The following is a 57671-nucleotide window of genomic DNA, read 5'->3' as shown; positions in this document are numbered from 1 at the left end:
AGCATCGACGAGATCAAGGCCGCCCTGCGTCAACGCACCATCGCCAACGAGATCGTACCGACCATTCTTGGCTCTTCGTTCAAGAACAAGGGCGTGCCCCTGATGCTCGACGCGGTAATCGACTACCTCCCCGCCCCAAGCGAAATCCCTGCAATCAAGGGCACCGACCCGGACGACGAGGAAAAGCACCTCGAGCGCCATGCCGACGACAAGGAACCGTTCTCCGCACTCGCCTTCAAGATCGCCACCGACCCCTTCGTCGGCACCCTGACCTTCGCTCGCGTCTACTCTGGCGTACTCAGTTCCGGCAATGCGGTGCTCAACTCGGTCAAGGGCAAGAAGGAACGCATCGGCCGCATGGTCCAGATGCACGCCAACCAGCGTGCCGAAATCAAAGACGTGTGCGCGGGCGACATCGCCGCGCTGATCGGCATGAAGGACGTGACCACCGGCGATACCCTGTGCGACATCGACAAGCCGATCATCCTCGAGCGCATGGACTTCCCGGACCCGGTGATCTCGGTCGCGGTCGAGCCGAAAACCAAGGCCGACCAGGAGAAGATGGGGATCGCCCTGGGCAAGCTCGCCCAGGAAGACCCCTCGTTCCGCGTGCGCACCGACGAAGAGACCGGGCAGACCATCATCTCGGGCATGGGCGAGCTGCACCTGGACATCATCGTCGACCGCATGCGCCGGGAGTTCAACGTCGAAGCCAACATCGGCAAACCACAGGTCGCCTACCGCGAAAAAATCCGCAACACCTGCGAGATCGAAGGCCGCTTCGTCCGACAGTCTGGCGGACGCGGCCAGTATGGCCATTGCTGGATCCGCTTCGCCCCGGGCGACGAAGGCAAGGAAGGCCTGGAGTTCATCAATGAGATCGTCGGCGGCGTGGTGCCGCGCGAGTACATCCCGGCAATCCAGAAAGGCATCGAGGAACAGATGAAGAACGGCGTGCTCGCCGGGTATCCGCTGATCAACCTCAAGGCCGCAGTGTTCGACGGCTCCTACCACGACGTCGACTCCAACGAAATGGCGTACAAGATCGCCGCATCCATGGCGACCAAGCAGCTTTCGCAGAAAGGCGGCGCGGTGTTGCTGGAGCCGGTGATGAAGGTCGAGGTGGTAACGCCCGAGGAGTACCAGGGCGACATTCTGGGCGACCTGAGCCGTCGCCGCGGGATGATCCAGGATGGTGACGAGACGCCCGCCGGCAAGGTGATTCGCGCCGAGGTCCCGTTGGGCGAGATGTTCGGCTACGCCACCTCGATGCGCTCGATGACCCAAGGCCGAGCCAGCTTCTCGATGGAGTTCACGCGCTATGCAGAGGCGCCGGCGAGTATCGCCGATGGCATCGTGAAGAAGAACCGGGGGGAATAGCCCAGGCGAGCTCATCGCGGGGTCCCGATTGCCCCGCGATGGCGACGGTCTCGCCGACTCAGAACCTCAAGGCTGCTCGCCTGCCCGCCGCAACAGCTTCTTGCACCGCTCCGACAGATGCACCACGCGCAGGTGCTTGCCCGCACGGGAATACCGCTCGCGCAGGGTCTTCAACGCGGCGATCGCCGAGTAGTCGACGAAACTCAGGTGCTTGCAGTCCAGCGTCACGCTCTGCGGATCCTGCGCCGGATCGAACTGCTCGAGGAACGGTGTGGTCGAGGCAAAGAACAAGGTGCCATGCACCTGGTAAATCTTGCCGCCCTGGCCATCCTCGTGGCTATCGGCATACAGCTCACGAGCATGCTGCCAGGCGAAGTTGATGGCCGCGATGACGATCCCGAACAGCACCGCGGCGGCCAGGTCCGTCAGTACCGTGACCACCGTCACGGCAATGATCGCCAACACATCGCTTTTCGGCACCTTGTGCAGTACTCGCAGCGACGCCCAGGCAAAGGTCTGCTGCGCCACGACGAACATCACCCCGACCAGTGCCGCCAGCGGAATACGCTCGATCAGCGGCGACAGGAACAACACGAACAGCAGGATCATCACTCCCGCCACCACGCCCGATAGCCGACCGCGGCCATTGGAACTGAGGTTGATCACGGTCTGGCCGATCATCGCGCAGCCGCCCATGCCACCGCACAGCCCCGACACCATGTTGGCCGCGCCCAGCGCCACACATTCACGATCAGGGAAACCGCGGCTCTCGGTAATCTCATCGGTGAGATTGAGGGTCAGCAAAGTTTCCAGCAGACCGACCATGGCCATCACCAGCGCATAGGGGGCGATGATCTTCAGCGTCTCGAGGTTCCAGGGCACCTCCGGCCAGGCCAGTTGCGGCAGGCCGCCGGCGATGTGCGCCATGTCGCCGAGGGTGCGGGTCGGCAGCTCGAGCAGGTAGACCAGCAGGCCCACACCGACAATCGCCACCAGCGCTGGCGGCACCGCGCGGGTCAGCTTCGGCAGTACGTAGACCACCAGCATCGTCAGGGCTACCAGGCCGACCATCAGCAGCAGCGGCTTCCCGCCGAGCCAGTGCTCGCCGTCCTTGAAATGCTCGAGCTGGGCCATGGCGATGACGATGGCCAGGCCATTGACGAAGCCAAGCATCACCGGGTAAGGCACCAGCCGCACCAGCTTGCCAAGGCGCAGCACGCCGAACAGGATCATCACGATCCCGCCAAGCAGCACCGTGGCCAACAGATACTGGGCACCGTGCTGCACGACCAGGGCCACGATCACCACCGCCATCGACCCGGCGGCACCGGAGATCATCCCTGGGCGACCGCCGAACAACGCGGTCAGGGTGCAAATGATGAAGGCACCGTAGAGCCCCATCAGCGGATTGAGGTGCGCCACCAAGGCGAAGGCGATGCACTCGGGCACCAGGGCGAAGGAGGTGGTCAGGCCAGCGAGGACGTCGGCGCGAAGTCGGGCGGGTTTCATGTAGATCCTGTGAAGTGTCCAGTCTGGGCGACCGCGCGCGGGTGCACTGGGTGACCCCAATCACACGAGCGGAAGCAAATCGAGGGGCGCGATGTTACGGAATTTGTCTGACAGCGGCCACCGCCGCTCTGCTCAGCGCACCCGCTCCCGGCTCTGCACCGCGAGATCCAGCGCGCGCTGCATGTCCAGCCGCGCCGAGCGGCCCAGGTCAGGGTCATTGAGACGACCATTGCGCTCCGACGGCAGGATCGGCGCAGTCAGGTCCTCGGCATCCATCGCCTCGAAGTCCTGTTCAGAGCCCATGGTCAGGGCACTGCGGCGCAGCAACATACGCACCTGCTCGGGCGTAAGCTGCGGATTGATCGACAACATCGCTGCCACCGTCGAAGCCACCAACGGCGTCGCGTAGGACGTACCGCAGTGCGGCTTGCCAGCATCGGCAGGTTGCAGGCAGGCTGCCGCACTGACATCCACACGCATGTCGACGTTGGAGCTGCGGCGCTTGACCACATGCTGCGGATCCTCGACCGCGGTGTCGCGCTCGCTGCGTTGATGCCCGCCCACCACCAGCAACTGCTCGGTCACGAACGACGATGGCAAACGGTATTCATCGGTGCCAGACCATGACGAGCCATTGCCCGCGGAATTGACCACCACCACATCCGGGTGCTCGCTGCGCAGCCACAGGAAGAATTCCTCGAGCAACTCCTCGTAGCCACTCATGGCCAACCCCGAGCGCACCAGCGAATCGACCTCGTCGCCCTCCACGCTTCTGGCGCCGACGCGGTGGATACCCCAACTCCAGTTGAGCACCCGTACGCCGTCCTCGACCAGGTTGACCGACGCGGCGATGTTGGCGGTGATACCTGCATCCGAGTTGCGCTCGACGATCACCTCGAACCCGGGGCTGGCCTTGCCCAGGCCGCTGAGAAAGCCACCTGCCACCCCCTCCCCGTGCCCGGCCAGGATACCGGCGACGTGGCTGCCGTGACTCTGCGCACGTGCGCCGTCGCGGCCATAAAGGCAAGTCTGTCTTGGCCCGCAGGCGCCGCGATAAGCCTGAAAGGGCGCAGCGTCGAAATCCAGCTCGCGCTCGATCACGCCCACGCGTATCGGCTGTACCGGCACGTTCGAGGCCGGGACCCGGCGCTGGTAGTAGTACAGGGCATCCGTGAAACGATTGGCCGCCCACTCATCGGCCTGGTCGATGACCGTAGCCTTGCCGCCCTCGCCTTCCTCACCTCGCTCCGGCGCCGACTCTTCGACGATCACCGCGTCCACGCTGAGCTCGCTGCCCATGCGCAGGATCATCGCATCGCGCTGTACAAGATCACGTACCGGCAGGCGCAGTTGGTAGACGTTCAACGGCGGGATCGCCCCCACCACCTGCGCACCATATTTGTCGGCGATACGTTGCGCCTCCTCGCGCCCGTTGTGCTTTTCCTCGATCAGCAGGCTGACCAGGTCGAGGTAGGTGGTCAGGCCGTCCATGTTCCTGGCCACCTCGTGCGGGCCTGCGGCGACCACATGGCTGCGCTGGCGAGTGAGCCAGACCGGATTGCTTTTCTGCCCGCCGACCTGCAGCCACAAAGGAGCGCTCGGACCGGGCTGGTCGAGCGTGAACTCGAGCCTGTCGCCCTCGCGCAGCACGGCATTGGCAGGCAAGGCCCGGTCGCCCAGCCACACCTGTGGAGCCTGGTGCTCCAGACCTTGCGCGCGCAGGCACCAGTGCTGCGAGGCCTCGGACAGCAAATCGCCGCAGCGCTGCAACTGCTGGATGCGCGGCTCGGCGATGGCACTCTGTCCAAGAGCAAGCAACAACAAAGGTAGGTAGCGCTTCATGCTGAGGGTCTGCCGTGGTCTTTTTGCTGCGACCCCAGCGCTCAGGCGATGGTTCAGCTGTTGACGGTAGCCCGCGAAAGCTCCGCAGCCGCACTGCAAATTTTAAATCCCTGTGATCCAGACACGGCACAATGCTGGCAAATTTGCCATCATGTCTATTCAACCTGCGGAGACCACGAACATGCCGCTACGCCCCCTCGTCACCGCCCTGCTGCTGGCGGCCAGCCTCACCGCACAGGCGGCCACCGAAGTCGTGCCGCTGCAGCACCGCAGCAGCGCCGAGCTGCTGCCGACCGCCCAGGCCTTTCTTGGAAAGGACGGAACCGTCAGCGCCTTCGAGAACAAATTGATCGTCAATGCCAGCCCGGAACGCATCGACGACCTGCGCGCCTTGCTACAGCAGTTGGACACTGCGCCCAAACGCCTGCTGATCAGCGTCGACAACAACGACAGCAACTACCAGGACAACCGCGGCAACGCCCGGGTCATCCAGTACGGCACCAGCAACCGCGAAGGCGGCCTGCAGCAGATCCAGGCCAGCGAAGGCCAGCCGGCGCTGATCCAGATCGGCCAGAGCATCCCCATCACCAGCACCTCGACCGATGGTTACGGACGCATCCAGAGCGACACCCAATACCGCAATGTGACCCAGGGCTTCTACGTCACGCCGAGCGTCAGCGGTGAAACGGTTCGTCTGCAAATCAGCACCAATAATGATCGAATGAGCCAGGAACGCCAGGATGTAGTGAAGGTGCAGAGTACCGACACGACTGTCTCTGGAAGGCTCGGCGAGTGGATCACCCTGGCGGGGTACAACCAGCAGAGTCAGGCCGACAATAGCCCTTCGGCCCTCACTTACAGCACCCAGCGCGGTGAAAACATGACGCTACGTGTCAAAGTCGACCTTCTCGACTGATCCCAGGCCGTTCAAGGCCTCGACCAAGGGCCTTGAAACTGACTGCAGAGTCGCATTAGACCAAAGATGTAGTAAGCCTAAAAAAGCACTACAAAACATTTGACAGGCTCTTTTCGCCAAGGGCATGATGGCCTCGCTCCCGCTAATCAGGGGCCCTGGCAAGGGCCTTCGGGACGCCCTCCCGACACCCCCGGAGGCGTCCTGTGTCTATACGGCCCACAAGGCGGTTCGACGGGATTGCGACTGCAACGAAGAAGTTGTCCCGAGGGACGGAAGCGCATCACCGCAGAACCGGCAATCGACGTCGCACCGCAGCAAGGCATCCACGAGCCGACCTGCTGGGGACACCTTCGCCTGAACTGCACCCCCTTCCCCTTCGAGCCTTCCCCGTTCGCCGCCGCACTCCCCCGGACAGGACAGCCGCCAGGCCTCTGATTCCGCGCCCTGAGCATCCGCACAACTACACTCAAGATCGATGCGACGAGGTTTATTTCCATGGCACTGACACGCGAACAGCAAATTGCAGCCCTCGAGAAAGACTGGGCCGAAAACCCGCGCTGGAAAGGCGTGACCCGTACCTACACCGCCGCCGATGTCGTTCGCCTGCGTGGCTCCCTGCAGCCAGAGCACACTTTTGCTCGTCAAGGCGCAGAAAAACTGTGGAAGCTGGTCACCCAAGGTGCCCACCCGTCCTTCCGGCCCGAAAAAGATTTCGTCAACTGCATGGGCGCCCTCACCGGCGGCCAGGCCGTGCAGCAGGTAAAAGCCGGCATTCAGGCCATTTACCTGTCCGGCTGGCAGGTAGCCGCCGACAACAACTCGGCCGAGTCCATGTACCCTGACCAGTCGCTGTACCCGGTCGACTCGGTACCGACCGTGGTCAAGCGCATCAACAACGCCTTCCGCCGCGCCGACCAGATCCAGTGGAAAGCCGGCAAGAACCCAGGCGACGATGGCTACATCGACTACTTCGCACCGATCGTGGCTGACGCCGAAGCCGGTTTCGGCGGCGTGCTGAACGCCTACGAGCTGATGAAGAACATGATCGAGGCAGGCGCCGCCGGCGTGCACTTCGAAGACCAGCTGGCCTCGGTGAAAAAATGCGGCCACATGGGTGGCAAGGTACTGGTGCCAACCCAGGAAGCCGTACAGAAGCTGGTGGCCGCGCGTCTGGCCGCTGACGTTGCGGGCGTACCGACCATCATCCTCGCCCGCACCGACGCCAACGCTGCCGACCTGCTGACCAGCGACTGCGACCCTTACGACCAGCCGTTCGTGATCGGCGAGCGTACCCGTGAAGGCTTCTACAAGGTACGTGCCGGCCTCGACCAGGCCATCGCCCGCGGCCTGGCCTACGCCCCGTACGCCGACCTGATCTGGTGCGAAACCGCCAAGCCGGACCTGGACGAAGCCCGTCGCTTCGCCGAAGCGATCAAGAAGGAGTACCCGGACCAACTGCTGTCGTACAACTGCTCGCCATCCTTCAACTGGAAGAAGAACCTGGACGATGCCACCATCGCCAAGTTCCAGCGCGAACTGTCGGCGATGGGCTACAAGCACCAGTTCATCACCCTGGCCGGCATCCACAACATGTGGCACGGCATGTTCAACCTGGCGCACGACTACGCCCGCAACGACATGACCGCCTACGTGAAACTGCAGGAGCAGGAATTCGCCGACGCCAGCAAGGGCTACACCTTCGTGGCGCACCAGCAGGAAGTGGGCACCGGCTATTTCGACGACATGACCACCGTGATCCAGGGTGGCGCTTCGTCGGTGACGGCACTGACCGGTTCGACCGAGGAAGAGCAGTTCCACTGATAGTGGATTGCTGACAGAGGCCCGGGGCTTGAGAAAGCCCCGGGCTTTCTTTTGCCTGCCTGCCCCACCACTGCTTCACCCTGCAGACCCCTGATGTCCTGACGACGAGGCAAACCCCGAGATCAGGTCTATGCTTGAGGCAGCACAGCAAGCAAGGACTGCCACATGCCTCGTCCAAGCCAACGCCTGAATGCCCCCCTATATAAAGAAGCACAGCCCGCACCCGGCTTGCTCGATTGCGCTTCCTTGCCATTGCCGCCCGCCCCCGTCGCCCCGTCATTCGCCGAAACATTGACCCAGAGCGGTACACGAAAACGCTGCAACTGCTAGAATGAGAGTTTTTCTCATTTGCAAGTGACAAGATTGCGAGTTGAACTAGACAGGTATCAGATAGCTCGGCAAACAGCGGCTCAGCCAAATGATATTAATTATCATTATTAAGTTGAAGACTCGTTACGCCAACCAAGAAACATAATTAACAAATCTGATTGGAATGCCCGAAAATCAAGGCTTTCAGCGATTTACGAAAGATTTTTGTTCTTAATCCTACGAATAATTTTGCACTGGAAATTTTACTTGCCGTGGGTTTACCCATAAAATCAGCGCGATTGATTCAGCTGCGACATTTGGTCACTGCATCAGCGACACCGCGTCGCCGCTCTACTTATTTCAGACTGCAGAGCTGGGTCTCTGTATAAGGATTTCAAGCATGTCCGATTCGGCAGGACTCATCGCCCACAACTGGGGCTTTGCCATCTTCCTCCTGGGTGTCGTCGGCCTGTGTGCCTTCATGCTCGGCCTGTCCAGCCTGCTCGGCAGCAAGGCCTGGGGTCGCGCCAAGAACGAACCCTTCGAATCCGGCATGCTGCCCGTTGGCAGCGCCCGCCTGCGCCTGTCCGCCAAATTCTATCTGGTCGCGATGCTGTTCGTGATCTTCGATATCGAAGCCCTCTTTCTCTTTGCATGGTCTGTGTCCGTCCGCGAAAGCGGCTGGACCGGATTCGTCGAAGCTCTCGTTTTCATAGCAATTCTGTTGGCAGGTCTTGTCTACCTATGGCGCGTCGGTGCTCTTGATTGGGCTCCCGAAGGTCGCCGCAAGCGGCAAGCGAAGCTGAAACAATGAGGCTTTGGCAATGCAATACAATCTCACCAGAATCGATCCGGATGCGCCCAACGAGCAGTACCCGGTAGGTGATCGGGAAACCGTCACCGACCAACTGCTCGAAGACCAGGTCCACAAGAACATCTACATGGGGAAACTCGAAGATGTGCTGCGTGGCGCGGTCAACTGGGGTCGCAAGAACTCCCTCTGGCCGTACAACTTCGGCCTGTCCTGCTGCTACGTGGAAATGACCACGGCCTTCACGGCACCCCACGACATCGCCCGCTTCGGCGCCGAAGTCATCCGGGCCTCGCCGCGCCAGGCCGACTTCATGGTCATCGCCGGTACCTGCTTCGTCAAAATGGCGCCGATCATCCAGCGCCTCTACGAGCAGATGCTCGAGCCCAAGTGGGTCATTTCCATGGGTTCGTGCGCCAACTCCGGTGGCATGTACGACATCTACTCGGTCGTTCAGGGGGTCGACAAGTTCCTCCCCGTGGACGTCTATGTGCCTGGCTGCCCGCCGCGCCCCGAGGCTTTCCTGCAAGGTTTGATGCTGTTGCAGGAATCGATCGGCCAAGAACGACGCCCACTCTCCTGGGTGGTTGGTGATCAAGGTATTTATCGTGCCGAGATGCCTGCCCAGAAAGACCTGCGTCGTGAACAGCGCATTGCGGTAACCAACCTGCGCAGCCCCGACGAAGTCTGATCCAGCGACCTGCCGCCCGCTCCCCAAGGAGCCGGCGGCCTGGCTTCATTCTCAACGTTGACCCAAAGCGACCGAGACCATGACAGCGGACACCGCTATTTTCATTCCGCCCTACAAGGCTGACGACCAAGATGTGGTCGTCGAACTGAACAACCGCTTTGGCGCCGAAGCATTCGTCGCCCAGGAAACCCGCACCGGCATGCCCGTACTGTGGGTCAAGCGCGCCCAGCTCAAGGAAGTGCTCAGCTTCCTGCGGGGCGTGGCCAAGCCCTACAGCATGCTGTACGACCTGCATGGCGTCGACGAGCGCCTGCGCACTCAACGCCGCGGCCTGCCTGCCGCCGACTTCAGCGTGTTCTACCACCTGTTGTCGGTCGAGCGTAACAGCGACGTGATGATCAAGGTGTCGCTCAGCGAGGGCGACCTCAACCTGCCGACCGTGACCGGTATCTGGCCGAACGCCAACTGGTACGAACGCGAAGTCTGGGACATGTTCGGCATCGACTTTGCCGGCCACCCGCACCTCAGCCGGATCATGATGCCTCCGACCTGGGAAGGTCACCCGCTGCGCAAGGACTACCCTGCCCGCGCCACCGAATTCGATCCCTACAGCCTCACGCTCGCCAAGCAGCAGCTTGAAGAGGAATCGGCGCGCTTCAACCCCGAGGCCTGGGGCATGAAACGCCAGGGCGCCAACGAGGACTACATGTTCCTCAACCTCGGCCCCAACCACCCTTCTGCCCACGGTGCCTTCCGTATCGTCCTGCAGTTGGACGGCGAAGAGATCGTCGACTGCGTCCCGGACATCGGCTACCACCACCGTGGTGCCGAGAAGATGGCCGAGCGTCAGTCCTGGCACAGCTTCATTCCCTATACCGACCGTATCGACTACCTCGGTGGGGTAATGAACAACCTGCCGTACGTCCTCGCGGTCGAGAAGCTGGCCGGTATCCAGGTGCCGCAAAAAGTCGACGTGATTCGCATCATGCTCGCCGAGTTCTTCCGGATCACCAGCCACCTGCTGTTCCTGGGTACCTATATCCAGGACGTCGGCGCCATGACCCCGGTGTTCTTCACCTTCACCGACCGCCAGCGCGCCTACACCGTGATCGAGGCGATCACCGGTTTCCGTCTGCACCCGGCCTGGTACCGCATCGGCGGCGTTGCCCACGACCTGCCGCGCGGCTGGGACAAGCTGGTCAAGGATTTCGTCGAATGGCTGCCCAAGCGCCTGGACGAATACACCAAGGCCGCCTTGCAGAACAGCATCCTCAAGGGCCGTACCATCGGCGTTGCCGCATACAACACCAAGGAAGCGCTGGAGTGGGGTACCACCGGTGCCGGCCTGCGCGCCACCGGTTGCGACTTCGACCTGCGCAAAGCCCGTCCCTACTCCGGCTACGAGAACTTCGAGTTCGAAGTACCGCTGGCCCACAACGGCGATGCCTATGATCGCTGCATGGTCCGTGTCGAGGAGATGCGCCAGAGTATCCGCATCATCGACCAGTGCCTGCGCAACATGCCGGAAGGCCCGTACAAGGCGGATCACCCGCTGACCACGCCGCCACCGAAAGAGCGCACCCTGCAGCACATCGAGACCTTGATCACCCACTTCCTGCAAGTCTCGTGGGGCCCGGTCATGCCGGCCAACGAGTCGTTCCAGATGATCGAGGCGACCAAGGGCATCAACAGTTACTACCTGACGAGCGATGGCGGCACCATGAGCTACCGCACCCGGATCCGTACCCCGAGCTACCCGCACCTGCAGCAGATCCCTTCGGTGATCAAGGGCAGCATGGTCGCGGACCTGATCGCGTACCTGGGCAGTATCGACTTCGTTATGGCTGACGTGGACCGCTAAGCATGAACAGCACGCTTATCCAAACCGACCGTTTCGCCCTGAGCGAAACCGAGCGCTCGGCCATCGAGCACGAGATGCACCACTACGAGGACCCGCGCGCGGCGTCCATCGAAGCCTTGAAAATCGTGCAGAAGGAACGCGGCTGGGTGCCGGACGGCGCCATCTACGCGATCGGCGAAGTGCTGGGCATCCCTGCCAGCGACGTCGAGGGCGTGGCCACCTTCTACAGCCAGATCTTCCGCCAGCCGGTCGGTCGCCACATCATTCGCGTGTGCGACAGCATGGTCTGCTACATCGGCGGCCATGAATCGGTCGTCAGCCAGATCCAGAGCGAACTGGGCATCGGCCTGGGCCAGACCACCGCCGATGGCCGCTTCACCCTGCTGCCGGTGTGCTGCCTGGGCAACTGCGACAAGGCCCCCGCGCTGATGATCGACGACGACACCTTTGGCGACGTGCAGCCTGCAGGCGTCTCCAAACTGCTGGAGGGTTACGTATGACCATCACTTCCTTCGGCCCGGCCAACCGCATCGCGCGCTCGGCTGAAACCCACCCGCTGACCTGGCGCCTGCGTGATGACGGCGAGCCGGTCTGGCTGGCCGAGTACGAGTCCAAGAACGGCTACGCCGCGGCCCGCAAGGCCCTGGCCGACATGTCCGCCGACGACATCGTGCAAAGCGTCAAGGACTCCGGCCTCAAGGGTCGCGGCGGCGCAGGCTTCCCCACTGGCGTGAAGTGGGGCCTGATGCCCAAAGACGAATCCATGAACATCCGCTATCTGCTGTGCAACGCGGACGAAATGGAGCCCAACACCTGGAAAGACCGCATGCTGATGGAGCAACAGCCCCATCTGCTGGTCGAGGGCATGCTGATCAGCGCCCGCGCGTTGAAGGCCTACCGTGGCTACATCTTCCTGCGCGGCGAGTACACCACGGCAGCGAAGAACCTCAACCGTGCCATCGATGAAGCCAAGGCTGCAGGCCTGCTGGGCAAGAACATCCTGGGCTCCGGTTTTGACTTCGAGCTGTTCGTGCACACCGGTGCCGGCCGCTACATCTGCGGTGAAGAAACCGCACTGATCAACTCGCTCGAAGGCCGCCGCGCCAACCCACGCTCCAAGCCGCCCTTCCCTGCCGCTGTCGGCGTGTGGGGCAAGCCGACCTGCGTGAACAACGTCGAAACCCTGTGCAACGTCCCGGCCATCGTCGCCAACGGCAACGACTGGTACAAGTCGCTGGCCCGCGAAGGCAGCGAGGACCATGGCACAAAACTGATGGGCTTTTCCGGCAAGGTGAAGAACCCGGGCCTGTGGGAACTGCCATTCGGCGTGACCGCCCGCGAGCTGTTCGAAGACTACGCCGGCGGCATGCGCGACGGCTTCAAGCTCAAGTGCTGGCAGCCAGGCGGTGCTGGTACCGGCTTCCTGCTGCCAGAACACCTGGATGCACAGATGTACGCCGGTGGTATCGCCAAGGTCGGCACCCGCATGGGTACGGGCCTGGCCATGGCGGTCGACGACAGCATCAACATGGTCTCGCTGCTGCGCAACATGGAAGAGTTCTTCGCCCGCGAGTCGTGCGGCTGGTGCACACCATGCCGTGACGGCCTGCCATGGAGCGTGAAGATGTTGCGCGCCCTGGAGAAAGGCCAAGGCCGCGCCGAAGACATCGAGACCCTGCTGGGTCTGGTCAACTTCCTCGGCCCAGGCCGCACCTTCTGTGCTCACGCACCGGGTGCCGTGGAGCCGCTCGGCAGTGCCATCAAATACTTCCGGTCCGAGTTCGAGGCCGGTGTCGCGCCCGCTAGCGCTGCCGACACCCTGCGCCCGAACCTGGCCAAGCCGATTGTGGTCGGCGCATAACAAGATGAATCGCGGGTGGTCCGTGCCACCCGCCAGCTTGCAGGCCGGCCCGAACGATTCGCGGCCGGCCGCAAGCTCACCGATTTCCATTAGCCACGCCTGCTCACGCGGGCCAACGAAGAACTTTGAACCATGGCCACTATCCACGTAGACGGCAAAGCGCTCGAAGTCAACGGTGCAGACAACCTGTTACAGGCCTGTCTGTCGCTCGGCCTCGACATCCCTTATTTCTGCTGGCACCCGGCGCTCGGTAGCGTCGGCGCCTGCCGGCAATGTGCGGTCAAGCAGTACACCGACGAGAACGACACCCGTGGTCGTATCGTCATGTCCTGCATGACCCCTGCCTCCGACGGCACCTGGATCTCCATCGACGATGACGAGTCGAAGGCGTTCCGTGCCAGCGTCGTCGAGTGGCTGATGACCAACCACCCGCACGACTGCCCGGTGTGCGAGGAAGGCGGTCACTGCCACCTGCAGGACATGACGGTAATGACCGGCCACAACGAGCGCCGCTACCGTTTCACCAAGCGTACCCACCAGAACCAGGACCTCGGCCCGTTCATCGCCCATGAGATGAACCGCTGCATCGCCTGCTACCGCTGCGTGCGCTACTACAAGGACTACGCAGGCGGTACCGACCTGGGTGTCTATGGCGCCCACGACAACGTGTACTTCGGTCGCGTTGAAGACGGCGTGCTGGAGAGCGAGTTCTCCGGCAACCTGACCGAGGTCTGCCCGACCGGCGTGTTCACCGACAAGACCCACTCCGAGCGCTATAACCGCAAGTGGGACATGCAGTTCGCCCCGAGCATCTGCCACGGCTGCTCCAGCGGCTGCAACATCAGCCCCGGTGAGCGCTACGGCGAACTGCGCCGCATCGAGAACCGCTTCAACGGCTCGGTGAACCAGTACTTCCTGTGCGACCGTGGCCGCTTCGGCTACGGCTACGTCAACCGCAGCGACCGTCCACGCCAGCCACTGCTGGCCGATGGCAGCAAGCTGGGCCTCGACGCCGCGCTGGACAAAGCCGCTGACCTGCTGCGCGGTCGTACCATCGTCGGCATCGGCTCGCCGCGCGCCAGCCTCGAGAGCAACTACGGCCTGCGCGAGCTGGTCGGCGCCGACTATTTCTACTCGGGTATGGAAGCCGGTGAGTTGAGCCGCGTGCGTTTGGTGCTGGACGTGCTGAACAACAGCCCGCTGCCGGTGCCGACCCTGCGCGACATCGAAGACCACGACGCCGTGTTCGTACTCGGCGAAGACCTCACGCAAACCGCCGCCCGCGTCGCCCTGGCTGTTCGCCAGGCCACCAAGGGCAAGGCCGAGGCCATGGCCGAAGGCATGAAGGTGCAGCCATGGCTCGACGCCGCGGTGAAGAACATCGGCCAGCACGCGCTGTACCCGCTGTTCATTGCCTCGCTGGCCGAGACCAAGCTCGATGACGTCGCCGAGGAATGCGTACACGCAGCCCCTGCCGACCTCGCCCGCCTGGGCTTCGCCGTGGCCCACGCCATCGACCCGAGCGCACCCGCCGTCGAAGGCCTGGACGCCGAAGCGAAGGCGCTGGCCCAGCGCATCGCCGACGCCCTGGTCGCCGCCAAGCGCCCATTGGTGGTTGCCGGTACTTCGCTGGCTGACGCCGCACTGATCGAAGCCGCGGCCAACATCGCCAAGGCGCTCAAGCTGCGCGAGAAGAACGGCTCGCTGAGCCTGGTCGTGCCTGAGGCCAACAGCCTCGGCATGGCCATGATGGGTGGCGATTCGGTCGATGCTGCACTGGACGCCGTCATCACCGGCAAGGCCGACGCCATCGTCGTGCTGGAGAACGACCTGTACACCCGCGTGCCAGCGGCCAAGGTCGATGCTGCGCTCGCCGCTGCAAAAGTGGTGATCGTCGCCGACCATTCCAAGACCGCCACCAGCGACCGCGCCGACCTGGTCCTGCCCGCTGCATCCTTCGCCGAAGGCGACGGCACCCTGGTCAGCCAGGAAGGCCGCGCCCAGCGCTTCTTCCAGGTGTTCGACCCGCAGTACCTGGACAGCAGCATCCAGATCCACGAAGGCTGGCGCTGGATGCACGCCCTGCGTGCCACCCTGCTGAACAAGCCGGTCGACTGGACCCAACTGGACCACGTCACCAGCGCCTGCGCCAACGCCGCACCGCAACTGGCTGGCATCGTCAACGCAGCGCCAAGCGCCGCGTTCCGCATCAAGGGCATGAAGCTTGCCCGTGAGCCGCTGCGCTACTCGGGCCGCACCGCCATGCGCGCCAACATCAGCGTTCACGAGCCGCGCACACCGCAGGACAAGGACACCGCGTTCGCCTTCTCGATGGAAGGCTACTCGGGCTCGGCCGAACCGCGCCAGCAAGTGCCATTCGCCTGGTCGCCAGGCTGGAACTCCCCGCAGGCCTGGAACAAGTTCCAGGATGAAGTCGGTGGCCACCTGCGTGCCGGTGACCCTGGCGTGCGCCTGATCGAATCGCAAGGCGATCGCCTGAACTGGTTCAACAGCATCCCGGCTGCCTTCAACCCGGCGCGCGGGACCTGGACTGCCGTGCCGTTCTTCCACCTGTTCGGCAGCGAGGAGAACTCTTCGCGTGCTGCACCGGTACAGGAACGTATCCCGGCGGCCTATGTGGGCCTTGCCAAGTCCGAAGCCGACCGCCTGGGCGTCAACGACGGCGCACTGCTGAGCCTGAACGTCGCGGGCGTTTCGCTGCGCCTTCCGCTACGCATCAATGAAGAACTGGGCGCTGGCCTGGTGGCGTTGCCCAAAGGCCTGGCCGGCATTCCGCCCGCCATCTTCGGTGCATCCGTCGAAGGCCTGCAGGAGGCAGCACAATGAGCTGGTTCACCCCCGAAGTGATCGATGTGATCATCCAGGTCGTCAAGGCTATCGTGGTGCTGCTGGCCGTGGTGGTTTGCGGCGCCCTGCTCAGCTTCGTCGAGCGCCGCCTGCTGGGCTGGTGGCAGGACCGCTACGGTCCGAACCGTGTCGGCCCGTTCGGCATGTTCCAGATCGCCGCCGACATGCTGAAGATGTTCTTCAAGGAAGACTGGAACCCACCCTTCGTCGACAAGATGATCTTCACCCTGGCGCCGGTCGTGGCCATGAGCGCCCTGTTGATCGGCTTCTCGATCATCCCGATCACACCGGGCTGGGGCGTTGCCGACCTGAACATCGGCCTGCTGTTCTTCTTCGCCATGGCCGGCCTGTCGGTCTACGCGGTGCTGTTCGCCGGCTGGTCGTCCAACAACAAGTACGCCCTGCTGGGCAGCTTGCGGGCCTCGGCGCAGACCGTGTCGTACGAAGTGTTCCTGGGCCTGGCACTGATGGGCGTGGTGGTACAGGTGGGCTCGTTCAACATGCGCGACATCGTTGAATACCAGGCTCAGAACCTGTGGTTCATCATTCCGCAGTTCTTCGGCTTCTGCACCTTCTTCATCGCTGGCGTCGCCGTGACTCACCGTCACCCGTTCGACCAGCCGGAAGCGGAACAGGAACTGGCCGACGGCTACCACATCGAGTATGCCGGCATGAAATGGGGCATGTTCTTCGTCGGTGAGTACATCGGCATCATCCTCATCTCGGCGCTGCTGGTCACCCTGTTCTTCGGTGGCTGGCACGGCCCGTTCGGCATCCTGCCGCAACTGCCGTTCCTGTGGTTCGCATTGAAGACCGCGTTCTTCATCATGCTGTTCATCCTGCTGCGCGCCTCGATCCCGCGCCCGCGCTATGACCAGGTGATGGACTTCAGCTGGAAGTTCTGCCTGCCGCTGACCCTGATCAATTTGCTGGTGACCGCTGCGATCGTGCTCTACAACACGCCAGCCGTCGCGGCCCAGTGAGGATTTGACCCATGTTCAAATATATCGGCGACATCGTTAAGGGCACCGGCACTCAGCTGCGCAGCCTGGTGATGGTGTTCTCCCACGGGTTCCGCAAGCGCGACACCCTGCAATACCCCGAAGAGCCCGTGTACCTGCCGCCACGCTATCGCGGCCGCATCGTCCTCACCCGCGACCCCGACGGCGAGGAGCGCTGCGTAGCGTGCAACCTTTGCGCGGTGGCCTGCCCGGTCGGCTGCATCTCGCTGCAGAAAGCCGAGACCGAGGACGGCCGTTGGTACCCGGAGTTCTTCCGCATCAACTTCTCGCGTTGCATCTTCTGCGGCCTGTGTGAAGAGGCGTGCCCGACCACCGCGATCCAGTTGACCCCGGATTTCGAAATGGCCGAGTTCAAGCGTCAGGACCTGGTGTACGAGAAAGAAGATCTGCTGATCTCCGGCCCCGGCAAGAACCCTGACTACAACTTCTACCGTGTTGCGGGTATGGCCATCGCTGGCAAGCCGAAAGGCTCTGCGCAGAACGAAGCCGAGCCGATCAACGTGAAGAGCTTGCTCCCATAAGGACAGAAAGATGGAATTCGCTTTCTACTTCGCATCCGGGATCGCCGTGGTCTCCACCCTTCGGGTGGTGACCGGCACAAACCCCGTGCACGCCCTGCTCTACCTGATCATTTCGCTGATCTCCGTGGCGATGATCTTCTTCTCCCTGGGTGCGCCGTTCGCCGGCGCCCTGGAAGTGATCGCCTACGCTGGCGCCATCATGGTGCTGTTCGTCTTCGTGGTCATGATGCTCAACCTGGGGCCGGCTTCGGTCGCCCAGGAGCGTGGCTGGCTCAAGCCGGGCATCTGGGCAGGGCCGGTGATCCTCGCCGCCCTGCTGCTGCTGGAGCTGCTGTACGTGCTGTTCGCCAATCCGAGCGGCGCTGCCATCAGCGGTACCACGGTTGACGCCAAGGCCGTCGGCATCAGCCTGTTCGGCCCCTACCTGCTGGTAGTCGAACTGGCCTCGATGCTGCTGCTGGCCGCGGCCGTCACCGCCTTCCACCTGGGCCGCAACGAGGCGAAGGAGTAAATCATGGGTGCTATCCCTCTCGAGCATGGTCTGGCGGTCGCCGGCATCCTGTTCTGCTTAGGTCTGGTCGGGCTGATGGTCCGCCGCAACATCCTCTTCGTGCTCATGAGCCTGGAAGTCATGATGAACGCCGCAGCCCTGGCGTTCATCGTCGCCGGTGCCCGTTGGGTCCAGCCCGACGGTCAGGTGATGTTCATTCTGGTGATCAGCCTGGCAGCCGCCGAGGCCAGCATTGGCCTGGCAATCCTGCTGCAGCTGTATCGCCGCTTCCACACTCTCGACATCGATGCTGCCAGTGAGATGCGCGGATGAACCTTCTCTTCCTGACTTTCGTCTTTCCCCTGATCGGCTTCCTGCTGCTGTCGTTCTCGCGCGGGCGGTTCTCTGAGAACCTGTCCGCCCTGATCGGCGTCGGTTCGGTCGGCCTCTCGGCCGCGACCGCCGCCTACGTGATCTGGCAGTTCAACGTCGCGCCGCCTGAAGGCGGTGCGTACAGCCAGCTGCTGTGGCAGTGGATGTCGGTGGACGGCTTCGCGCCGAACTTCACCCTGTACCTGGACGGCCTGTCGGTCACCATGCTCGGCGTGGTCACCGGCGTGGGCTTCCTGATCCACCTGTTCGCCTCCTGGTACATGCGTGGCGAAGCCGGTTACTCGCGCTTCTTCTCGTACACCAACCTGTTCATCGCCAGCATGCTGTTCCTGATCCTGGGCGATAACCTGCTATTCATCTACTTCGGCTGGGAAGGTGTAGGCCTGTGCTCCTACCTGTTGATCGGTTTCTACTACAGCAACCGCAACAACGGTAACGCGGCACTGAAGGCCTTCATCGTCACCCGCATCGGCGACGTGTTCATGGCCATCGGCCTGTTCATCCTGTTCGCCCAGCTGGGTACGCTGAACGTCCAGGAACTGCTGGTGCTGGCACCGCAGAAATTCCAGGCGGGCGACACCTGGATGGTCCTGGCCACCCTGATGCTGCTCGGTGGTGCGGTCGGTAAATCGGCCCAGCTGCCGCTGCAGACCTGGCTGGCCGACGCGATGGCCGGCCCGACCCCGGTTTCGGCACTGATCCACGCCGCGACCATGGTCACCGCAGGCGTCTACCTGATCGCCCGTACCCACGGCCTGTTCACCCTGGCGCCGGACATCCTGCACCTGGTTGGCGTAGTGGGTGGCATCACCCTGGTACTGGCCGGCTTCGCCGCGCTGGTGCAGACCGACATCAAGCGTATCCTCGCCTACTCCACCATGAGCCAGATCGGCTACATGTTCCTCGCCCTGGGCGTTGGCGCATGGGACGCGGCGATCTTCCACCTGATGACCCACGCCTTCTTCAAGGCCCTGCTGTTCCTTGCCTCCGGTGCGGTGATCGTTGCCTGCCACCACGAGCAGAACATCTTCAAGATGGGCGGCCTGTGGAAGAAGCTGCCACTGGCCTACGCCAGCTTCGTGGTTGGTGGTGCTGCCCTGGCCGCCCTGCCGATCCTGACCGTGGGCTTCTACTCCAAGGACGAGATCCTCTGGGAAGCCTTCGCCAGCGGCAACACCAACCTGCTGTACGCAGGCCTGGTCGGCGCGTTCATGACCTCGCTGTACACCTTCCGCCTGATCTTCATCGCCTTCCACGGCGAAGCGAAGACTGAAGCCCACGCTGGCCACGGCATCAGCCACTGGCTGCCGCTGGGCGTGCTGATCGTGCTGTCGACCTTCGTCGGCGCCTGGATCCACCCGCCGCTGGCAGGCGTGCTGCCTGAGAGCGCCGGCCACGCCGGCGGCGAAGCCAAGCACTCGCTGGAGATCGCCTCGGGCGCCATCGCCATCGCCGGTATCCTGCTGGCTGCGGTGCTGTTCCTGGGCAAACGTCGCCTGGTCACCGCGATCGCCAACAGCAGCATCGGTCGCGTCCTGTCGGCCTGGTGGTTCGCCGCCTGGGGCTTCGACTGGATCTACGACAAGCTGTTCGTCAAACCTTACCTGCTGATCAGCCACATCCTGCGCAAGGACCCGGTTGACCGCGGTATCGGCCTGATTCCTCGCATGGCTCGCGGCGGCCACGTCGCCATGAGCAAGACCGAGACCGGTCAGCTGCGCTGGTACACCGCCTCTATCGCCGTAGGTGCCGTGCTCGTGCTCGGCGCCGTGGTAGTGGCCGCGGTATGACCATGAATATTGCGAACCTCGCGAACCTTGCGACTCTGCGAAAGGAAACGAACCCGTCATGATTCTGCCTTGGCTGATCCTGATCCCCTTCATCGGCGGCTTCCTGTGCTGGCTGGGTGAGCGCTTCGGCGCCACCCTGCCGCGCTGGATCGCGTTGCTGACCATGTCCCTGCTGCTCGGTATCGGCCTGTGGCTGTGGGGCACCGGTGACTACACCCTCGCCCCCGCTCCGGGCGCCGAACCTGCCTGGGCTGTGGAATACAAAGTCCAGTGGATCCAGCGCTTCGGCATCAGCATCCACCTGGCCCTGGACGGCCTGTCGCTGCTGATGATCCTGCTCACCGGCCTGCTCGGTGTGCTGTCGGTGCTGTGCTCGTGGAAAGAGATCCAGCGCCACGTCGGCTTCTTCCACCTCAACCTGATGTGGATCCTCGGCGGCGTGGTCGGTGTGTTCCTGGCGCTGGACCTGTTCCTGTTCTTCTTCTTCTGGGAAATGATGCTGGTGCCGATGTACTTCCTCATCGCGCTCTGGGGTCACAGCTCGGCAGATGGCAAGAAGACGCGGATCTACGCGGCGACCAAGTTCTTCATCTTCACCCAGGCCAGCGGCCTGATCATGCTGGTGGCGATCCTTGGCCTAGTGCTGGTCAACTACAACGCCACCGGGGTGATCACCTTCAACTACAGCGACCTGCTCAAGGCACAGCTGCCGCCAGGTGTCGAATACCTGCTGATGCTGGGCTTCTTCATCGCCTTCGCGGTCAAGCTGCCAGTGGTTCCGTTCCACTCCTGGCTGCCTGACGCCCACGCCCAGGCGCCGACTGCAGGCTCCGTCGACCTCGCCGGCATCCTGCTGAAGACTGCGGCCTACGGCCTGCTGCGCTTCGCCCTGCCGCTGTTCCCGAACGCCTCGGCCGAGTTCGCGCCGATCGCCATGACCCTGGGCCTGATCGGTATCTTCTACGGCGCCTTCCTGGCCTTCGCCCAAACCGACATCAAGCGCCTGATCGCCTTCTCCAGCGTCTCGCACATGGGCTTCGTGCTGATCGGTATCTACTCCGGCAGCCAGCAGGCCCTGCAGGGTGCGGTGATCCAGATGCTGGCCCACGGCCTGTCGGCTGCGGCGCTGTTCATCCTGTCCGGCCAGCTCTACGAGCGCCTGCACACCCGTGACATGCGCCAGATGGGCGGCCTGTGGCACCGCATCGCGTATCTGCCAGCCATCAGCCTGTTCTTCGCCGCCGCGTCGCTGGGCCTTCCGGGCACCGGCAACTTCGTCGGCGAGTTCCTGATCCTGATCGGCAGCTTCGCCCACGTGCCATGGATCACCGTGATTGCCACCACCGGCCTCGTGTTCGGCTCGGTCTACTCGCTGATCATGATCCACCGCGCCTACTTCGGTCCGGCCAAAGCCGACACCGTGCTGGCCGGCATGGACGGACGCGAGCTGATCATGGTGCTGGGCCTGGCGGTGCTGCTGATCGTGCTGGGCGTCTACCCGCAGCCGTTCCTCGACACCTCTGCCGCCACCATGAGCGGTGTGCAGCAGTGGCTCGGTTCCGCTTTCACTCAACTCGCTTCGGCCCGGTAAGAGCGCTATGGAATTCACCACTCAACACTTCATCGCATTGGCGCCGATGCTGATCACCACCATCACCACGGTGGTGGTGATGCTGGCGATCGCCTGGAAGCGCAACCACTCGCAGACTTTCCTGCTGTCCACCGTGGGCCTGAACCTGGCCCTGCTGTCGATCCTGCCGGCACTGAAAGTCGCACCGCTGGCGGTCACCTCGCTGGTGACCATCGACAAGTTCGCCTGCCTGTACATGGCGATCATCCTGGTGGCCACCCTGGCCTGCGTTACCCTCGCCCACGCCTACCTGGGCGAAGGCTCCAAGGGCTTCCCGGGCAACCGTGAAGAACTCTACCTGCTGCTGCTGATGTCGGCGCTCGGGGGCCTGGTGCTGGTCAGCGCCAACCACCTGGCAGGCCTGTTCATCGGCCTGGAGCTGCTGTCGGTGCCGGTCTATGGCCTGGTAGCCTACGCGTTCTTCAACAAGCGCTCGCTGGAAGCCGGCATCAAGTACATGGTGCTCTCGGCTGCAGGTTCGGCCTTCCTGCTGTTCGGCATGGCCCTGCTCTACGCCGATGCCGGCGCCCTGACCTTCGACCAGCTGGGCAAGGCCCTGGCCGCCACCAGCATGCCAAGCCTGCTGGCCCAGCTGGGCCTGGGCATGATGCTGGTAGGCCTGGCCTTCAAGCTGTCGCTCGTGCCTTTCCACCTGTGGACGCCGGACGTGTACGAAGGTGCCCCGGCACCGGTCGCCGCCTTCCTGGCCACCGCCAGCAAGGTTGCGGTATTCGCCGTGGTCGTGCGCCTGTTCATGCTCTCCCCTGCCGCCAGCAGTGGCGTGCTGAGCACCGTACTGGCAGTGATCGCCGTCGCCTCGATCCTGGTCGGTAACCTGCTGGCGCTGACCCAGAGCAACCTCAAGCGTCTGCTGGGTTACTCGTCCATCGCCCACTTCGGTTACCTGGTCATCGCCCTGGTGGCGAGCAAGGGCCTGGCACTGGAGGCCATGGGCGTGTACCTGGTCACCTACGTGATCACCAGCCTGGGCGCCTTCGGCGTGATCACCCTGATGTCCTCGCCGTACGCCGGCCGTGACGCCGACGCGCTGTACGAGTACCGCGGCCTGTTCTGGCGCCGTCCGTACCTGACCGCGGTACTGACCGTGATGATGCTGTCGCTGGCCGGTATCCCGCTGACTGCAGGCTTCATCGGCAAGTTCTACATCATCGCCACCGGCGTCGAATCGCACCTGTGGTGGCTGGTCGGTGCTCTGGTGATCGGCAGCGCCATCGGCGTGTACTACTACCTGCGGGTCATGGTGACCCTGTACCTGGTAGAGCCGAACCTGCGTCGTCACGATGCGCCGCTGAAGTGGGAACAGCGTACCGGCGGCGTCATGCTGCTGGCCGTTGCGATCCTGGCCTTCGTGCTGGGTGTATACCCGCAGCCGTTGCTGGAACTGGTTCAGCAGGCTGGCCTGCACCTGGTGGGCTGATCCGTTCTGCGCTGTATCAAGACACCCCGCCTCGGCGGGGTGTCTTGTTTCAGGGTCCGGCAAAACCGGCCACCGCCTTCAACTACAGCGAGCACGGTCACGCGCCGGGCATTCAGCTCGGTGCAGATTCAATGCGGTATTGATAATGCCGATGTGACTGAACGCCTGGGGAAAATTCCCCAGCATTCGCTGCCCGAGCGGATCGTACTGCTCGGCCAGCAGGCCCACGTCGTTGCACAACCCGGTCAGGCGGTCATACAAGGCCTGCGCCTGGACCTGACGCCCCAGCAGCACATACACGTCAGCCAACCAGAACGAACACACCAGGAAGGTCCCCTCCCCCGGCGCAAGGCCATCGCTGCAACTGTCGCTGTCGTAGCGCAGCAACAAACCATTTTTCAGCAGACGATGCTCGATCTGTTCCAGCGTCCGCAAGAAGCGCGGATCTTCCGCTGGCAGAAAACCGGTCAGGGCAATCTGCAACAGGCTGGCATCGAGCTCGTCCGAACCATAGGCCTGCACGAAGTACTGCCCACCAGCGTCCAGCCCCTGCTCGCACACCTCTCGGTGAATCTGCTCGGCTACCTGACGATAATGCCTGCCCCGTTCGCGATCCTCCTCGGTGGTTTCAGCCAGACTCGCCGCACGGGCGAACGCAACCCAGGCCATCACCTTCGAATGCACGAACTGTTGGCGACCGCCACGCACCTCCCAGATTCCTTCGTCGGGCTCGCGCCAGATGCGCTCCACATACGGCATGATCAACCGGGCGATTGCGGCACTGCGAGGGTGGCGGGGCAGCCCGCCCTTGATCGCCTGGGCCATGGCATCGGCCACCTCACCATAGATATCCAGCTGGCGCTGCCCGGAGGCTGCGTTGCCGATGCGCACCGGGCTTGAGCGTTCATACCCGGCCAGCCAGGGCAAGGTGAACTCGGCCAGGTCGCGCTCGCCTGCCAGGCCATACATGATCTGCATCTGCTCCGGATTACCGGCCACCGAGCGCAGCAGCCATTCGCGCCAGGCCTGCGCTTCATCGAAGTACCCCAGGTTCATGAACGCCAGCAGGGTCATGGTGGCGTCCCGCAACCAGCAATAGCGATAGTCCCAGTTACGCTCGCCACCAATGCGCTCGGGCAGCGAAGTGGTGGCCGCAGCGACGATCCCGCCGGTGGGCGCATAGGTCAGCGCCTTGAGGGTCAACAGCGACCGACGCACCAGAGCGCTGTGCGGCCCCATGTCAGGGCAGCGGGCAGCGAAGTCCTGCCAGTGCTCCAACGTGCGCGCCAGCGCCTGATCGGCGTCGAAATCCGGCGTGTCGGGCAGGTGCGAGGGTTGATGACGCAAGGCGAACACCTGCCGCTCGCCCGCGCCCACATGAAAGCGGCAGACGCTGTGATGGTCCATTGCATGCAACGCGACCGTGCTACGCAGGATCAGCCGGTCGGGGCCGGCAACGGCACTGAGGGTCAGTGGATCGAGCCGCTCCACCCAGGGAACACTGCGGCCATAGTCGAAGCGCAGCACCAGATCGAGCTCGAATCGGGTCTCCCCCGAAAGACCTTCGACGATTCGTAGCACGGCGTTCTCTTCACCCAGGGGCATGCAGTCGAGTACCCGAGCACGGCCGCTGGCAGTGGTCCAGGTGGTTTCCAGTACCAGGGTATCGCCCAGGTACTGCCGGCTGCACTGCTCCACCGGGTCACTGGGCGCCAGGCGCCAGCGACCATTTTCTTCATTGCCGAGCAAGGCGGCGAACACCGCCGGGGCGTCGAAACGGGGCAGGCACAGCCAGTCGATCGAACCATCGCGGCTGACCAGGGCTGCGCTACGGCAGTTGCCAAGCAGGGCATAGTCTTCGATGTGCGCGGGCATTGGAGCTCCTTGGATTGAGGCTTGGGTTCGCTCTGTTGCTTGTGACCACAACCGAGCACGCTTTGCGCCCCTCGCCCGAATCCTGCAGTACATCAACGACGTCGCCCCCCTGGCCTGCTACTGTTCTCCCCAGCCCCAACCCGTGAAGGATCACCCTGCCCCATGTCTTCCGACCTGCTCCTGGTCCTCGGCCTGCTGGCCATCGTCGTCACCCTGTTCATCCTCAACCGCCCGCGCATGGATGTGGTTGCCCTGTTGGTGATCCTGTTTCTGCCGCTGTCCGGCATCCTCACCGTCGAGCAGGCCCTGGCCGGCTTCAGCGATCCCAACGTGGTGCTGATCGCCGCGCTGTTCGTGATCGGCGAAGGCCTGGTGCGCACCGGCATCGCCTACCGCATCGGCGACTGGATGAGCGAACGCGCCGGCAACAGCGAGGCACGCTTACTGGTGCTGTTGATGGTCGCAGTCGCCGGGCTTGGCTCGGTAATGAGTTCGACCGGGGTGGTAGCGATCTTCATCCCGGTGGTGCTGAGCATCGCTGCGCGTCAAAAGCGCTCGCCAAGCCGCCTGATGATGCCGCTGAGCTTCGCCGGCCTGATCAGCGGCATGCTAAGCCTGGTGGCGACGCCACCGAACGTGGTGGTGCACAGCGAGCTGGTACGCCATGGGCTGGAGGGCTTCAATTTCTTCAGTTTCACCCCGTTCGGCCTGGTCATCCTGGTGCTGGGCGTGGGCTACATGTTGCTGACCCGCCGCTGGCTCAACGGCGAGGTGCGCAAGGACGGCCGCAGCGAAAGCCGCCGCACCCTGCTCGACCTGGTGCTGGACTACAAACTCAGCGGCCGCGAGCGGCGGCTGCGCATTCGTCCACATTCGCCGCTGATCGGCCATACCCTTGGCGAACTCGAATTACGTACCCGCCATGGCGCCAATGTGGTCGGCATCGAGCGCCAGCACAAATTCACCACCCGGGTGATCGCCGCCGACTCCGGCACCTTGCTGCAACAGGGCGATGTGCTGCTGCTCGACCTCTTCGCCAATCGCGACGATCTGCGCAGCCTGTGCCAGACCATGCAACTGGAACCACTGCACTTCAAGGCCGCCTACTTCATCGATCAATCGCAGGAAGTGGGCATGGCCGAGGTCTCGCTGCCGCCCGGTTCGCAACTGATCGGCAAGACTATCCTGGAGCTGGCCTTTCGCAGTCGCTACGGCCTCAATGTGGTCGGCCTGCGCCGCGAGCAGAACGCGGTCGATGAGCAACTGGTGGAAGAGAAACTGCGCCTGGGCGATACCCTGCTGGTCATCGGCCCCTGGAAGGCCGTGCGCCAGTTGCAAAGTCAGCCGCGCGACTTCCTGGTACTCAGCCTGCCAGCCGAAGTCGATCAGGTGGCGCCTGCGCGCGCCCGTGCTCCGCACGCCTTGCTGAGCCTGGCGGTGATGGTCGGACTGATGGTCAGCGGCCTGGTACCCAATGTCCTCGCTGCGCTGATCGGCTGCCTGTTGATGGGCGCCGGGCGCTGTATCGACATGAACAGCGCCTACCGCGCGATCCATTGGCAAAGCCTGGTACTGATCGTCGGCATGCTGCCCTTCGCCCTGGCCCTGCAGAAGACCGGCGGCATCGACCTGGCCGTCACCGGGCTGGTCGGCCTGCTCGGCGGCGCCGGCCCGCTGGCCATCCTGGCCTGCCTGTTCGCCCTCACCGCAGTGATCGGGCTGTTCATCTCCAATACTGCTACGGCAGTGCTCATGGCTCCGGTTGCGATCAGCACGGCGCAACAGCTGGGGATGTCACCGTACCCCTTCGCCATGACCGTGGCCCTGGCCGCCTCGGCAGCCTTCATGACGCCGGTGTCCTCGCCGGTCAATACCCTGGTGCTCGGCCCAGGCCAGTACCGCTTCGCCGACTTCGTCAAGATCGGTGTGCCCTTCACCCTGCTGGTGATGGGAGTGACCGTGGTGATGGTGCCCTGGTTCTTCGGGTTGCAGTGAGCCGGCTGAAAACCTGTACCAAACCTGAAATATCAGGGAGGATCGGCACAAACTAATATCCAATTGACATCAATTCGTTTCATGAACCACACTGCAAGCCATGTGTCCCAGGTGTTCGCTGTAGTCGTCCTGGATTACGTTTCCGCTTGTCGGTCGAGCCCATGGTGTTTTCAGCCCAGTCGCGCCTGCTGCCTCCGTTGATCCTGTTTGGCCTGACCTTCGCCCTGACGCTGGGCGGCATCCTGGCCAGGCCGATCGAATCCCTGTCGCTGTTCTGGCCGGTCAATGCGGTGTTGGCCGGGGTTCTGCTGCGCCATCCCCGCCAGGGCAGTATCCTGGGCGTGGCCCTGATGTACCTGGCGATGGTCAGTGCCGACCTGATCTGTGGCAGCGAGTGGCGCCCGGCCCTGTGGTTCAACCTGTGCAACGTCGGTGCGATCGTCACCTTCTGGCGTTTGTTGGCGCACTTGCCCCGCTCCCACCGGCGCCTGCGTACACCTCACGGCGTACTGCGCGTGTTCGCTGCCTGTGCCGCAGGGGCCGTGGTGGCTGCGAGCCTCGCCTGCGTGATGGCCGCGCCCTGGTTCGATCAGTCATTGCGCACCACCTGGCTGGCCTGGTTCAGCGAACAGTTCTCCACCAGCGTACTCGTGCTGCCGATCATGCTCACTGCGCCGTCGCTCCCGGCCCTGGTGCGCAGCGGAGGGCTGCCTGTGCGACTGGCACCCTTGCTGGTGCTGCTGGCGTCGCTGGTGCTCAGTATCGTTTTCGGCGGCCCTGGCGCAATCGCCTTCCCCATTTCTGCGCTGCTGTGGTGCGCCCTGAGCTACTCCCCCTTCATGCTTTCGTTGCTGACCCTGACAGCGGGTAGCACCCTCATCGTTGCCGTAGCCCAGAACCTGATGCATTTCAGCGTGCCGCAGAGCGAGCCTGGCGTCACTGCGCTGATGTCGGCTCGCCTGGGCATCGCCATGCTGGTGCTCGGGCCTCTGATGGTGGCCTGCGTGAGTAACGCCAACCGCGCCCTGCTGTCGCGCCTGGCGCACCAGGCGACCATCGATCACCTGACCGGCGCCCTGACACGCAGCGCCTTCACTCGCCAGGCCAACGCCCTGCTCGAAGGCCGGCAGCAGCATGCCCAGACGCTGCCGCTGACCTTGATGATGCTCGATATCGACTACTTCAAGGCCATCAATGATCGCCATGGCCACGCCGTCGGCGACCACGTCCTGCGCCAATGCGCCAGGGCACTGCAGGACCAACTGCACGATGGCGAACTGTTCGCACGCCTGGGTGGCGAGGAGTTCGTCATCGTCATTCCGGGGCTGGCTCCTGAACAGGCCGCGTTCACTGCCGAGCGTCTGCGCCGGGCCGTGCAGGACCTGCAGATGGTGCAAGGCGAGGTGCCACTGCGTATCACCGTGAGCATCGGTGTCAGTGGCTGCAACGATAGCCAACCGATAGCCGACCTTGATGCCTTGCTGGCCGACGCCGACCAGGCGCTGTATCGCGCCAAGGCCCATGGCCGCAATCGTGTCGAGCAGGCCCAGCGCCAGGTCGTCTGAGTCAGCCGATCAGGTCCCACGAAAGCTTGCCGATCAGCACGCACAGCAGCACCAGGAACAGCCCGCGCACGAACCCTGCCCCCTTGCGTACCGCCAACCAGGTACCCGTCAAAGCCCCCAGGATGTTGAACACCGCCATCGGCAATGCAATGGCCCACAGCACGTTACCCGAGGGCACGAAGAACACCAGCGCTGCAAGATTGGTGGCGATGTTCACAAGCTTGGCCGACGCCGAGGCGTGGAGAAAATCCAGGGCGAAAAAGCGGATGAACAGGAAGATCAGGAAGCTGCCCGTGCCAGGGCCGAACAGACCGTCATAGAAACCGATGGCACCGCCGATCAGTACCGCCAGGCACTGTTCCCTGCGGCCGATGCGCGTCGGTGTGTGCACGGCACCGAAGTCCTTCTTGCAGAACGTGTAGATCGCCATCAATACGATCAGCACCAGCACCGCTGGGCGCATCACGCTCGGAGGGACCAACGACACGGTCGCAGCCCCGACGAACGACATCACAAAGGCACTGGCCATCGCCGGCACGATCAGCCCCCAGTCGAGGCTGACCTTGCGAATAAACGAGCGCGCAGCGAAAGCCGTGCCGCACACCGACGCGAACTTGTTGGTGCCCAGCAGCGCTGCCGGTTGAGCACCGGGCAACACATTGAACAATGCAGGAATCTGGATCAGCCCGCCGCCGCCGACCGCAGCATCGATCAATCCGGCAGCGAAAGCGAACAGGGACAACAGGACGATATCCGTCATTTGAAAGGTTCCAGGCAGGGAGAGCGTGCGCAAAGCCTAATCAAATGGCCACACCTGTGTTGAAATGCCATATTGCACAAACCGCAATGAGGAACTCGCCATGGCACTGGACATGCTGCGCGAAATACAGGCCTTCGTCAGCGTCGCCCACAAGCGCAGCTTCGTTGCCGCTGCCCGCGCGTTGGGGCGCTCACCCAGCGCCGTAACCCGTGCGGTGCAAGCACTGGAGGACAACGCTGGCACCCGCCTGCTCAATCGCAGTGCCAACGCCGTGACCCTGACCGAAGCCGGTGAGCACCTGCTGCCACATGCACAACGCTTGCTGGAGGTGCAACGTGATGCCGCCGATGAGCTGGCGGCGCTGAGCGGTTCGGCACAAGGCTGGATCCGCTTCGCAGTGCCCGAACTGTTAGGCCAGAAAGTACTGCCAGCGGTACTCGCCGACTTTTCCCAGCGTCACCCCCAGGTAACCCTGGACGTACAGTTCGTCGACCAGGCCCTGGACCCGGTGCAAGGCAAGTTCGATTTCGTCGTGCGCGGCGCCTTTCCCCAGTCAAGCGAACTGATCGGCTACCCACTGTGGAACTACCGCCGCCACCTGTACGCCAGCCCGGCGTACCTGCAGCAACACGGCTTGCCACTGGAGCCAGAGGAGTTGAGCGGCCATGCGCTGATCCTGCACACCGCTCCGCGCATCCTCAAGGCCTGGCATTTCTGCCGCGACGGCCAGATCACCAGCCTGCGACCACGTCCGCGCCTGCGCCTGTCCGCTGGCACTGCGGTGTATCAAAGCGCGTTGGCAGGCGCCGGCATCGCCCGCCTCGCCGACTGGCTGGGCGAACCACAAGTGCAGGCCGGGCGCTTGCTGCGGGTATGTCCGGCGTATCACCTGACCTCCAGCAGCGGCCAGGATCCACAGATGCATGCGCTCTATCCGCCAGGCGAACAACCGGCTCGGGTCCGTGAACTGCTGCAAGCGCTGCGGCGTGCGCGTCCCTGACCCTCAGATGGTGCTGTACAAATTCTGCTCAATTTAACAAAGGCCGCTTCACTCCTGGCTTGTAGCGTTTTATCCACAGACCTACCCACGTTTTTTGTGGACAGAATTCCGAGGCCAGATAACGACTTATCGCACACGCACCAGTGCAGCATTGGCCAGCTTGACCAATTCGATCCACTCGCCAACGTTGATCGCCCCGGCCTGCTCGAGTTGTCCGGCACAGACCAGTGCCTGCTCGTAATCCCGTTCGCTGGCGATACCTGTGCCAACGAACCGCTCCCGCCACTCCAGCATCGCTGCAGTGCCCTTCTTGCTTTCCATGTACGACTCCGAGACAGGTGGGCTGCCGTCAAGCCAAAACTCCAGACGCCCCCACGCTCAGGGGCCGAAAACGGCCGCGGGAGATTACACGAGCGGTCATCAGACAAGAATAAATATCAACAAGAAGCCGACGGAAAGTCGATGAGAGGCGTAGCAGGAGGTAAAACGCATCAAGCCCGTCTCACGGGTAGACGGGCTCGGGTAAGTTGGACGGGCATTTCAGCCCGGCGGGATGGTACCCAGCAAGCCGATCAGGATCGTCAGCATCAGGAAACCACCCAGGAACAACGCAAGCTTGCCCATTGGAACCTCGACAAAGTGGGGACTGAACGGCAGAGCTGCCCGTCAGGATACGGTGCAGCCGCGCTTGCCCAGCGCATACCGCTTCGTACGGCTGGGCTTGAGGGGCATTGTCAGGCCTTGGCTGATACGGTTACAGATTCAGGTTGCTGGAAAAAAAGCATATCAGATTGATCGTTCAGTCCATCTGTCGCAACTTTTCCAACGGCAACCACCCCAGTTCACCGTTGCGCTGGCGCCGACACCAGAGCCAGCCGTTCAAGCGCCGCAGCCCCACCATCACCTGCCCGGGATCAGCGTCCAGCTCATAGGCCGAGTACGACTCCAGTGCCCGCCCCTGGCCAACACCGAGCCGCTCGATCAGTTGCCCCGGTACCCAGCCTGGCTCTTGCCCCTCACAACTGCACAGGTACCAGTCCTGCCAGTCTTCCTCGCCCTCGTAACGCTGCCCGATCTGCAACAACGTCCCTCGGGCGAAGCTGATGGGTCGAGGGTATTCACTGCGATGGCTTTCGATCACCACGTATTTCATATGCCGCTCCCTGGCTATAGAAGAATCAGTCCTGGCAGTCGTTCAGAGGCTCATGACCATTTCATGCCAAGCCATGCCACCGTGATCGGAGCTGGAAGGTTTCACGTACTCGTATCCCATCTTTTCGTACAACCCTACATGCTGGTCTTTGCACATCAGGTGAATGGTCGCCTTGCCACGTTCACGCATCTGCGTGACGAAGCGCGTCATCAGTTGACCGGCGAAACCGCGCCCCTGAAACGCCGGATCGACCACCACCGACATGATCACCACATTGGGCGCCTGGGCATCGTGCCCGACCAGTTCCTTGAACGCCTCATCGGACATCACCACCTCGTGGGCACAACCACTGTTGATGAAACCCACCACTTGGCCGTCCTGTTCCAGCACCAGGAAACCCTCCGGGTACTGGGCGATGCGCGTGGCAATCTTCTCCCGCGTGGCCGCTTCGTCGCCTTCGTAGGCAGTGATTTCGATGTGGTGGCAGCGATCTACATCGGCAAGTGAGGCGAGACGAAACAACATTGTGTTCATGGCATTCCAGACCGTACGCAAAAGCACCATCCTACTCCGTTTGCCGCAAACTCATCGGGCCAGGACGACCTTCTGGAGGATATCCGTACAATAAATGGCGGCTGATCTGTGCTCAGAATCCCATCAGTTGTAGAATGCCGCACTTTTTCTCCCGTTCGACACTTGGCCTGGCGAGCAGCTCCTTGACCAATTCCAAAAACGCTTTACCGGTACGTGTATTTCGTCACGACATCAACGGACTCCGAGCATGGGCGGTGATGGCGGTGGTGTTATACCACTTCGGCGTATCCGGATTTCTCGGTGGTTTCGTCGGTGTCGACATCTTCTTTGTCATTTCAGGCTTCCTGATGACTTCGATCATCGTTGGAGGTCTCGAGCACGAGGGCCGCTTTTCGCTGGTTGCGTTCTACCTTTCCAGGGCAAGGCGCATATTGCCGGCCCTGATAGTCCTCTGTGCGGCGCTGATGTCGGCAGGTTGGTTCCTGCTCCCGCAGGAGGACTACCAGATGCTGGCCAGACACACGATGTCGGCACTGACCTTCCACTCCAATTCGACATTCTGGCAAGAGGCGGGATACTTCGACACCAGTGCCTACGACAAGTGGCTATTGCACACCTGGTCGTTGTCAGTCGAGTGGCAGTTCTATCTGCTACTGCCGTTGGTCCTCATGGTGATCAGGCGACTTTCGGGCCGACAGAACGTAATGATCGCCCTCATGACATTGCTTGCGGCCGGCTCACTGACCGCCTCGATTCTCATATCGTCGGCTTATCCTTCGGCAGCCTTCTATCTGCTGCCCATGCGAGCATGGGAGATGCTCGCGGGTGGGCTCGTATTCCTGCTAGGCCGTAGGGTCCGTCCCATACCACTGATCAAATCCTGCGCGTGGGCCGCAGGATTCGCATTGATAGTGGTTTCGATCCTGTCAATCAGACCGGGTGCTGGGTGGCCGGGGTGGCAGGCACTATTGCCTGTTCTAGGCAGTGCGCTGGTCATTCTGGCGGCTCGGCAGAACAGTCTCCTGACCAGCCCGACAATCCTGCAATGGCTCGGCGATCGTTCGTATTCGATCTACCTGTGGCACTGGCCGATCGTCGCCGCACTGGTGCTGCTGGAGCTGCGCCAACAGCCCGTCCCGACAATGACAGGCCTGCTATTGAGCCTACTGCTGGGGCATATCTCGTACACAATTGTGGAGAAAAACACCCAGCGCCTACTCTCCACCAAAACCCATGCGGTCGCCCTCGCGAGCATCGCAGTTGCAACTCTACTGGTCATTGTGCCTAGCCTGCTTGTCGATCGCAGTGCAGGCGTACCAACGCGAACCATCGCGCTGGAGGCGCAGGCGATTCAGCGCGAAGCTGCCGTCAGAAATCCGCGCCTGACAGAGTGTTTCGTCAACGCTAACAAACATAAGGTGACTGACGCCCAATGCACTTACGGCGGGCCAGAACTTGGGGTGATCGTATTGGGCGACAGCCACGCAGCATCTATCGTCAGAGCGGTGGAGCGATCACTACCCGAGGCTCGTCTCCATGTACTCGACTGGGAGCTTCACAGCTGCCCCACCATTTTCGGTATCCGACTCACCTCCGACCCGAACAATACATGCAGCGAGTTTCTTGACCTCGCGCTGGAAAAGCAGAAGACGCTCCCCTCCAATGTACCGCTGCTGATTGTCAGCAGGACCTCAAGCTCCCTCTTTGGGCCCAACGAGCCTGACAGGGTCGCGGAGGTGGATACGCCCGTGTTCTATATCACCAAGCCCTATGCATCCGTAACGCCTGAGTTTCTCGCCGAAATGAGGAACGGTATTATCCAGACCGCGTGCGAGTTCGCCAAGACTCGGCCTGTTTATATGGTTCGCCCATTCCCGGAACTCAAGATCAGTGTACCCAAGACGATGGCACGCCGCGCGATGCTGCCGATTGGCACTCAAAGAGTCTCGATCAGCCTCGAGGAGTACATGCAGCGCCATGCGTTCATCTGGGAAACCCAGGATGCGGCGGCGAAGCAGTGTGGAGTCAAGATTCTCGACCCGCTACCTTATCTGTGTGATCAGCAACGCTGTTACGGCGATCACGAAGGAATGCCGCTGTACGTCGACGACGACCACCTCAACGAGCACGGGGGCGATCTGCTGATACCGATGTTCTCGAATATCTTCAGTACCGAACATTCTCACTGAGTCAACGAAGCTACTATCATTTCCACCTTTTAACACCACCAAGGAAGGCGCCAAACACAATGCAGGAAAACAGGTGGCCTATCGACCTGATATCGACGGGCTTCGCGCCAGCCGTATTGTTAGTACTTCTGTTCTACTTCGAGCTCGGAGTTTCCGGCGGTTTCGTGGGTGTTGATGTATTCTTCGTGACCTCCGGCTACGTGATCACCGGAGTCATTCGCAACACCATCAATGCGGGACGATTCTCGTCACGGACTTCTACGCAAGACGGCTGCTGCGCCTGCATCCGACGCTGATCGTAACGGTGCTGCTCACGCTGTGCGCCGGTTACCTGCTGATGGAGCCTGCGTCGTTCAAAACCCTTGCACAGTCGTCTCAGTACTCGCTGTTTTCCGCGTCGAACTCCTATTTCTGGCTGAACCAGGGATACTTCGACGCAGCGGCACAGACACAACCTCTCTTGCACACCTGGTCCCTGGGTGCAGAGTGGCAGTTCTACGTGGTATGGCTCTTCATTGTCTGGGCTGCATTGAAAGTCTCCGATCGTTTTTTCGCTCGCTTGCTTGTCGCCATGACCCTTGCATCTCGGGTGGCCTCGCAAATCGTGCTCGGTCATGACGCATCTGCCGCCTATTTCATGATGCCTTATCGAGTTTTCGAACTGTCCATCGGCGCGATGCTAGCGTTCATCAGCCATCAACGCATGAGCCCCGGAGTTGAATCCGGCCTGGCGCTTTCTGGCGTCGTGCTCATCATCGGTTCGACAATGTTGCTCGAATTCTCATCCCCTTCCCTGGCTTGCGAGCTTTTGTACCTTGCCTGGGCGCCGCTGCAAGCATTCACGCTGGGCGGGCACGGGCTGCCGCCGTATTGCACACCTGGCCCACGGTCAAGCTGGGATTTGATTTCATATTCCTTCTACTTAGTGCATTGGCCGCTGGCAGTATTCTGCAAGTACTACCTGTTCCGCCCGCTTGTGGGGGCTGAGAAAGTCGGATTGCTGATCGCTTCGATCGTTCTGGGTTACCTGATGTACCGCATGGTGGAAACTGTCTTCATGCGTAAAACTCGCTGGGTCAAGCCTGTCGGGATGACTGCCGTGACGTGTGCAGTCGCGGCCTTGCTCCATCTTGCTCACATCGTCGTGATGCAGAACGGCATGAAGGAAAGGATACCCGCCGACTACCTAGTGTTTGCCGACGACTCCGTCAACTTCCATGCCACACACTATGGCGGCACAGGTTTCGCGCTCGACACTTCGCTGGGCCAAGTGGATACCCCAACGGCGACATCTTTGCATTGCTGTACGCCAGCGAGCTGGACAAGCACTTGAAGGAAAGCGGCGAGAGTGTAGGTGGGGTTTTCCAGCGTGGCTGCGTGCTTTCTGGCGAATATACCCGCATTTTCAACAATGTACCTCGCCAGGACTGCCGCAACACCTCTACCAGCGCCATGGGTAAGCTGAAAGACAACGATCTCCCGTTCGTGCTGGCAGAAAGCTGGGAAGGCTACAAAAGCATGATCGCCGACAGCAAGGGCGATCAAGTCGATAGGAGTAACGATGAGGACTACCAGCACGTCATCATCGATATGCTACGGCGCTTGCGAAACGATATTGGAGATAGGCCTTTCATCATCGTCGGCATACAGCCCTATTTCTCGATGGAAAACTCCGCAGGCTCCTGCCTTCTGCGACCACAATTCGTCTACCAAGGCTGCCAGGCAAGCATGAACTATCCGAGCGAGCAGGCCTATCCTCATCGCTTCAACCAAGCGCTGCGCACCTTCGCCGAAAAGACGGAGAACACCCACTACGTAGAGCCCTCTGACTACCTTTGCCCAGACGATAGCTGCGGCGCGGCGATTGATGGAAAATTGCTTTATTCCGATGCTGTACATTTGTCGCTAGACGGATCCGACATCGCTGCCAAGGCGATCCTGGATGCCTTGCACAAATTGGGTCGGTGATGCTCACGGGCCGACATACCTGAAGCAGCGATCCAGTTGTGTATACCCGTGTATCAGAGCCTTTGCCTGATACACGGGAAAACCCTTCCCGCTTGATCGGACACACCTGCGATACACCGCGACATTCTACTGGCGCGATAACCCACCCATAGCCCAGCCAAGGAACTGTCCATGTTCAGCAGCCACCCTCGTCGCTTCCGTTATCCCGCCCTGCTCGCCGCTGCCCTGGTTCCGCTGAGCCTCGTCGCCAGCGGCGCAGCCCAGGCGGCCGACATCACGCTCGACACGACAAAGGCGCAGCCCCCCCACAACAGCTTCGGCCCGCTCAAGCACATCAAGGCCGGCGTGCTGGATGTCGCCTACGTCGAACAGGGCCCCGCCGACGGTCCCGTAGTCATCCTGCTGCACGGCTGGCCCTATGACATCCACAGCTTCGAAAGCGTGACGCCCCTGCTCGCTGCCAAGGGTTATCGCGTCCTGGTGCCCTATGTTCGCGGCTACGGCGACACCCGCTTCCTCTCCGACAAGACACCTCGCAACGCTCAACCCTCGGCCCTGGCCAGCGATGTGATCGCCTTCATGGACGCCCTGCACGTGCAAAAGGCCGTGCTCGCCGGCTTCGACTGGGGTGCGCGCAGCGCCGACATCGTCTCGGCCCTGTGGCCCGAGCGGGTCAAGGCGCTGGTCTCGGTCAGCGGCTATCTCATCAGCAGCCAGGAGGCCGCCAAGGCCCCGCTGCCGCCCAGTGCCGAGCTGCAATGGTGGTACCAGTTCTACTTCGCCACAGAGCGCGGCCGTGCCGGGTATGAAAAGAATCGTCATGACTTCGCCAAGCTGATCTGGCAGCTCGCCTCGCCGAAGTGGGCATTCGACGATGCCACCTTCGATCGCAGTGCCAAGGCGCTGGACAACCCTGATCAGGTGGCGATCACAGTCAACAACTACCGTTGGCGCCTGGGCCTGGCGCAGGGCGAGACTCAATACGACCCGCTGGAAGCGAAACTGGCCAAGTTCCCCGCAATCACGGTACCGACCATCACCCTCGAAGGCGACGCCAACGGCGCACCGCATCCGCCGGCAGACGCCTATCGGCAACGTTTTACCGGGAAGTACGAGCATCGCCTGCTGACCGGCGGGATTGGCCATAACCCACCGCAGGAGGCACCTGCTGCCTTCGCACAGGCGGTGGTGGACGCCGACCACCTTTGACCGGCCCTGGCTCATCCGCAAACAAAAGCCCTGGCATGCCAGGGCTTTGTGCGCAGGAGAACAGGTCATCAGGACAATAAAGGTCAACGGCCTGTGGCAGGTCGGAATCCCAGCAGTGCTTTGGTCCGAGCATTGGACGCACCCCGGATCGCTGCATGATAGAACAGCGCCTCCTGCCAAAACTGACCAACGCCTGTTCTGGGGTCACCGAGTCTGGCGCCCGGCAATCAGCACCTTCATCGCGCCAACTCCTCGACGGCCTTAGGCGTGTTGCGGAAACTGATGGCCATACGGTTGTAGGCGTTCATCAAGCTGATGGCGATCGTCAGGTCGATCAGCTCGCGCTCGGCAAACACCAGGCGGGCTGCTGCATAGGCGTCATCCGGCACACCGGTCTGCTCCACTCGCGTGACCTGCTCGGCCCAGGCAAGTGCCGCCCGCTCGCGCGCATCGAACAGATCGCCCGCTTCTGCCCAGGCCTGGACCAGGGCGATCTTCTCGATCTTCTGGCCTTTCTTGATCAGGTCGCGGGTATGCATGTCCAGGCAATAGGCGCAGTTGTTGATCTGCGAGACCCGCAGGTAGACCAGTTCTACCAGCGTTGCATCGGGGCCGCTCTGCATGACATAGGCGTAGACCCCTCCCAGGGCCTTTGCCCCACCGGGTGCCAGTTGGTTGTAATCGAGTCGGTTGGTCATCTTACTTCTCCCCGGCCTGTGCGACAGGTGTGGTGAGGGCTTTGTCATCGCTATCGACAATGAAGACCGCGAGCAACTTCGCAGGCGCTGTCTTGCTGGCGTTACGGCTCACGGTATGACGCGCGCCGGGATTCTCGTACCAGCTTTCACCGGCCTTGAAGACCTGCTTGGGGCCATCATCGACCTGGGACTCGATGGCCCCCGATACGACATAGGCGTAGATGAATGCAGATTGGGCATGCACATGCGAAGGCGACTGTGCCCCCGGCGCATAGTCCACCTCGACCGCCACCAGCGATTTGCCTGGAATGTTGGGAATGGCATGTTCGAAGTTGGGCGTCACTACCTCGCCGACACCATGCGCCTGGGCCGTCAGCGAAGCGCCCACCAGGACGCCGGCAAAAAGGGTAGCCGTGAGCGAAAAACGCTTCATCGAGAGTTCCTCATGGAATGAATGGCAACGTCAGTCTCGGTGCTATCTGGTACATTAAAAAGCACCAAAAACACATTTTTTACATGTACCAGGCGGCTACCTCGTCGCGTCCAGGCCTAAATACTCATGTCGCTCAACGTCAGCATCGACCGCGCTGCAAAAACACCCTTGACCGAGCAGATCCGCGCCAGCATTTGTGCCGCGATCGAATCCGGCGTAATCAAGCCTGGCGCACGCCTCCCCTCCTGGCTGGACCTCGCCGCCCAGTTGGGCGTAGCGCGCGGCACCGTGCGCGCCGCCTACGAGATGCTCGTGGACGCCCAGCTCGTGGTCGCCTCACGGGCGGATGGCACACGCGTCTGCGACCGGCCAGCACTGCCCGCGCGCGAAGAGACACCCCCGCGCGAAACACCGTTCATGGAGCTTTACCGTGAGTTCACCGCAGGCCCTGCAATCTTCCAGCTCGGTGTGCCGGCCCATGAAAGCCTGCCAGCGAGGCTGTTCAGCCAAATTCGCTCACATGCCATGCGCTCGGAGATGCGCGGCTCGATCCAGTACCCCGACCCGCGGGGCGAACTGGAACTGCGCCGGGTGGTGGCCGCCTATGTGGCTATCGCCCGAGGCATCGAGTGCCTGCCCTCGCAGGTGATCATCACCAGTGGATTCGCTGGCGGGCTCGGCCTGCTTCTGCAGACGCTGAACATCGGCGGCCGCAAGGCCTGGATCGAAGACCCCGGCTTTCCGTTCTCCCGAAAAGGCCTGGAGCTCGCCGGGCTGGTGCCGGTCCCCGTACCGGTGGACGCGTCGGGCATGGACGTCGAACAGGGCCGGCGCCTGGCGCCGGATGCCGCCGTGGCGCTGGTCACCCCCGGACAGCACGCCCCACTGGGCGTCACGTTGTCCCTGCCCAGACGCCTGAACCTGCTCGACTGGGCCGCGCAGAACAACGCCTGGATCATCGAAGACGACTACCTCAGCGAGCTGCAATTGGAGTCCAGGGCAGCACCCGCCCTCGCCTCCCTGGACCGCAATGGCCGTGTGGTGCACATCGGCTCCTTCAGCAAGACCATCAGCCCCGCGCTGCGCCTGGGCTTCCTCATTGCCCCACCGGCACTGGCCCCCAGGCTCGGCGAAGTCGCCGCCTGCCTGAGCCCCGCGCCAGGTCCCGCCGTGCAACTGGCCACGGCGGAATTCATGCAGCAGGGGCATTACCTGCGCCATCTTCGCCGGGCGAAACGCCTGTACCGCAGCCAGCGTGACGAACTGCTCAGCGCCTTGAAAAAAAGGGCACTGGGCGCCGAAATCTGCACTGCCGGGCTGGCGGTGCTGTTGCGACTGCCGGCTGGGACGCCGGATGTGAGCATTGTCAGAGAGGCGTCGATGTTCGGCATGTCGCCTGGGGCATTGTCGTCGTGGTATCTGGATCAGGCGCAGGCCAGTAGCGGGATTCTGCTTGGTATTGCGACCAGCTCGGGGCGAGAGCTGGAGCGGTGCTGTGATCGGCTGGATGAGATTGTTGGGCGGTTTATTGAGGGGTAGCGGTGCGCGCTGTGAACAACGCACTCGCAGTTCTGGCTGAACACGACTAATCACTGGTTCGAGGTAGTCGGAGAAAGCTCCCCTTAGCTCGTTCATATGACGCTCACACGCCATGCAGGCCAGGTCCGCCACGCTCGCGTCCATCACGGCGGATTCTGCGCAACGCATGCCACATCAACCATCGGCCTACTCCTAGAAATGAGCCATGTCGCCTGCCGGCAGCGCGGCAGCGACTCCGCCTCGCACAGGCCTTTTAGGCCCAGTCTTATGGAGTAGCTAATGGCCAATTGCTCAAATGCCAGCAGGTCAACCAATGAGCAACTTCAAGATGGCAAACCCCGTCATCGCCACCGCGCCCGCTTCCCGGACCCGAGTGGTCATACTCAGCAACGATAACCACTACGCACTGCGCATGATTGCCCGTCTGGGTGACAGCGAGCTGTTCCACATCGAGCATCTCGACTCGCTGAACAGCCTGATGACTCGCCTGCGCAAGCAGACGGTGGACATCATCATGGCCGAGATCCATGCCAACCAGGTCGACAGCCTCATGCTCCCATGCTGGGTCAGTGAGATGAATACGTCCGGTCGCCTGTGCAGCATTCCGCACATCGTCTGGACCGCACAGAGCGTCCCGTGCCCCCTTACAACCGAGCCGGACACGGGTAACGAGCACGGCTGGCAAGAGTCGCTAAATGGTATATCCACCACCGCACTGGCGTCCCATGCCCGCCTTGCCGAAGCCGCAGGCGTTCACGTCGAGATCGTCGGCGAGAGTGATCCCATCCAACTGCCGCAGGTACTCGAGAAGCTCGCAGGCACTGGACATCCCCGACCGCAAAGCGCCCAGCCGGAAAAGCTGGAAAACCTGATCGGCGAGGATGATGTTGTCACTGTACTGGCCACGGGCGAGGGACTACGGGTGGTTTTGCAGCCCCAATACGACCTGACCAGCCGGCGAGTGGTCGGCGCCGAAGCATTGGTCCGCTGGCGGCATCCGCGATACGGTGAGGTGCCGCCATCCATTCTGATTCCATTGGTCAATCAGTTGGGACTCGACCTGTTACTGTTCAGCTATATCGAAAAGTCAGTGATCGAAATCCTGGGCACCCTTGATCGTCATGGGCTGGATATCCCCATCGCAATCAATGCATCGGCCCGCACACTCTGCGCTGCGGGGCTGGCCACGCGGCTGGCGGACAAGATGCTCAAGGCAGGACTGCCCCCCCGGCGCCTGAAAATCGAACTGACCGAAGAGATGGCAGCGGACAACGAACTGGCACTGTCAGCCTCGATCACAGCCTTGCGTGCGAAAGGTTTCAAGGTCTCGCTAGATGATTTTGGGGCCGGCGCCGCGACCCTTGCGCTGTTGGCTCGCATACCTTTTGACGAAATGAAAATCGACGGATCGCTGGTCCGGGCCGTGGGGCAGTCTTCACAGTCAAGCGAGATCATTTCCGGCATCGTCGGCCTGGCGCGATTGTTCAACCTGAACCTGGTCACCGAGGGCATAGAAGACGCCGCTAGCATCGAGTTACTCAGCCGTTTGGGTTGCCGAACCGGACAAGGGTTCGCCCTGGCACGCCCTCTGGAGCGAGACGCGTTCGTCGATATGCTTCTGCCATAGTGGCAGCACCTGTACAGGCCGTCATATCCCGCGTGTGCAGGAGGACCCTGTGTTCATTTATCTGCTTGCCCAGGCACTGGTATCGGCCATGTTCATGGTCTTTAATCCTACAGTCGCTTGACCTTTATCGAGTGTTCATTGGCATCTATGAAACCCCTACGTGTGGCACTGCTTGACGATCACGCCGTCGTTCGGCACGGCCTTGTCAGTCACCTTGGCGAGGAGCCCGGCATTGAAATTGTCGGAGTCTATGAAAACAGCCGCGAACTGCTGCGAGGCATGGCTGCCACCTCGGCGCAGGTATTGTTGCTGGATTTTGCTTTGGGACGCGACGAGCTCGATGGTGTTTCGCTGATACGCGCCCTACGTGCGCGCTTCCCTGATTGCCGGATCCTGGTGCTGTCAACCCACCACGAATCAGCCACCGTTTCACTTGCATTGCGAGTGGGTGCCCGTGGCTTCGTCGGAAAAGGCGAAGACCTCTCGGGCCTGGTCAAGGCCATTCGCACCGTCGCCTCAGGTGCAATCTACCTCAGCGCAGATATGTCCTACCAGGTGGCGGACGCCATCCGTCCGGTTGACACGGCCCAGCAACCGATCAGCGACAATGCGCTCGGTCGCGCCGGATTGTCGGCACGCGAGCAGGAGGTGATCCGCTGTTACCTGGAGGGCATGACGGTGACCGAGATAGCTGACAAGTTCAATCGCAGTATCAAGACCATCAGCGCCCAGAAAGCGACTGCCTTCCGCAAGCTGGGTGTCACCTCCAACAACGGCCTGTTCAAAATCATGAAGACCCTGGACTGACGATGCACGTCCGTTGCCATCTGCGCACCTGGCTTCTTCTTGCCCTGTTATGCACCCCCAACGCCTGGGCCCTGGAGAACGATCCACCGGTGCCGTTCGCGCTCACCGCCGAGCAAGGCGCCTGGATCGCAAAGCATCCGGTATTGCGCGTTGCCGTGGTCGAAGACCTGATGCCCATCGAATACATGGAAAACGGCCACCTCCGAGGTCTTTCCGCAGAATACTTGCAATTGATCGCAAGCAGGACAGGCATGCGCCTGGAATACATCCCGGCCCATTCGGTACAGGAGCGCGCCGAAATGCTGGCGACCGGCAAGGCCGACCTGATCTCAGCCGTGCGCCTCAATGGTCCCAGTGGCCAGGATCCGCGCTTGCGTCATACCAGTTTCTACCTGAACACCACTGCAGTAGTGGTCATTCGCGCCACTCATCCGCCCATTATCGGTCTCGACCAACTCAATGAACTGACCGTGACCGTGCCCTTCTCCGATCGCTACCGCGAGGTTCTCGATATCAAGGCACCGAAAGCCCGCACCATCATCGGAGGCAGCGCGCTGAACATGCTGCAGCAGGTGGCTGATGGCACCGCAGACGCCGCGATAGCTACAGAGGCCTACCTCGTGCCCTTCCTGTACCGGCAGTTTCAGGGCCAGCTACAGATTGGTGGCGTCGTGGCCGATATGGGCTCGAAGCTCGCCATGAGCACGCGTGCCGATGACACAATGTTATTCGGGATCATCCAGCAGGTACTGGACTCGTTGAGCCTAGAGGAAACCCGAGAGCTGCACGCAAGTTGGATCGAAGGGCACGCAACGCCAGAGATGGGGCTACATGAGCTCACTGACCACTACCCCCATGAAGTCGCCCTGACTGTACTGGTGGTGCTGATGTTGGCGGGCCTGGCGTATCAAGCCCATCGCCAGCGCCAGCGGGCGGTGAGTAACGAACGGGAAAAGGCCATGTTCCTGGCGGTGATGAGCCACGAAATTCGCTCACCGATTAACGCGGTCCTGGCTTCTGTGGAGCTGTTGCACAACACGCCGCTGGACCGCACGCAGCAGCACTTCGTGCAACTGGCCAGTAACGGGGCGCAGTCACTGCTGACGTTGCTTGACGATGTGCTCGACATCTCAAGGCTTGAGGCTGGCCAGGTGAAACTCGAGCCGGTGCCCGTGAACCTCGCCAACCTGATCAGAAACGTAGTCGATCTGCACAGCTTGCGTGCCCGTGAACGGCATCTGTCGATCAGCGTTGTGGGGCCTGTTGATCCGCCCCTGCTGATGCTGGATGACACCCGCCTGGCGCAGGTGCTGCACAATTTGCTGTCCAACGCGATCAAATTCACCGAACAGGGCGGTATCGAGGTGGCCTACCTGATCGCCGACACGGACACCCCTTCACTCAAGCACATCCGTTTGACGGTAACGGATACCGGCATTGGTATCAGCGCCGAGGCTCAGCAGCGGCTGTTCCAGCCATACAGCCAGGCGGCGCGTACACATCGGCGCTCCGGCGGTACTGGCCTGGGGCTCGCTATCTGTCGTGACTTGCTGCAGTTGATGAGCGGTGGCATCACCCTCGACAGTACGCCGGGCCAAGGCACGCGCATGGAGTTGTCGCTGCCAGCCGAGCTGGCCTCGGCCGGCGCACTGGAAAATCACCTGAAAACCTTGCCTCCTCGTGCGCCGGCGGCAACCACACAGAACCTGCGCATATTGGTGGTGGAAGACACCGTGGCCAACCAGGCGGTACTAAAGGCCCAGATCGAGGGTTTCGGCTGTACGGCGGTGATTGCCAAGGATGGCGCTCAAGCCATGGATTGTTTCGAACAAGGCACCTACGACCTGATCCTGATGGACTGCGACCTGCCCGACCAGGACGGCTATTCGCTGACCCAGATGTTCCGCATGATAGAGCACGACGCTGCCCAGGCACGCTGCCCGATCATCGCGATTTCCGCGTCTACCGGCAGCGAACATGTCAGCCGCTGCTTCGATGCCGGGATGGACGGCATCCTGGGTAAGCCGATCAGCGTGGGTAAACTGCAGGACGCCATAGAGTTGTGGTGTGGCGTGCAACTGACGCTGATCCCACACCCCTTCTCCGAAGCCGACAGGATGAGCGACGTGCGCATCCGCGAAGCCTTCGAACAAGACCTGCTCGCCCTGCTCGAAGCCATTGCCCTCTGCCAGCTGGAGCCTGCCCTGCATGCCGCGCATCGGCTGCATGGCGCGGCGCTGAGTATCGAGTGGCCCGCCGTGGCGTGCGAGGCCGCTGAACTGGAAGCCCTGCTCAAGGCCGCCAGGCCCTGGCACGACCCCGCTTACCGCGCAACATTGCGCGCCCTGGTCCTAGCGCTGCGCAGCACCAACAACCCCAAGCAATCGCCTGCGGCGGCGCAAAGTCCTGCAACTGAAATTCGGACCAGTCCTATTGGTTCACCGGGCGCGCAAGGCTAAAACCGTCTCAGGCCACCAGGCCGCTCTCTGTCATGCGCAACCAAAGGCGACCCATGAGTTCCATTCACTGCATCCAGCACCTGCAACTGCGCCTGATTGAGTCGGCGTCGGTCAACGAAAGCTGTGCCACCGATTTGCTGTTAATCCTGCGCAAACTCACCAGCGCGGAGGCCAACAGCGTCAACGTTATCAGTTTGTTGCACAGCGAGGCCGATGCGCTGAGGAGCCTGTCGATAGGCATCACCCAGCGCTACGCCCACCGTGCTGAGCTACTGACTGTGAACCACCAATGAGTTCAATCGACAGTCTTTACTTGGCTCACTTGCTACAAGATCGGATATCGCGGACCGCCTTCATCATCGAAAGCTGTATCGTCGACCTCCATGAGTACTAGGCCGGCGTACCCGAGGAATACGCCGAGACCATCCTTTATGTGATCGACTTGTTGCAGGAGGAAGTGCAGCGGCTCAACGAATTTTCAAAATTGCTGGTACGCAGCAGATGCCTATTCTTTGAGTATTGAGACGTATCGATTCGACTTTTGCGCGCTCGATGGGCATCTGTCTGCTGGCGGTATCTAGTAGGGTCTGACCGGGGCGCTGATGTAGCAGAAAACGCAGCGACCTGTGCAGTTCTAGATAACTGACAAGCACGATCTGCTCTCGCGACCTGAATACATCGGGCCCAGCTACGCAACGAGGACTACCTTTGTGCATACATCAGAGCATCTATCTACTCGTCAATACGCTCGTATCGTCAAAGGCTGAGTGAAAGCCGTAGGCCTTGATCCGGCGATGTATGCCACACATCCGTTGCACGTGTGAACGTTAACCGCAGTATCTGGCAGTTTTCATCATATTTTCTTGCTCAGTAAACCTGGAAGATACGCATAAGCCTCTCAAGCTTTACGTGTACGTCGTGCACAGCAGTTTCTTTATTGGGCAGAATAAGCACCGATACTGCGTTTATGGCGTAACGAACCTCCATATGAATTAGACGGGGCAGGACGTCCAATCGCCCGGCTACGATGACCCATGAGGCAAGCTGTGCTTGGGGTTGCCTTTCTTGCTGTCTGATTTACCAGCATTCAGGCTCACCCCAGCAACCGAACGATTACCAGTGGTAACCCAATCCTAGATTTATTCCGAAGTCACCACGCGCAGTACCCGCCCCGACAGCGCTATAAGTCCATTGGCCGCTCGCCGACCGGGCGTTCAGCCCGACTGCCAGGGCCGGTTGCCCTTCATAGACCGCGGTGGCCATGGCCAGCATCGACTTGCCCGCCGACGATGCTGCTGGCAATGCGGCCATGGCCATCGCCGAAGCCACACCCGCATAGACATCCTGACGCAAGTACCCCAATTGGCGGTCGGTATAGGCGTTGGCCTGATGGAGCGTGCGGTTGGCGGCCTGGCTGGAAAGCCGCGTGGTTTGCCTCAGGTTGACCGCATCGGTACGATGGGCCGCGTCGGCCACATGGGTCACCTGACGCTCAGCGCCCCTTGAACCCACCGCCACGCTATTGGCTCGATCCGCCTGGGAGCCCGTTCCCAGGGCAACGCTGTTATCCCCATTGGCCTTCGCTTCGCTACCCTGGGCGCTGCTACGCGTGCCCTGGGCGACCGCACCGGCACCGGTGGCAACGCCGTGCTCGCCCGTCGCCCGGGCATTACTGCCCAGCGCCACGGCCCGGCTACCCGGCGCGACGCTGGCCTTGTCGCTGCCATCGCCCTGGCTGTCCACCGCCATGACGGCAGCCTGCCGGCCAAGCTGCCGAACCTGCTGGTTCGTCGCATCGAGCTGGCGCCCGGTGACCGCATCGGTACTGTCCGTACCAAGCGCACCGTCCTGCACCCCACCCAAGGTGCGCGGCCCCTGGTTCCCGGCAATATCGACGCGGGTTCCGTCAGTCCCCTTGGCAATCTGGATATCGCGGCTGGCCGGGGCCTGCCGGACCAGCCCCACTTCTCCGGCCGCCACCTGCGCACGCACGTCGCTAGCGTCGGCGCTGGACTTGTCCGCCTTGTCGTTGGCCGCTACCAGCGAATCGTCCAACGCCGTGATGGCCTGCCCCACGTTACTAGCGGCGACCGGCGACGGCGCGCCATCCGCGCCCACGCCCGTCACATTGAAGGTGGGCACGTTGAGTGTGTCGTCGGGATTGACCGCTGCTCCGTCACCCAAGGCGTAGGCCAATGCCTGGTTTCCATCACGTGCAGCGTCCCGGATACGTCCGAGCACCGTTTCCCCGTCTTCCAGCCCTTGCAACTGGCCGGCAGAGCGCTCGGCAAGCTGGCTGGCCTGTCCGGCCGTGGCCTGCGCCAGGTCAGCGGTCTGGCGGGCATCGGCGGCGGATGCCTGTGCCTGGTCAGCGGTACGCTGGGCCCCCTCGGCGGTGCCATGCCCGTCATCGGCCATCGCCATGGCGCCAGCGGCTGTAACCCGGGCTTGCTCGGCGACTTCTCGAGCATGTTCGGCGGTGCCCTGCGCCTCTGTGGCCACGCCTTCAACGGCGTCGAGCTGGCTCATGTTCACTGCATCGGTTGCGGCCAGACCCTCGGCGAGGTGAGTGATACGAGCAGGGGTAGCCCGCTGGTCATCACGACCGGCACTGTAGGTAGCGCTGGCTTCGTCCCACAGCAGACTGCCATCACGCAGCCTGTCAGCGTGCTGGGCCAATGCGCCAAGCGCCTCGCCTTGACCTTGTAAGGCACCGCTGAGCGTCGCAACGTTGCCGTCCAGGGCGCCGAGGGCAGCGCCGATGTCGTCATGCGTCTGCGTCGACGGCTGGACGCTACCATCCTCGGCGACCTGGCCAATGGCATAGGACGGCGCGGTCGGTTGGCCGTCGGCTCCTACCGTCGAACCGCCCCCCAGCACCTGCGCCAGAAACTCGCTGGCCGAATCCGCCGCCCCCTTGATCGCACCGTTGATGCGTTCGACCACGGTTTCGCCGGCGCCAATGCCCTGCAGTTGGCCGGCCGCCGTGTCGGCAGTGGCCTTGGCAGCGTTGGCAGTCCCCTGGGCGGCCTCGGCAGCCTGCTGAGCAGTCGAGGCCGACCGCAGTGCGGTGTCGGCGGCGCCCTGCGCAACCGCCGCACGTTCATTGACCGTGGAGGCCGTGCCCCGTGCAGTGTCCGCTGTACCTTGCGCGGCTTCGGCAGAGCGCCGCGCGTCACCGGCGGCGTTCAGTGCGCTGTCAGCCGTTGCCTGGGCACGTCCCGCCGCCTGCCGGGCGCCGGTTGCGGCACTCAGGGCGCCGTCGGCACTCGCCTGCCCGGCATCGGCCGATTGCTGGGCATTCGCCGCCAAGCCCAGGGCGCTATCCGCCGTGCGCTGTGCCCCCTCGGCGGTTTGTTGTGCCGTGGCGGCCGAGGCCGAGGCGTTGTCAGCGGTTCGTTGAGCATCACCCGCCGCCTGCTGCGCAGTGGAAGCTGCCGTCAGTGCACGATCAGCCGTGCCCTGGGCCGCGTCGGCGGAACCTTGTGCGGTGTCGGCTGCGCTGAGCGCCTGATCGGCGGAGCCCTGGGCCACGGTGGCGGCCTGCTGCGCGGCAGTGGCCGAGGTCATTGCGGTATTCGCGGCCCCCTGTGCGCCCGTCACCGCTTGCTGAGCTGTTGCGGCCGCGACCTGGGCGTTATCCGCCTGGCCTTGTGCGGCGTTCGCGGCCTGTTGAACCGACGAGGCCGACGCCAGGGCCCTATCGGCCGTCTGCTGGGCAGCCGTCGCGGTCTGCTGGGCCGTCGATGCCGAGGCCTGAGCCGCATCGGCGGTGCCTTGTGCAGAGGCGGCATGCTGCTGGGCGATGAATGCCGCGCTGACGGCTGCATCGGCCGTTTCCTGGGCGGTTTCTGCGGCGCCCTGGGCCGTTGCGGCGGTAGACAACGCACCCTCACCGGTGGCCTGGGCTGCCTCTGCGGCCTGCTGCGTCGCAGCAGCCGATGTCTGGGCCGCCCGGGCAGTGTGCTCGGCGGCGTCGGCGGTCTGCCGCGCCGCCTCTGCAGCGGTGGCGGCGGAGCCGGCCGTACCTTGTGCGGCATCGGCCGCATGCTGGGCACGGGCGGCGGCACTCAGGGCCGTGTCAGCGGTGCCCTGTGCGCCTTCGGCGGTCCGCTGCGCAGTGGCTGCGGAATCTTGTGCTCGGTTGGCCGTGCCTTGGGCGGCCTCGGCGGCCACTTGGGCATTGAGCCCGGCCTGCCTGGCCGTGTCGGCAGTGCGTTGGGCCCCGTCCGCCGTGCCCTGTGCAGCTGTTGCGGTGTCCTGCGCCATAGCAGTGGTGCGTTGGGCGCCATCGGCCGTTGCCTGGGCCTGGGTGGCTGCGGTCTTCGCTGCCTCGGCCTGTTGCCCGGCGGTATCCACCGCGCCGCGCGCTTCGCTCACGGCGTTCGTGGCCGCTTCGGCGTGAGCCTGGGCAGCCGCGGCATCTCTCTTGGCTTCATGGCTGCGCTCGTCAGCCTGGCTGGCAGTGGCCAGCGCGCTGCCGGCAGCGTCCCGGGCGTTGCGGGCAGCATCTGCAGCCGCGCCCACCGTGCCTTGCGCCACCTCTACGGCCTCCTGGGCCTTGACCACCGTACCTGCTGCGGCAGCGGCGGTGTCACGCGCGGTGTTGGCAGCTTGGCCAGCTTCACCGGCGTCACGTTCGGCCTGGGCGGCTGTCGTTCGTGCCCGGCTTGCCACTGCCTCGGCATCGGTTGCCGTGCGGTGCACGCCGTCGGCCAGCGTCTTGGCCGCGTCCGCGGCACGCTTGGCGGTGAGTGCCGATGCCTCAACGGTATCCAGTTGTCCCTTGTTCACCGCGTCGGTGTCGGCCTCGCCCGCAGCCAGATCGACAATACGGTTCTGTGCAGTGTCGCCACGGGCGGCGCTGTAGGACTGCGTTTCCGGGTTCCAGCGCAGCCGGTTGTCGGGGGCCCACTGATCGACTTCGATTGCCGTCTCGAAGGCACGGTCGAAAACCGCCCCCAGGTTCTGGTCGGTGCTCTTGTACGAACGGTCGAGGGCCTTGAGCGCGCCCAACAGGCTGCTCGGCTGATTTTCGCCTGGTGCCAGGCTGGTCAGCGCCAGCGGCGGCACCACCAGCTTGCCATCCTGGGCCCCCATGCCCGTGCCCAGTGCATCGGCCACGGAGCGGCTGGCCACCAGCTCGCGCTCGCCCAGCCGGCGAATGGCGTCGTAGCCGACGAACAACTGGGCGCCATTGACGGCGTCGGTACTGGTCGGGTTGACGCTTCCGGGCGCCACGTAGATCAGTTGGCGCCAGCGGGGCACATCTCCCAGGGCGACCGTGCTGATGGCATGGGTCCGGTCAACGCTGTAGGTCTGGCCATTGAGCGTGACGGGCGCCACCTCACGAAGCGCGCCGACCAATCCCACCGAAAAGCTGCCCAGAGCAACGCCATCGCTGTCCCGGGCGCGGGAGGTGTAGCCCACCGACAGGCTGTTGGTACCACTGGCGATAGCCGAACGCCCCAGTGCCACGGCGGCGCTCCCCGATGGCTGGGCAAAACGGCCGCCTGCAAAGGAAGAATCGCCGCGGGCAACGGCGAGAGAACCCGCAATGGTGGCGGCTTCGCCAGCGGCATTCGCGGCCGAGCCGAACACGGTAGTATGGGCATTGTTACCAAAGCTGCGGTTGCCGAAGACTACCGCGTAAGGGCTATTTACGTCACGGCTGTTTACTTCTGATTCCTGCCCAAACGCAATACTATGGAGCATCGAGCTCAGAGCGCCGCGGCCAATCGCCATACCGCCGCCGCTGGCCGAAAAGTCGATGGCTCGCCCCTCTGGTGTTTTCCCTACCTGCCCGATGGCCAGGTTGCCGGCCGCATCCCCCAGCATCAGCCGGCCGCTGTTGACATACAGCTCACCGCCCAGGGACATCGAGGTCGCGCCAACGCCGGCATCCGGACGGTAGATCAGTACGCTGCCGGTCTGCCCGCTCTTGCTGCTGGCATTGCAGTTACCGGACCGATCCTTGAACGTGAAGGTGCCGCTGCGCAGCTCACTTTCGCTGAGACGCCAGATTCCTTCCTGGGGATCATTGAAACTCGTGCATTCCCCGTCGGGGTTCGCATTGATATGCACGCCATTGCCCGCCTCGGCCGCGGCCATGCCCAGCAGCGCCGAGATACCGCTCAGGGTCAACAGCCCGAGCGCCTGCCAGTCCCGTGGCACACTGCTGATGTCGTTGCGGTGAAGCGCACGGATGATGGCGCGAATCGGGTTGAGTGGAACAGCACGCAGACAAACAGCCTGCAAAACGAGGCGTGACATGACTTTCACAATAACGAACCCTGTGGCAGTAACTGGTGCGCACAAGCGCTACGGCAACCCGGCGGCTTGGGCAATTTCCATACGGCTGACCCGACTGCCCGCGCGAATGGCGGGCAGCGATTTCGAGAGCGGATTGTGACGAGCGTCATGTTTTGACGACATCGGACTACTCCTAAACCGGAGCAACGATCCTGATTCGTCATGCGGTGAACAAGGCGTACCGCCAGGCATCTTTTTGTGGCGGAGCAGGCGGCGTGAGGCAGGCGTTACCAGGCCGCCTCGCCTTAGGTAGGCCTGGTCTTAGTGTCGCGGCGTCTTAGCAACGAGAAGGGAACAGGCGAGCACGGGGCTCGCCTGGCCCGTCAGGGCTTTACCATTCGTATCCCACACCGACCGCCAGGCCGACGTTGCCCTTGGCGCTGCCAGAACCGTTGGCCTTGTAGGCCCAGGTGCCGTCTTCGCTGCGGCCAGAGAGGCCGACCGCCAGGGCCGATTGCCCTTCGTAGACGGAGGTGCCCATCGCCACCATCGAACGGCCCGGCGACGAGGTGGCCGGCAGGGCGGCCATGGCCATGGCCGAGGCGATACCGGCGTAGGCATCCTGGCGCAGGGCGCTGATCTGCCGATCAGTATGGGCATTGGCCTGCCGCAGCGTCTGATCGGAGGCCCGATTGGCGATTTGCGTGGCCTGCTCCAGATTGACCGCATCGGTGGCCTCAGTAGCAGCCCCTAAGTGGGTGATCTGCCGCTCCGCGCCCGCCGAGCCCACCGACACGGTATTGACCCGATCTGCCTGGGAGCCCGCACCCAGGGCCACGCTATTGTCCGCGCTGGCCCGGGCATCGGCACCCAGTGCGGTAGTGCGCGCGCCCTTGGCTGCGGCCCCCGCGCCGCTGGCCACGCTGCGCTCGCCCGTGGCACTGGCATTGGCACCCAAGGCCACGGCCCGGCTCCCCGGTGTGACGCTGGCCTTATCGCTTCCATCGCCCTGGGCGTCCACCGCCATGACCGATGCCTGCTGGCTGAGCTGCCGGACCTGCTGGTTCGTCGCGTCGAGCTGGCGACCGGTGACCGCCTCGCTACTGCCCGCGCCGAGCGCACCGTCCTGCAATCCGCTCAAGGTACGAGGCCCCTGGCTACCAACGATATCGACGCGGGTGCCGTCGGCGTCTCGGGCGATCTGGATGTTGCGGCTGGCGGGATCCTGTCGAACCAGCCCCACTTCACCCGCCTCCAATTGCTCGCGCAGGTTGCCGACGTCGGCGCTGGCTCGCTCGGCCTTGCCATTGACGGTCACCAGCGAGTCGTCCAGCGCCTTGACCGCTTCGCCCACACTGCCGGCCTGTTTCTGAGCGGGGGCGGTCCCGTTCTGGCCAAGATCCGTCACGGTGTAACCCGGTGCATTGAGCGTGCCGTCCGGGTTCACACTGGCGCCGCCACCCAGTGCATCGGCCAGGGCCTGGTTGGCGGCGCGGGCGGCTTCCTGCAGGCGACTGATGACCGTCTCGCCCTCATCCAGCCCTTGCAGCTTCTCGGCAGCGCGATTGGCCAGCTCACCCACCTGGTCGGCGGTGGCTTTCGCGGTGTCGGCAGCCTGACGCGCGTGGGTGGCACTGGTTTGTGCCAGATCGGCGGTACGCTGAGCCCCATCAGCGCTGCGCTGTGCCTGAGTAGCAGCACTCACGGCGGCATCGGCCGTGCCCTGCGCCTGTTCAGCAGCGCCCTGCGCGGCGCCGGCGGCATCCCGGGCTACGGTCGCCACGCCCTCGACAGTGTCGAGTTGGCTCTTGTTCACCGCATCGGTCGCCGCCGTACCCGCGGCCAGGCTGGTGATACGGGCCGGGGCAGAACGCTGCTCGCCACGACCGGCGCTGTAGGTGCCGCTGGCTTCGTCCCACAACAGGCTGTCGTCACGCAGGCCCTGTACATCCTGCCCCAGGCGCTCGAGAGCCTGCCCCTGGGCCTGTAGAGCCCCGCCAACCTTGGCGACATTGCCATCCAGCGCACCCAGGGCATCGCCGACATTGCCGTGTACCTGGGTCGACGGCTGGACGCTGCCATCGTCTGCGATCTGGCCAATGGCGTAGGACGGTGCGGTCGGCTGGCCATCGGCCCCCACGGTCGAACCGCCTCCCAGGACCTGCGCCAGAAACTCGCTGGCAGAGTCTGTTGCGCCCTTGATCGCGCTGTTGATCCGCTCGACCACGGTTTCCCCGGCGTCCAGCCCCTGTAGCTGCCCGGCAGCGGTGTCGGCGGTGGCCTTGGCGGCATCCGCTGTGCCCTGGGCGGCATCGGCGCTGCCCTGGGCCGTATTGGCGGCAGTCAACGCGCGGTCAGCTGTGTCTTGTGCGGTGCCGACAGCTTGTGAGGCCTCGTTGGCCGAGCTCAACGCCGTATTGGCGGTGCCCTGCGCAGCATCTGCAGCCTGCTGCGCCGTGGAAGCTGCCGTCAATGCGGTATTGGCAGTGCCCTGGGCCCCGTCCGCAGCCTGCTGCGCATCGGTGGCGGTGGTCAGCGCAGTGTTGGCGGTGTCCTGGGCCGCCTGGGCAGCCTGGTGCGCATCGGATGCCGCATTCATGGCGGTAGTGGCTGTACCTTGGGCAGACTCCGCCGCCTGCTGGGCGTCAGCGGCTGAGGCCAAGGCGCTGGTGGCGGTGCCCTGGGCTGCTTCTGCGGCCTGCTGCGCACCGGATGCGGTGGACAGCGCGGTATTGGCGGTGCCCTGCGCGGCATCGGCGCTGTTCTGTGCGCGAGACGCCGAGGCCTGTGCACTGTCGGCCGTACCTTGCGCACGTTCTGCGGCCTCCTGGGCGCCGGACGCAGCGGTCAGGGCGCTGTCGGCCGTGTCTTGTGCGGTTGCCGCGGCTCGCTGCGCATCCGACGCCGAACCCAGCGCCTGGCTGGCAGTGCCCTGTGCGGCGTCAGCGGCTTCCTGGGCCGTGGCGACAGCTTCCAGGGCGGTATTGGCAGTGCCTTGGGCGGCCTCGGCGCTGTTTTGCGCCACGGACGCGGAGGCGAGAGCGGTGTCGGCTGTGCCTTGCGCACCCTCTGCCGCGTTCTGGGCATCGGCTGCCGAAGCCAGCGCGGTGTTGGCGGTACCCTGGGCGCCTTCGGCGGTCTGCTGGGCAGTGGACGCGGCAGCCTGTGCACGGTCGGCCGTGCCTTGGGCAGCCTCGGCACGTTGCTGGGCACCGACCGCCGACGCCTGGGCGGTATTGGCCGAACCCTGCGCGCTGTCCGCGGCCTGCTGGGCGCCAGCAGCGGCGCTCAGCGCATTGTCGGCCGTGCCCTGGGCGCTCTCGGCGCTTTGCTGCGCACCGATTGCCGCCGCCAGCGCCGAATCCGCCGTGCCTTGCGCGGTATCTGCGCTGCGCTGGGCCGTGGCGGCAGACTGCTGGGCCCGGTCGGCGCTGCCTTGCGCACCTTCTGCGGTTTGCTGGGCCGTGGTCGCCGTATTCAGCGCCGAGCCGGCAGCATCACGGGCCGTGTCGGCGGTCTGTTGCGCGGTGGTGGCCGCACCCAGTGCGGTATCGGCAGCCCCCTGGGCAGCCTCGGCGGTTCGTTGTGCAGCACCTGCGGAATCTAGGGCTGCGCTGGCAGTACCCTGGGCGGCCTGGGCAGCCTGTTGCGCCTCGGATGCACCCGTTTCTGCGGCACTGGCGGTGCTCTGCGCACCGTCGGCAGTCCTCTGGGCATCGGCCGCCGAGCTCAGGGCGGTACTGGCAATGCCCTGAGCATCCTGAGCGGCATTTTCTGCCTCGGCGGCGGTCCTCAGGGCCGTCGTGGCTGTGCCCTTGGCGGTTTCCGCGGCCCGTTGCGCCGTGGCAGCCGAAGCCGCGGCGCCTTCGGCAGTGCCCTGGGCCTGCTCGGCGACAGCCCGCGCGCTGGCGGCTGCCTGCTGCGCAGCACCAGCACTGCCCTCGGCCGCCGCTGCGGCTCGCTGGGCATTGTCGGCGCTGGCCTGGGCCGCGAGGGCCGTACCCTGGGCGGTTTCCGCCGCCTGCTGCGCAGCGGCAGCCGTCTGCTCCACCGCATCCAGCTGGCCTTTGTTCACCGCATCAGTAACGGCGACGCCAGCCTCGACATGGTTGATCCGATTCTGCGGCCGCTCGCCCTGGCTGGCAGTGAACGCCTGCTGCTCGGGATCCCAACCCAGGTAGCGTTCGAGGGCCGCCAGGCGGACTTTCTCCGCCGTGTCCCTGGCCAGTGCATCGACATCGTTCAAGGCATTCTGCGTCCTTTTATGGGCCTGATCCAACGCCTTGATCGCCCCGACCACGGACGTTGGCTGGGCCACACCCTGGCCGAGGCTGGTCAGTGCCATGGGGGCCAGGGTCACCTTGCCGTCCTTGAACTGGGTGCCCTCCCCCAGCGCATCGGCCACCGACTGGCTGGCGGCCAGTTCACGGTCGCCAAGCTTCTGGATGGCATCGTAGGCCACGAACAACTGAGCGCCATTGACCCCGTCGGTGCTGCTCGCCGTGATCGAGCCAGGCGCCATGTAGATCACCTGCCGCGTCTGGTTGGCGTTACCGATACTGACCACGCCCATGACGGACGCGCTGTTGGGGGAATAGGTGGTGCCATTGAGCGTGACCGGGCTCACAGTTCGCAGCCCGTCGGTCACCGCACCACTGCCCAGGGCCACGCCATACTGGTGCCTCACGCTGGCGTTCGCCCCCAGGGCTACGCCTTCGTTGCCATTGACGCCTGCCGCCGTGCTCGCACCACGGCCCAGGGCCACGGAGTTGTCCCCTTGTGCGTTGGCATCGCGCGCCCCCGCGAACGAACCACCGCCACTGGCGGAGGCACCGGTACCCACTGCGGTCGCTCGATCCCCGGAGGCCGAGGCGGACGCGCCGAGGGCCGTGGCCATATCACCGGAGGCATTGGCCTGATAGCCGAACGCATGGCTGGTTGAACCCGAGTTTTTCGCTTCGTAACCCACCGCCATGCCGAAGGCGCCAGACGCCTGGGCGCCGTGGCCGATAGCGGCGGCATCGAAGACCGCCTGGGTGCGCTCGTTACCGATCGCCATGCTACCGCTCGCCTGTCCAAGCGTCAGGCGGCCACCATTGACGAAGAGTTCACCGCCCAGGGTCAGCGAAGTCGCCCCGGTGCCGGATACGCCTGCCGGGCGATAGAACAGCACGGAGTCGGTCTGGGTGCCCTTGCGCGCAGAATTGCACTTGCCCGTGTTGCCATCCCTGAAGGTGATATTCGCCTCCAAGGTGGCCGGGGTTTCGGCCTGCGGGTCATTGAGGCTGACGCATTCGCCGTCGGCGTTGGCATTGACGTGGATGCCATTGCCAGCATAGGCGCTGCCGATGCCCAGCAGCGTGCTGATCCCGGTCAGGGTCAACAGCCCGAACATCGGCCAGACGCCGGACAGACGACCCGTACCGGCCGGGCTGCCATAACGGGAGCGAACGAAGTGACGAATCGGATTGAGGGGCGCGGAACGCAGGAAAGCGATCTGCAGGGCTGAACGCGACATGACTTTCACGATGACTCACCTGTAACACGTTTGCGTGGAGCGCCTGACTGCCATGGGGCACTGTCGACATCTGCCGACACGTTGCGCGTACACGTCTGTGGAGAAGCCCGCCGTTGCCGCGAGCCCAATTGAGTGACGGTGAATTCTGGGTAACACGTCGCGCTGGAGGTATCGGACTACTCCTAAATTCGAAGCCAATCCTTCCAAACGTTAGGTAGCGGTGAATTACCGCCCGTGCCTTTTAGTCCCAATCTTACGTTTTTCGGCCAGGGTATACCCAATACACGATCCATCGCTTGGAACCACGACGGCGGTAGATCCTGATTTCATTGGCTGGCCTTGGCGACAGGGCCAGACGGGAATCAATGTAGGTCGTAACGAATTGGCCCAGCAAATAGATGCTGGGCCAAAAGAGTGAGTTAAAGCAATGCAGTGGACAGCATACCAAGGGCCCCAAGAACGAAGCCAATGAGTGCTCCCCGCCCTGGTGCCTCATGGAACAAAGACCACACAACTATGGGCTCGAGAAGTAACAAAGAGGTGACTGATACCACGGTGACGATCCAGATATCACCGACTGCAACGTATCCAAGCCAGTATGCTGCCAGTAGGCAAATCCCTGCAAAACACATCAGTGCCAAGGGGACACTAATAGCCCCCCACGAAGCACTTCCTGTCTGCGCAAGTTTAGCGACTACCACCTCACTGTAGATTGCACAGAACTCACCGATCACCATCAATCCTAGAGCAGAAACTCCGAGTAGTTCTTTGGACATATCAAAAACTCCTTCGTATTCAGGGCAATATTTTTCCGCTCCCAGCTGGCAATGCCGCTGACCAGGAGCTCGTTGCAGGAATACGAAGCAGTCTTGAATAGACCTGAATTACCGAAATACTGTCCCATGCTCATGTCCTTCAAAGGAGGTGGGTCTCAGGG

40 protein-coding genes and 1 pseudogene (1 of these 41 running past the window's edge) are annotated in these 57671 nt (G+C 63.1%); 29 read left to right on the top strand and 12 right to left on the bottom strand.

Translation table 11 applies throughout. The features are described from left to right. Positions 1-1380 carry the 3' portion of an elongation factor G gene (fusA, locus tag APH44_RS10940; RefSeq protein ID WP_054892708.1) on the top strand. Its footprint begins 732 nt before the window's first position, so only the last 1380 of its 2112 coding nucleotides appear in the window; its start codon lies off the left edge, out of view; the stop codon is at positions 1378-1380. Between the two features lie 66 nt (positions 1381-1446). Here fusA and APH44_RS10935 read toward each other — a convergent pair whose 3' ends face one another. Together APH44_RS10935 and APH44_RS10930 are read right to left on the bottom strand one after the other, a co-directional pair. Further along, positions 1447-2889, bottom strand: a complete 1443-nt coding sequence (locus APH44_RS10935; protein ID WP_054892707.1) for a SulP family inorganic anion transporter — start codon at positions 2887-2889, stop codon at positions 1447-1449. 132 nt (positions 2890-3021) lie between these two features. Continuing rightward, positions 3022-4731 (bottom strand): S8/S53 family peptidase, encoded by a 1710-nt coding sequence (locus APH44_RS10930; RefSeq protein WP_054892706.1) that lies wholly within the window; start codon positions 4729-4731, stop codon positions 3022-3024. A 181-nt stretch (positions 4732-4912) separates the two neighbouring features. On the opposite strand from APH44_RS10930, the gene APH44_RS10925 reads away from it, so the two are divergent. From APH44_RS10925 to nuoN, 15 genes are all read left to right on the top strand, one after another. Then, complete coding sequence (locus APH44_RS10925; RefSeq protein ID WP_054892705.1) at positions 4913-5647, top strand: secretin N-terminal domain-containing protein; 735 nt, start codon at positions 4913-4915, stop codon at positions 5645-5647. A gap of 495 nt (positions 5648-6142) precedes the next feature. Continuing rightward, positions 6143-7468, top strand: a complete 1326-nt coding sequence (aceA, locus tag APH44_RS10920) for an isocitrate lyase (protein ID WP_054892704.1) — start codon at positions 6143-6145, stop codon at positions 7466-7468. Between the two features lie 709 nt (positions 7469-8177). Beyond that, positions 8178-8591 carry an NADH-quinone oxidoreductase subunit A gene (locus APH44_RS10915; protein ID WP_003251427.1) on the top strand — a complete coding sequence of 138 codons (414 nt, stop codon included), beginning with the start codon at positions 8178-8180 and terminating at the stop codon, positions 8589-8591. Between the two features lie 10 nt (positions 8592-8601). Then, positions 8602-9279 (top strand): NADH-quinone oxidoreductase subunit B family protein, encoded by a 678-nt coding sequence (locus tag APH44_RS10910; protein WP_029614113.1) that lies wholly within the window; start codon positions 8602-8604, stop codon positions 9277-9279. A 79-nt stretch (positions 9280-9358) separates the two neighbouring features. Continuing rightward, a complete protein-coding gene (nuoC, locus tag APH44_RS10905; protein ID WP_054892703.1) occupies positions 9359-11140 on the top strand; it encodes an NADH-quinone oxidoreductase subunit C/D in 1782 nt (593 codons plus the stop codon). A 2-nt stretch (positions 11141-11142) separates the two neighbouring features. Further along, entirely contained in the window at positions 11143-11640 is a 498-nt protein-coding gene (gene nuoE, locus APH44_RS10900; RefSeq protein WP_012313767.1) for an NADH-quinone oxidoreductase subunit NuoE, read from the top strand. Continuing rightward, positions 11637-13001, top strand: a complete 1365-nt coding sequence (gene nuoF / locus APH44_RS10895) for an NADH-quinone oxidoreductase subunit NuoF (protein ID WP_054892702.1) — start codon at positions 11637-11639, stop codon at positions 12999-13001. The genes nuoE and nuoF overlap by 4 nt, the downstream gene beginning before the upstream one ends. Before the next feature lie 132 nt (positions 13002-13133). Continuing rightward, complete coding sequence (gene nuoG, locus APH44_RS10890) at positions 13134-15848, top strand: NADH-quinone oxidoreductase subunit NuoG (protein ID WP_054892701.1); 2715 nt, start codon at positions 13134-13136, stop codon at positions 15846-15848. Then, on the top strand, positions 15845-16852 hold the full coding sequence (gene nuoH / locus APH44_RS10885; RefSeq protein WP_016488222.1) for an NADH-quinone oxidoreductase subunit NuoH: 1008 nt from the start codon (positions 15845-15847) through the stop codon (positions 16850-16852). Before nuoG ends, nuoH begins: the two co-directional genes overlap by 4 nt. Before the next feature lie 11 nt (positions 16853-16863). Continuing rightward, positions 16864-17412: an NADH-quinone oxidoreductase subunit NuoI gene (gene nuoI, locus APH44_RS10880; RefSeq protein WP_011534620.1), complete on the top strand. Its 549-nt coding sequence runs from the start codon at positions 16864-16866 to the stop codon at positions 17410-17412. Between the two features lie 10 nt (positions 17413-17422). After that, positions 17423-17923: an NADH-quinone oxidoreductase subunit J gene (gene nuoJ, locus APH44_RS10875; RefSeq protein ID WP_054892700.1), complete on the top strand. Its 501-nt coding sequence runs from the start codon at positions 17423-17425 to the stop codon at positions 17921-17923. 3 nt (positions 17924-17926) lie between these two features. Continuing rightward, positions 17927-18235 carry an NADH-quinone oxidoreductase subunit NuoK gene (gene nuoK, locus APH44_RS10870; protein WP_023631349.1) on the top strand — a complete coding sequence of 103 codons (309 nt, stop codon included), beginning with the start codon at positions 17927-17929 and terminating at the stop codon, positions 18233-18235. After that, positions 18232-20085, top strand: a complete 1854-nt coding sequence (nuoL, locus tag APH44_RS10865; RefSeq protein WP_054892699.1) for an NADH-quinone oxidoreductase subunit L — start codon at positions 18232-18234, stop codon at positions 20083-20085. Before nuoK ends, nuoL begins: the two co-directional genes overlap by 4 nt. A gap of 58 nt (positions 20086-20143) precedes the next feature. After that, positions 20144-21676 (top strand): NADH-quinone oxidoreductase subunit M, encoded by a 1533-nt coding sequence (gene nuoM / locus APH44_RS10860; RefSeq protein ID WP_054892698.1) that lies wholly within the window; start codon positions 20144-20146, stop codon positions 21674-21676. A gap of 7 nt (positions 21677-21683) precedes the next feature. Next, positions 21684-23153 carry an NADH-quinone oxidoreductase subunit NuoN gene (nuoN, locus tag APH44_RS10855; RefSeq protein WP_054892697.1) on the top strand — a complete coding sequence of 490 codons (1470 nt, stop codon included), beginning with the start codon at positions 21684-21686 and terminating at the stop codon, positions 23151-23153. 78 nt (positions 23154-23231) lie between these two features. Here nuoN and APH44_RS10850 read toward each other — a convergent pair whose 3' ends face one another. Further along, positions 23232-25028, bottom strand: a complete 1797-nt coding sequence (locus tag APH44_RS10850) for a glycoside hydrolase family 15 protein (protein ID WP_054892696.1) — start codon at positions 25026-25028, stop codon at positions 23232-23234. Positions 25029-25190: 162 nt separating this feature from the next. Here APH44_RS10850 and APH44_RS10845 point away from each other — a divergent pair, with 162 nt between their 5' ends. Both APH44_RS10845 and APH44_RS10840 read left to right on the top strand, forming a co-directional pair. Continuing rightward, positions 25191-27023 (top strand): SLC13 family permease, encoded by a 1833-nt coding sequence (locus APH44_RS10845; RefSeq protein ID WP_054892695.1) that lies wholly within the window; start codon positions 25191-25193, stop codon positions 27021-27023. 146 nt (positions 27024-27169) lie between these two features. Further along, positions 27170-28588, top strand: coding sequence for a GGDEF domain-containing protein (locus APH44_RS10840; protein WP_054892694.1), 1419 nt, complete (start codon positions 27170-27172; stop codon positions 28586-28588). 1 nt (position 28589) lies between these two features. Here the strand turns inward: APH44_RS10840 and APH44_RS10835 are convergent, their stop codons facing one another. Next, entirely contained in the window at positions 28590-29348 is a 759-nt protein-coding gene (locus APH44_RS10835; protein ID WP_054892693.1) for a TSUP family transporter, read from the bottom strand. A gap of 100 nt (positions 29349-29448) precedes the next feature. On the opposite strand from APH44_RS10835, the gene APH44_RS10830 reads away from it, so the two are divergent. After that, positions 29449-30348, top strand: a complete 900-nt coding sequence (locus tag APH44_RS10830) for a LysR family transcriptional regulator (RefSeq protein ID WP_054892692.1) — start codon at positions 29449-29451, stop codon at positions 30346-30348. Between the two features lie 126 nt (positions 30349-30474). Here APH44_RS10830 and APH44_RS10825 read toward each other — a convergent pair whose 3' ends face one another. The 3 genes from APH44_RS10825 to APH44_RS10815 all read right to left on the bottom strand — a co-directional run bounded on the left by APH44_RS10825 (position 30475) and on the right by APH44_RS10815 (position 32035). Further along, entirely contained in the window at positions 30475-30669 is a 195-nt protein-coding gene (locus APH44_RS10825; protein WP_054892691.1) for a hypothetical protein, read from the bottom strand. 478 nt (positions 30670-31147) lie between these two features. After that, entirely contained in the window at positions 31148-31501 is a 354-nt protein-coding gene (locus tag APH44_RS10820) for an SH3 domain-containing protein (RefSeq protein ID WP_054892690.1), read from the bottom strand. Positions 31502-31543: 42 nt separating this feature from the next. Beyond that, positions 31544-32035, bottom strand: coding sequence for a GNAT family N-acetyltransferase (locus APH44_RS10815; protein ID WP_054892752.1), 492 nt, complete (start codon positions 32033-32035; stop codon positions 31544-31546). Between the two features lie 182 nt (positions 32036-32217). On the opposite strand from APH44_RS10815, the gene APH44_RS10810 reads away from it, so the two are divergent. From APH44_RS10810 to APH44_RS10790, 4 genes are all read left to right on the top strand, one after another. After that, positions 32218-34224 (top strand): acyltransferase family protein, encoded by a 2007-nt coding sequence (locus APH44_RS10810; RefSeq protein ID WP_177339340.1) that lies wholly within the window; start codon positions 32218-32220, stop codon positions 34222-34224. A 178-nt stretch (positions 34225-34402) separates the two neighbouring features. Continuing rightward, the gene (locus APH44_RS10800; protein WP_082420834.1) at positions 34403-35557 is read left to right on the top strand and encodes an acyltransferase; all 1155 of its coding nucleotides are present in this window, start codon (positions 34403-34405) and stop codon (positions 35555-35557) included. After that, positions 35554-36192, top strand: a complete 639-nt coding sequence (locus tag APH44_RS10795) for an SGNH hydrolase domain-containing protein (RefSeq protein WP_156343744.1) — start codon at positions 35554-35556, stop codon at positions 36190-36192. Before APH44_RS10800 ends, APH44_RS10795 begins: the two co-directional genes overlap by 4 nt. 171 nt (positions 36193-36363) lie before the next feature. Continuing rightward, positions 36364-37401, top strand: coding sequence for an alpha/beta fold hydrolase (locus APH44_RS10790; protein WP_054892685.1), 1038 nt, complete (start codon positions 36364-36366; stop codon positions 37399-37401). A 236-nt stretch (positions 37402-37637) separates the two neighbouring features. Here the strand turns inward: APH44_RS10790 and APH44_RS10785 are convergent, their stop codons facing one another. Continuing rightward, positions 37638-38099 (bottom strand): carboxymuconolactone decarboxylase family protein, encoded by a 462-nt coding sequence (locus APH44_RS10785; protein ID WP_054892684.1) that lies wholly within the window; start codon positions 38097-38099, stop codon positions 37638-37640. A gap of 1 nt (position 38100) precedes the next feature. Beyond that, entirely contained in the window at positions 38101-38532 is a 432-nt protein-coding gene (locus tag APH44_RS10780) for a cupin domain-containing protein (protein WP_054892683.1), read from the bottom strand. Between the two features lie 126 nt (positions 38533-38658). Between APH44_RS10780 and APH44_RS10775 the strand changes: the two genes are divergently transcribed. The 6 genes and pseudogenes from APH44_RS10775 to APH44_RS30670 all read left to right on the top strand — a co-directional run. After that, complete coding sequence (locus APH44_RS10775) at positions 38659-40071, top strand: PLP-dependent aminotransferase family protein (RefSeq protein WP_054892682.1); 1413 nt, start codon at positions 38659-38661, stop codon at positions 40069-40071. A 313-nt stretch (positions 40072-40384) separates the two neighbouring features. After that, entirely contained in the window at positions 40385-41698 is a 1314-nt protein-coding gene (locus APH44_RS10770) for an EAL domain-containing protein (protein ID WP_177339339.1), read from the top strand. A 162-nt stretch (positions 41699-41860) separates the two neighbouring features. Then, positions 41861-42505 carry a response regulator transcription factor gene (locus tag APH44_RS10765; RefSeq protein ID WP_319016996.1) on the top strand — a complete coding sequence of 215 codons (645 nt, stop codon included), beginning with the start codon at positions 41861-41863 and terminating at the stop codon, positions 42503-42505. A gap of 2 nt (positions 42506-42507) precedes the next feature. Then, complete coding sequence (locus tag APH44_RS10760; RefSeq protein ID WP_054892680.1) at positions 42508-44964, top strand: ATP-binding protein; 2457 nt, start codon at positions 42508-42510, stop codon at positions 44962-44964. A gap of 53 nt (positions 44965-45017) precedes the next feature. Continuing rightward, positions 45018-45257 carry a hypothetical protein gene (locus APH44_RS10755; protein ID WP_054892679.1) on the top strand — a complete coding sequence of 80 codons (240 nt, stop codon included), beginning with the start codon at positions 45018-45020 and terminating at the stop codon, positions 45255-45257. 315 nt (positions 45258-45572) lie between these two features. Beyond that, positions 45573-45728: pseudogene (locus APH44_RS30670) on the top strand (integrase); the annotation flags it as partial. Positions 45729-46077: 349 nt separating this feature from the next. Here the strand turns inward: APH44_RS30670 and APH44_RS10750 are convergent. The 3 genes from APH44_RS10750 to APH44_RS10740 form a co-directional block, all read right to left on the bottom strand. Continuing rightward, entirely contained in the window at positions 46078-51237 is a 5160-nt protein-coding gene (locus tag APH44_RS10750) for a YadA-like family protein (RefSeq protein ID WP_054892678.1), read from the bottom strand. Between the two features lie 370 nt (positions 51238-51607). Continuing rightward, a complete protein-coding gene (locus tag APH44_RS10745; RefSeq protein WP_054892677.1) occupies positions 51608-56734 on the bottom strand; it encodes a YadA-like family protein in 5127 nt (1708 codons plus the stop codon). Positions 56735-57153: 419 nt separating this feature from the next. After that, positions 57154-57510: a hypothetical protein gene (locus tag APH44_RS10740; protein ID WP_156343742.1), complete on the bottom strand. Its 357-nt coding sequence runs from the start codon at positions 57508-57510 to the stop codon at positions 57154-57156. Positions 57511-57671: the final 161 nt, after the last annotated feature.

It is taken from the genome of Pseudomonas sp. NBRC 111143 (genome assembly GCF_001320965.1).
Classification (GTDB): Bacteria; Pseudomonadota; Gammaproteobacteria; order Pseudomonadales; family Pseudomonadaceae; genus Aquipseudomonas; species Aquipseudomonas machongensis.
The sequence above is the reverse complement of the archived record's forward strand: the minus strand, read 5'-3'. Positions and strand labels throughout refer to the sequence as shown.

Excerpts from the sequence above, each read along its gene's own strand:
- APH44_RS10935 (WP_054892707.1), bottom strand. The coding sequence starts at position 2,889 with ATGAAACCCGCCCGACTTCGCGCCGACGTCCTCGCTGGCCTGACCACC.
- APH44_RS10930 (WP_054892706.1), bottom strand. The coding sequence starts at position 4,731 with ATGAAGCGCTACCTACCTTTGTTGTTGCTTGCTCTTGGACAGAGTGCC.
- APH44_RS10925 (WP_054892705.1), top strand. The coding sequence starts at position 4,913 with ATGCCGCTACGCCCCCTCGTCACCGCCCTGCTGCTGGCGGCCAGCCTC.
- aceA (WP_054892704.1), top strand. The coding sequence starts at position 6,143 with ATGGCACTGACACGCGAACAGCAAATTGCAGCCCTCGAGAAAGACTGG.
- APH44_RS10915 (WP_003251427.1), top strand. The coding sequence starts at position 8,178 with ATGTCCGATTCGGCAGGACTCATCGCCCACAACTGGGGCTTTGCCATC.
- APH44_RS10910 (WP_029614113.1), top strand. The coding sequence starts at position 8,602 with ATGCAATACAATCTCACCAGAATCGATCCGGATGCGCCCAACGAGCAG.
- nuoC (WP_054892703.1), top strand. The coding sequence starts at position 9,359 with ATGACAGCGGACACCGCTATTTTCATTCCGCCCTACAAGGCTGACGAC.
- nuoE (WP_012313767.1), top strand. The coding sequence starts at position 11,143 with ATGAACAGCACGCTTATCCAAACCGACCGTTTCGCCCTGAGCGAAACC.
- nuoF (WP_054892702.1), top strand. The coding sequence starts at position 11,637 with ATGACCATCACTTCCTTCGGCCCGGCCAACCGCATCGCGCGCTCGGCT.
- nuoG (WP_054892701.1), top strand. The coding sequence starts at position 13,134 with ATGGCCACTATCCACGTAGACGGCAAAGCGCTCGAAGTCAACGGTGCA.
- nuoH (WP_016488222.1), top strand. The coding sequence starts at position 15,845 with ATGAGCTGGTTCACCCCCGAAGTGATCGATGTGATCATCCAGGTCGTC.
- nuoI (WP_011534620.1), top strand. The coding sequence starts at position 16,864 with ATGTTCAAATATATCGGCGACATCGTTAAGGGCACCGGCACTCAGCTG.
- nuoJ (WP_054892700.1), top strand. The coding sequence starts at position 17,423 with ATGGAATTCGCTTTCTACTTCGCATCCGGGATCGCCGTGGTCTCCACC.
- nuoK (WP_023631349.1), top strand. The coding sequence starts at position 17,927 with ATGGGTGCTATCCCTCTCGAGCATGGTCTGGCGGTCGCCGGCATCCTG.
- nuoL (WP_054892699.1), top strand. The coding sequence starts at position 18,232 with ATGAACCTTCTCTTCCTGACTTTCGTCTTTCCCCTGATCGGCTTCCTG.
- nuoM (WP_054892698.1), top strand. The coding sequence starts at position 20,144 with ATGATTCTGCCTTGGCTGATCCTGATCCCCTTCATCGGCGGCTTCCTG.
- nuoN (WP_054892697.1), top strand. The coding sequence starts at position 21,684 with ATGGAATTCACCACTCAACACTTCATCGCATTGGCGCCGATGCTGATC.
- APH44_RS10850 (WP_054892696.1), bottom strand. The coding sequence starts at position 25,028 with ATGCCCGCGCACATCGAAGACTATGCCCTGCTTGGCAACTGCCGTAGC.
- APH44_RS10845 (WP_054892695.1), top strand. The coding sequence starts at position 25,191 with ATGTCTTCCGACCTGCTCCTGGTCCTCGGCCTGCTGGCCATCGTCGTC.
- APH44_RS10835 (WP_054892693.1), bottom strand. The coding sequence starts at position 29,348 with ATGACGGATATCGTCCTGTTGTCCCTGTTCGCTTTCGCTGCCGGATTG.
- APH44_RS10830 (WP_054892692.1), top strand. The coding sequence starts at position 29,449 with ATGGCACTGGACATGCTGCGCGAAATACAGGCCTTCGTCAGCGTCGCC.
- APH44_RS10825 (WP_054892691.1), bottom strand. The coding sequence starts at position 30,669 with ATGGAAAGCAAGAAGGGCACTGCAGCGATGCTGGAGTGGCGGGAGCGG.
- APH44_RS10820 (WP_054892690.1), bottom strand. The coding sequence starts at position 31,501 with ATGAAATACGTGGTGATCGAAAGCCATCGCAGTGAATACCCTCGACCC.
- APH44_RS10815 (WP_054892752.1), bottom strand. The coding sequence starts at position 32,035 with ATGAACACAATGTTGTTTCGTCTCGCCTCACTTGCCGATGTAGATCGC.
- APH44_RS10790 (WP_054892685.1), top strand. The coding sequence starts at position 36,364 with ATGTTCAGCAGCCACCCTCGTCGCTTCCGTTATCCCGCCCTGCTCGCC.
- APH44_RS10785 (WP_054892684.1), bottom strand. The coding sequence starts at position 38,099 with ATGACCAACCGACTCGATTACAACCAACTGGCACCCGGTGGGGCAAAG.
- APH44_RS10780 (WP_054892683.1), bottom strand. The coding sequence starts at position 38,532 with ATGAAGCGTTTTTCGCTCACGGCTACCCTTTTTGCCGGCGTCCTGGTG.
- APH44_RS10775 (WP_054892682.1), top strand. The coding sequence starts at position 38,659 with ATGTCGCTCAACGTCAGCATCGACCGCGCTGCAAAAACACCCTTGACC.
- APH44_RS10770 (WP_177339339.1), top strand. The coding sequence starts at position 40,385 with ATGAGCAACTTCAAGATGGCAAACCCCGTCATCGCCACCGCGCCCGCT.
- APH44_RS10760 (WP_054892680.1), top strand. The coding sequence starts at position 42,508 with ATGCACGTCCGTTGCCATCTGCGCACCTGGCTTCTTCTTGCCCTGTTA.
- APH44_RS10755 (WP_054892679.1), top strand. The coding sequence starts at position 45,018 with ATGAGTTCCATTCACTGCATCCAGCACCTGCAACTGCGCCTGATTGAG.
- APH44_RS10750 (WP_054892678.1), bottom strand. The coding sequence starts at position 51,237 with ATGTCACGCCTCGTTTTGCAGGCTGTTTGTCTGCGTGCTGTTCCACTC.
- APH44_RS10745 (WP_054892677.1), bottom strand. The coding sequence starts at position 56,734 with ATGTCGCGTTCAGCCCTGCAGATCGCTTTCCTGCGTTCCGCGCCCCTC.
- APH44_RS10740 (WP_156343742.1), bottom strand. The coding sequence starts at position 57,510 with ATGTCCAAAGAACTACTCGGAGTTTCTGCTCTAGGATTGATGGTGATC.